Annotated in this window: 51 protein-coding genes and 1 riboswitch (1 of these 52 only partly in view); of the genes, 26 read left to right on the forward strand and 25 right to left on the reverse strand. The window is 66.3% G+C overall.

Going from position 1 to position 56,862, the window contains the following annotated elements:
* Positions 1-581 precede the first annotated feature (581 nt).
* Positions 582-1,112 carry an REP-associated tyrosine transposase gene (locus tag ACQR03_RS15120; protein ID WP_316186720.1) on the reverse strand — a complete coding sequence of 177 codons (531 nt, stop codon included), beginning with the start codon at positions 1,110-1,112 and terminating at the stop codon, positions 582-584.
* A gap of 231 nt (positions 1,113-1,343) precedes the next feature.
* Between ACQR03_RS15120 and ACQR03_RS15125 the strand changes: the two genes are divergently transcribed.
* From ACQR03_RS15125 to ACQR03_RS15145, 5 genes are all read left to right on the forward strand, one after another.
* Positions 1,344-2,576, forward strand: a complete 1,233-nt coding sequence (locus tag ACQR03_RS15125; RefSeq protein WP_316166503.1) for a benzoate/H(+) symporter BenE family transporter — start codon at positions 1,344-1,346, stop codon at positions 2,574-2,576.
* Positions 2,577-2,700: 124 nt separating this feature from the next.
* Positions 2,701-4,020 carry an ABC transporter substrate-binding protein gene (locus tag ACQR03_RS15130; protein ID WP_315752716.1) on the forward strand — a complete coding sequence of 440 codons (1,320 nt, stop codon included), beginning with the start codon at positions 2,701-2,703 and terminating at the stop codon, positions 4,018-4,020.
* A complete protein-coding gene (locus tag ACQR03_RS15135; protein ID WP_315714070.1) occupies positions 4,017-4,952 on the forward strand; it encodes a carbohydrate ABC transporter permease in 936 nt (311 codons plus the stop codon). Before ACQR03_RS15130 ends, ACQR03_RS15135 begins: the two co-directional genes overlap by 4 nt.
* Positions 4,949-5,773: a carbohydrate ABC transporter permease gene (locus ACQR03_RS15140; protein WP_315714069.1), complete on the forward strand. Its 825-nt coding sequence runs from the start codon at positions 4,949-4,951 to the stop codon at positions 5,771-5,773. Before ACQR03_RS15135 ends, ACQR03_RS15140 begins: the two co-directional genes overlap by 4 nt.
* A gap of 274 nt (positions 5,774-6,047) precedes the next feature.
* Positions 6,048-7,142 carry an HWE histidine kinase domain-containing protein gene (locus ACQR03_RS15145; RefSeq protein WP_316201336.1) on the forward strand — a complete coding sequence of 365 codons (1,095 nt, stop codon included), beginning with the start codon at positions 6,048-6,050 and terminating at the stop codon, positions 7,140-7,142.
* A 6-nt stretch (positions 7,143-7,148) separates the two neighbouring features.
* Here ACQR03_RS15145 and ACQR03_RS15150 read toward each other — a convergent pair whose 3' ends face one another.
* The 8 genes from ACQR03_RS15150 to ACQR03_RS15185 form a co-directional block, all read right to left on the reverse strand.
* The gene (locus tag ACQR03_RS15150; protein ID WP_316169345.1) at positions 7,149-7,964 is read right to left on the reverse strand and encodes an XdhC family protein; all 816 of its coding nucleotides are present in this window, start codon (positions 7,962-7,964) and stop codon (positions 7,149-7,151) included.
* A 214-nt stretch (positions 7,965-8,178) separates the two neighbouring features.
* Positions 8,179-9,384: a vWA domain-containing protein gene (locus ACQR03_RS15155; protein WP_315752712.1), complete on the reverse strand. Its 1,206-nt coding sequence runs from the start codon at positions 9,382-9,384 to the stop codon at positions 8,179-8,181.
* Entirely contained in the window at positions 9,381-10,250 is an 870-nt protein-coding gene (locus tag ACQR03_RS15160; RefSeq protein WP_315752711.1) for an AAA family ATPase, read from the reverse strand. Before ACQR03_RS15160 ends, ACQR03_RS15155 begins: the two co-directional genes overlap by 4 nt.
* A gap of 172 nt (positions 10,251-10,422) precedes the next feature.
* A complete protein-coding gene (locus tag ACQR03_RS15165; protein WP_315752710.1) occupies positions 10,423-12,843 on the reverse strand; it encodes an aerobic carbon-monoxide dehydrogenase large subunit in 2,421 nt (806 codons plus the stop codon).
* Entirely contained in the window at positions 12,840-13,340 is a 501-nt protein-coding gene (locus ACQR03_RS15170) for a (2Fe-2S)-binding protein (RefSeq protein WP_315752709.1), read from the reverse strand. The genes ACQR03_RS15165 and ACQR03_RS15170 overlap by 4 nt, the downstream gene beginning before the upstream one ends.
* 227 nt (positions 13,341-13,567) lie before the next feature.
* Positions 13,568-14,431 carry an FAD binding domain-containing protein gene (locus ACQR03_RS15175; RefSeq protein WP_315752708.1) on the reverse strand — a complete coding sequence of 288 codons (864 nt, stop codon included), beginning with the start codon at positions 14,429-14,431 and terminating at the stop codon, positions 13,568-13,570.
* Between the two features lie 328 nt (positions 14,432-14,759).
* The gene (locus ACQR03_RS15180) at positions 14,760-15,968 is read right to left on the reverse strand and encodes an MHYT domain-containing protein (RefSeq protein WP_315714061.1); all 1,209 of its coding nucleotides are present in this window, start codon (positions 15,966-15,968) and stop codon (positions 14,760-14,762) included.
* Positions 15,969-16,267: 299 nt separating this feature from the next.
* Complete coding sequence (locus ACQR03_RS15185; RefSeq protein ID WP_315752707.1) at positions 16,268-16,873, reverse strand: 6,7-dimethyl-8-ribityllumazine synthase; 606 nt, start codon at positions 16,871-16,873, stop codon at positions 16,268-16,270.
* A 77-nt stretch (positions 16,874-16,950) separates the two neighbouring features.
* Positions 16,951-17,144, reverse strand: a riboswitch (FMN riboswitch).
* A gap of 394 nt (positions 17,145-17,538) precedes the next feature.
* On the opposite strand from ACQR03_RS15185, the gene ACQR03_RS15190 reads away from it, so the two are divergent.
* Together ACQR03_RS15190 and proC are read left to right on the forward strand one after the other, a co-directional pair.
* Positions 17,539-18,039, forward strand: coding sequence for a YbjN domain-containing protein (locus ACQR03_RS15190; protein WP_315714059.1), 501 nt, complete (start codon positions 17,539-17,541; stop codon positions 18,037-18,039).
* 163 nt (positions 18,040-18,202) lie between these two features.
* Positions 18,203-19,030 carry a pyrroline-5-carboxylate reductase gene (proC, locus tag ACQR03_RS15195; RefSeq protein ID WP_315826166.1) on the forward strand — a complete coding sequence of 276 codons (828 nt, stop codon included), beginning with the start codon at positions 18,203-18,205 and terminating at the stop codon, positions 19,028-19,030.
* 19 nt (positions 19,031-19,049) lie between these two features.
* On the opposite strand, the gene ACQR03_RS15200 is transcribed toward proC, so the two are convergent.
* Entirely contained in the window at positions 19,050-20,366 is a 1,317-nt protein-coding gene (locus tag ACQR03_RS15200; protein ID WP_315752705.1) for a TAXI family TRAP transporter solute-binding subunit, read from the reverse strand.
* A gap of 310 nt (positions 20,367-20,676) precedes the next feature.
* Complete coding sequence (locus ACQR03_RS15205) at positions 20,677-21,915, reverse strand: MFS transporter (RefSeq protein WP_316169349.1); 1,239 nt, start codon at positions 21,913-21,915, stop codon at positions 20,677-20,679.
* 170 nt (positions 21,916-22,085) lie between these two features.
* Here ACQR03_RS15205 and ACQR03_RS15210 point away from each other — a divergent pair, with 170 nt between their 5' ends.
* The 9 genes from ACQR03_RS15210 to ACQR03_RS15250 all read left to right on the forward strand — a co-directional run bounded on the left by ACQR03_RS15210 (position 22,086) and on the right by ACQR03_RS15250 (position 31,159).
* Positions 22,086-22,553, forward strand: a complete 468-nt coding sequence (locus tag ACQR03_RS15210) for a hypothetical protein (protein ID WP_316193558.1) — start codon at positions 22,086-22,088, stop codon at positions 22,551-22,553.
* A 69-nt stretch (positions 22,554-22,622) separates the two neighbouring features.
* Complete coding sequence (locus ACQR03_RS15215) at positions 22,623-22,913, forward strand: hypothetical protein (protein ID WP_316193557.1); 291 nt, start codon at positions 22,623-22,625, stop codon at positions 22,911-22,913.
* Positions 22,914-22,923: 10 nt separating this feature from the next.
* Entirely contained in the window at positions 22,924-24,336 is a 1,413-nt protein-coding gene (locus ACQR03_RS15220) for a TolC family protein (protein WP_315752702.1), read from the forward strand.
* Positions 24,337-24,349: 13 nt separating this feature from the next.
* Complete coding sequence (locus tag ACQR03_RS15225) at positions 24,350-25,684, forward strand: multicopper oxidase family protein (protein WP_316169350.1); 1,335 nt, start codon at positions 24,350-24,352, stop codon at positions 25,682-25,684.
* 47 nt (positions 25,685-25,731) lie between these two features.
* Positions 25,732-26,190, forward strand: coding sequence for a cupredoxin domain-containing protein (locus ACQR03_RS15230; RefSeq protein WP_315752700.1), 459 nt, complete (start codon positions 25,732-25,734; stop codon positions 26,188-26,190).
* Positions 26,191-26,285: 95 nt separating this feature from the next.
* Positions 26,286-26,582, forward strand: a complete 297-nt coding sequence (locus ACQR03_RS15235) for a copper-binding protein (RefSeq protein ID WP_315752699.1) — start codon at positions 26,286-26,288, stop codon at positions 26,580-26,582.
* A 182-nt stretch (positions 26,583-26,764) separates the two neighbouring features.
* Entirely contained in the window at positions 26,765-27,058 is a 294-nt protein-coding gene (locus tag ACQR03_RS15240; RefSeq protein ID WP_315752698.1) for a DUF1330 domain-containing protein, read from the forward strand.
* A 353-nt stretch (positions 27,059-27,411) separates the two neighbouring features.
* Positions 27,412-29,643 carry a tetratricopeptide repeat protein gene (locus ACQR03_RS15245; protein WP_315752697.1) on the forward strand — a complete coding sequence of 744 codons (2,232 nt, stop codon included), beginning with the start codon at positions 27,412-27,414 and terminating at the stop codon, positions 29,641-29,643.
* 346 nt (positions 29,644-29,989) lie between these two features.
* Entirely contained in the window at positions 29,990-31,159 is a 1,170-nt protein-coding gene (locus tag ACQR03_RS15250; RefSeq protein WP_315752696.1) for a TAXI family TRAP transporter solute-binding subunit, read from the forward strand.
* 21 nt (positions 31,160-31,180) lie between these two features.
* Here ACQR03_RS15250 and maiA read toward each other — a convergent pair whose 3' ends face one another.
* Together maiA and ACQR03_RS15260 are read right to left on the reverse strand one after the other, a co-directional pair.
* Positions 31,181-31,852, reverse strand: a complete 672-nt coding sequence (gene maiA, locus ACQR03_RS15255) for a maleylacetoacetate isomerase (protein ID WP_316191578.1) — start codon at positions 31,850-31,852, stop codon at positions 31,181-31,183.
* 81 nt (positions 31,853-31,933) lie between these two features.
* Positions 31,934-32,281 (reverse strand): MerR family transcriptional regulator, encoded by a 348-nt coding sequence (locus ACQR03_RS15260; protein WP_315714045.1) that lies wholly within the window; start codon positions 32,279-32,281, stop codon positions 31,934-31,936.
* An 82-nt stretch (positions 32,282-32,363) separates the two neighbouring features.
* Between ACQR03_RS15260 and ACQR03_RS15265 the strand changes: the two genes are divergently transcribed.
* A complete protein-coding gene (locus ACQR03_RS15265; protein WP_434842318.1) occupies positions 32,364-33,374 on the forward strand; it encodes a zinc-dependent alcohol dehydrogenase family protein in 1,011 nt (336 codons plus the stop codon).
* Positions 33,375-33,596: 222 nt separating this feature from the next.
* Here ACQR03_RS15265 and ACQR03_RS15270 read toward each other — a convergent pair whose 3' ends face one another.
* Together ACQR03_RS15270 and ACQR03_RS15275 are read right to left on the reverse strand one after the other, a co-directional pair.
* Entirely contained in the window at positions 33,597-34,112 is a 516-nt protein-coding gene (locus ACQR03_RS15270; protein WP_315752692.1) for a cytochrome family protein, read from the reverse strand.
* Positions 34,113-34,145: 33 nt separating this feature from the next.
* Positions 34,146-34,358, reverse strand: coding sequence for a hypothetical protein (locus ACQR03_RS15275; RefSeq protein ID WP_434842319.1), 213 nt, complete (start codon positions 34,356-34,358; stop codon positions 34,146-34,148).
* 729 nt (positions 34,359-35,087) lie between these two features.
* Here ACQR03_RS15275 and flhA point away from each other — a divergent pair.
* Positions 35,088-37,214, forward strand: a complete 2,127-nt coding sequence (gene flhA / locus ACQR03_RS15280) for a flagellar biosynthesis protein FlhA (protein ID WP_315714040.1) — start codon at positions 35,088-35,090, stop codon at positions 37,212-37,214.
* Between the two features lie 372 nt (positions 37,215-37,586).
* Positions 37,587-37,787: a hypothetical protein gene (locus ACQR03_RS15285; protein ID WP_315714039.1), complete on the forward strand. Its 201-nt coding sequence runs from the start codon at positions 37,587-37,589 to the stop codon at positions 37,785-37,787.
* 131 nt (positions 37,788-37,918) lie between these two features.
* On the opposite strand, the gene ACQR03_RS15290 is transcribed toward ACQR03_RS15285, so the two are convergent.
* The 4 genes from ACQR03_RS15290 to fliI form a co-directional block, all read right to left on the reverse strand.
* Entirely contained in the window at positions 37,919-38,911 is a 993-nt protein-coding gene (locus ACQR03_RS15290; protein ID WP_434842320.1) for an anti-sigma factor, read from the reverse strand.
* 51 nt (positions 38,912-38,962) lie between these two features.
* On the reverse strand, positions 38,963-39,511 hold the full coding sequence (locus ACQR03_RS15295) for a sigma-70 family RNA polymerase sigma factor (protein WP_315714037.1): 549 nt from the start codon (positions 39,509-39,511) through the stop codon (positions 38,963-38,965).
* A gap of 153 nt (positions 39,512-39,664) precedes the next feature.
* Complete coding sequence (gene fliJ / locus ACQR03_RS15300) at positions 39,665-40,084, reverse strand: flagellar export protein FliJ (protein ID WP_315714036.1); 420 nt, start codon at positions 40,082-40,084, stop codon at positions 39,665-39,667.
* Between the two features lie 109 nt (positions 40,085-40,193).
* Positions 40,194-41,516, reverse strand: a complete 1,323-nt coding sequence (fliI, locus tag ACQR03_RS15305; protein ID WP_315714035.1) for a flagellar protein export ATPase FliI — start codon at positions 41,514-41,516, stop codon at positions 40,194-40,196.
* Between the two features lie 423 nt (positions 41,517-41,939).
* Between fliI and ctrA the strand changes: the two genes are divergently transcribed.
* From ctrA to ACQR03_RS15330, 5 genes are all read left to right on the forward strand, one after another.
* Complete coding sequence (gene ctrA / locus ACQR03_RS15310) at positions 41,940-42,641, forward strand: response regulator transcription factor CtrA (RefSeq protein ID WP_012046382.1); 702 nt, start codon at positions 41,940-41,942, stop codon at positions 42,639-42,641.
* A 953-nt stretch (positions 42,642-43,594) separates the two neighbouring features.
* Positions 43,595-43,948, forward strand: a complete 354-nt coding sequence (locus ACQR03_RS15315) for a hypothetical protein (RefSeq protein ID WP_315767794.1) — start codon at positions 43,595-43,597, stop codon at positions 43,946-43,948.
* A 50-nt stretch (positions 43,949-43,998) separates the two neighbouring features.
* On the forward strand, positions 43,999-44,403 hold the full coding sequence (locus tag ACQR03_RS15320; protein ID WP_315714033.1) for a hypothetical protein: 405 nt from the start codon (positions 43,999-44,001) through the stop codon (positions 44,401-44,403).
* A 697-nt stretch (positions 44,404-45,100) separates the two neighbouring features.
* Positions 45,101-46,792, forward strand: a complete 1,692-nt coding sequence (locus ACQR03_RS15325) for an alginate export family protein (RefSeq protein WP_315752690.1) — start codon at positions 45,101-45,103, stop codon at positions 46,790-46,792.
* Between the two features lie 12 nt (positions 46,793-46,804).
* Entirely contained in the window at positions 46,805-47,806 is a 1,002-nt protein-coding gene (locus ACQR03_RS15330; protein ID WP_315752689.1) for an SDR family NAD(P)-dependent oxidoreductase, read from the forward strand.
* 199 nt (positions 47,807-48,005) lie between these two features.
* Here ACQR03_RS15330 and ACQR03_RS15335 read toward each other — a convergent pair whose 3' ends face one another.
* The 6 genes from ACQR03_RS15335 to ACQR03_RS15360 all read right to left on the reverse strand — a co-directional run bounded on the left by ACQR03_RS15335 (position 48,006) and on the right by ACQR03_RS15360 (position 55,704).
* A complete protein-coding gene (locus ACQR03_RS15335; RefSeq protein ID WP_316201358.1) occupies positions 48,006-50,153 on the reverse strand; it encodes a phospholipase D-like domain-containing protein in 2,148 nt (715 codons plus the stop codon).
* Between the two features lie 563 nt (positions 50,154-50,716).
* Positions 50,717-52,195 carry a dihydropyrimidinase gene (gene hydA / locus ACQR03_RS15340; RefSeq protein ID WP_434842321.1) on the reverse strand — a complete coding sequence of 493 codons (1,479 nt, stop codon included), beginning with the start codon at positions 52,193-52,195 and terminating at the stop codon, positions 50,717-50,719.
* Positions 52,146-52,874, reverse strand: a complete 729-nt coding sequence (locus ACQR03_RS15345) for a maleate cis-trans isomerase family protein (protein ID WP_316193550.1) — start codon at positions 52,872-52,874, stop codon at positions 52,146-52,148. Before ACQR03_RS15345 ends, hydA begins: the two co-directional genes overlap by 50 nt.
* A 238-nt stretch (positions 52,875-53,112) precedes the next feature.
* Positions 53,113-53,889, reverse strand: coding sequence for an ABC transporter ATP-binding protein (locus tag ACQR03_RS15350; RefSeq protein WP_434842322.1), 777 nt, complete (start codon positions 53,887-53,889; stop codon positions 53,113-53,115).
* A 2-nt stretch (positions 53,890-53,891) separates the two neighbouring features.
* Positions 53,892-54,701, reverse strand: a complete 810-nt coding sequence (locus ACQR03_RS15355; RefSeq protein ID WP_316166476.1) for an ABC transporter permease — start codon at positions 54,699-54,701, stop codon at positions 53,892-53,894.
* 1 nt (position 54,702) lies between these two features.
* Positions 54,703-55,704, reverse strand: coding sequence for an ABC transporter substrate-binding protein (locus ACQR03_RS15360; protein WP_316169628.1), 1,002 nt, complete (start codon positions 55,702-55,704; stop codon positions 54,703-54,705).
* 204 nt (positions 55,705-55,908) lie between these two features.
* On the opposite strand from ACQR03_RS15360, the gene ACQR03_RS15365 reads away from it, so the two are divergent.
* Both ACQR03_RS15365 and ACQR03_RS15370 read left to right on the forward strand, forming a co-directional pair.
* Positions 55,909-56,664: a GntR family transcriptional regulator gene (locus ACQR03_RS15365; RefSeq protein WP_434842323.1), complete on the forward strand. Its 756-nt coding sequence runs from the start codon at positions 55,909-55,911 to the stop codon at positions 56,662-56,664.
* 69 nt (positions 56,665-56,733) lie between these two features.
* On the forward strand, positions 56,734-56,862 hold the beginning of the coding sequence (locus ACQR03_RS15370) for a DUF350 domain-containing protein (RefSeq protein WP_315714024.1). It continues 276 nt past the right edge of the window; only the first 129 of its 405 coding nucleotides appear in the window; the start codon lies at positions 56,734-56,736; the stop codon falls past the right edge of the window.

Below are 56,862 nucleotides of genomic sequence, written 5' to 3' on the forward strand. Positions count from 1 at the left end.
AACTCCAGCAGAAGCGCTTGACGAGCTGCTGTCACGAATGAAAACACTTGGTGTTGCGACCACCGCTTGAGCCCGCCACCCGGCCCTCCCTGCGCGATGGTTTTGACGGCTGCTTCGCGTTCTCCCCGGTGCGCCGGCTTGTTGGCCACCGTGCGCGCAACGCGCTTGCGCGCGTTACGCGGGACACCAGCTTCGGGGTGCCAGGACCGCGCGACTTGACCGTGCGGGCCGCATCGTTCGTCGACGCGAACTGAATCACGCTGCGACCCGACCCGCCCATCGCATTCCGCTGCCGACGTCCATGACGACCGCGATACGTCCCCTCCGACGCAACGGAACGAGCGGGACCATAATGCTGATTTTACGAAATCGTCAAGCGATTTATTTTTATCCGAAGGGGTGGACAGGATTTGCAGCAATGAGGTGATTTGGTCGACGGGCAGAAGATTGCCCCTTTAGCGCGGATACATACGGCGGATTACGGCTGCGCCTAATCCGCCCTACGGGTCGAGCGTAGGGCGGATTAGCGAAGCGTAATCCGCCACCACACAGCACGGGATTTCGAGACAAACTTGACTCCGTCAACGCTCTCCGAACGTTCCGCTGACCTCGACATCACCCGCCCAGTCCGCAGGAAACATTCCTGCGCGCACATCGCTATGAAACGAAGAATGCGGCCAGTCCGCGACGCGGCTGACGAAGCTGTGCTTCACCGGATTGATGTAACAATACTCCACGTGACGGGCATAATCTTCTTCGTCGCGGATAAGATGCTCCCAGAATCGGCGCTGCCAGATGCCGCGCTCCTGCCGCACCACACGAGTGGGGCTGAGATTTTCTGTCCTTGGAAGCGCCCGCGCGAAGCGGTTCTTGATCAGCCGCCAGCGCATCGAGAAGTCGGCGTCATCGGGCGGCAAGGTCCAGACGGCATGAAGATGATCGGGCATCACCACGAAGGCATCGATCTCGAAAGGAAAACGCCGCTTCGTGGCGGCGACCGCGGAGCGCAGGACGTCGATGTGATCGATCAGCAAGCTCTGACGCCGATCGAGCAGATTCAGCGTGAAAAACCAACAACCGCCTGGAACGAATGCGCGTCGATAGTTGGGCATGGATCGAGCTTCGAGTCGAAACCAACGTAAGCCTACTCGCAGCGGATGCATGAATTCAAGATTTGCGGCGGATTACGGCTTCGCCTAATCCGCCCTACGCTCGAACCTGTAGGGCGGATTAGCGAAGCGTAATCCGCCGATCAGCCCCGTGCCTTGCACAGGCCGTCCTGTTCGGCCAACATCCCCTGGAGATGCGAGGAAACAAGAACCCCAGCCCCGAGCCCCGCCCTCATGTTCAGCGCCATCGAACGCCCCGCGGGCCCGCCGCCCAGCGCCGCCCGGATCGCCGACGACTTCGGTCCGCTCTACGCCTCGCATGGCTTCATCGGCTGGCTGTTCGCGATCACCGGACCGGTCGCCATCATCCTGTCGGTCGGCGCCAATGGCGGGCTGTCGCAGGCGGAGATCGCGTCGTGGATCTTCGGCGTGTTCTTCATCAACGGCCTGATCACGCTTGCGCTGTCGTGGCGCTATCGCGAGCCACTGGTGCTGTTCTGGACCATTCCGGGCACCGTCCTGGTCGGCCAGTCGCTGACGCATCTCAGCTTCCCGCAGGTGGTCGGCGCGTTCTACGGCACGGCGCTGTTGATGCTGGTGCTCGGGCTCACCGGCTGGGTCAAGCGCGCGATGCAACTGGTGCCGATGCCGATCGTGATGGGCATGGTCGCCGGCGTATTCCTGCGCTTCGGCCTCGATCTCGTCCGCGCCGTGTTCGCCGACTTTGCCATCGCCGGGCCGATGGTCGTGCTCTGGCTGCTGCTGACCGCGCTCCCTGCGCTGGGCCGGCGCTGCCCGCCGATCATCGGCGCGCTCGTCATCGGCACGCTCGCGGCTCTCCTGTTCGGCAAATATGATCAGAATGCGTCGGTGCAGATCGCGCTGATCCATCCGGTGATCCCGACGCCATCCTGGTCGCTCGCGGCCATGATCGAGCTGATCGTGCCGCTCGCGGTCACCGTGCTGGTGGTGCAGAACGGCCAGGGCTTTGCGGTGCTGACCGCCGCCGGGCACAAGCCGCCGGTCAATGTGGTGACCGTCGCCTGCGGCATCGGCTCGGCGCTCGCGGCTGTCGTGGGCGGCGTGTCGACCTGCCTGACCGGACCGACCAACGCCATCGTCGTCTCCGGCGGCGAGCGCAAGCGCCACTATACCGCGGCGATGGTCGTGGGCGTGCTGGCGCTCGGCTTCGGCCTGCTGGCGCCGACCTTCACCACGCTGCTGCTGATCGCGCCGAAATCATTGATCACCGCGCTGGCGGGCCTCGCCATGCTGCGCGTGCTGCAAACGGCGTTCGTGACCGCGTTCAGAACGAACTTCTCCCTCGGCGCCCTGATCGCCTTCCTCGTCACCGTCGCCGACGTGCCCCTGCTCAACATCGGCGCCGCGTTCTGGGGGCTCGTCGCCGGCTTTGCACTGTCGTGGCTGCTGGAGCGGACGGATTTCACAGCCGCATCGGGCGCATAACGGATTGCCGCATCGCACCACGCGCTGTCGTCGCATCCCCAGTCGAACGGGCACCATGCTGTTGCAGCGCCGCTGGATCGCGCTACACTTCACGACCAAACAAGAAGTCTTCTGGGAGGATATGATGACCGCGATCACGCGCCGCAACATGCTTGCGGGTACGGCAGCAGCAGGCGCGCTTGCGCTCACCGGCCAGCCCGCCTGGTCGGAGCCGCAGTGGAAGAAATATGCCGGTACCAAGCTCGAGGTGATCCTGGCCAAGGGGCCGCGCGGCGACAATCTGCAGAAGAACATCAAGGAATTCACCGCGCTGACCGGCATCGAGGTGGAATCCGAGCAGATCCCGGAGCAGCAGCAGCGACAGAAGGTTGTGATCGAACTGTCGTCGGGCAAGCCGAGCTTCGACGTCGTCCATCTCAGCTATCACGTGCAGAAGCGGCAGTTCGAGAAGGCCGGCTGGCTCGCCGACATCACCGACTTCATGAAGGACCCGAACCTCACCGCGCCGGACCTCGTGCAGAGCGATTTCTCCGCCGCTGGCCTCAGTTACGCCAGCAACGACAAGGGCCGGATGTTCTCGCTGCCATGGTCGGTGGACTACTTCATCCTCTACTATAACAAGGAGCTGTTCGCGAAGAAGGGCGTCGAAGTGCCGAAGACGCTCGACGAGATGGTCACGGCGGCGCAGAAGCTGACCGATGCCAAGGACGGCACGTTCGGCTTCGTTGGCCGCGGCCTGCGCAACGCCAACATGACGCTGTGGACGAACTTCTTCCTCAACTATGGCGGCGAGTTCCTGGACGCCAAGGGCAACATCCTGACCGACGGCCCGGAGGCCGTCGAGGCGACCAAGCTGTATCAGAAGCTGCTGACGACCTGCGCGCCTCCGGGCGTGGCCGGCTTCAACTGGATGGAGTCGATGGCCTCGTTCACGCAAGGCCGCTCGGCGATGTGGATCGACGGCGTCGGCTGGGCGCCGCCGCTGGAGGATCCCAACGCCTCGCGCGTGGTCGGCAAGGTCGGCTACACCGTGGTGCCCGCGGGACCGAAGGGGCAGTACTCGGCGACCTATGGCGACGGCATCGGCATTGCGGCCGCGAGCAAGAACAAGGAAGCGGCCTGGCTGCTGTGCCAGTGGCTGGTGTCGAAGCCGCAGGGCGCCCGCCTGGTGCAGGCCGGCGGCGGTGTACCGTTCCGCAACTCGGTGCTCAACGACCCCGGGGTCCAGGGCGGCGTGAAGATGCCGAAGGAGTGGCTGCAGTCGGCGATCGACTCCGGCAAGATCTCCAAGCTCGGCCTGCCCGTGATCATCCCGGTCGCCGAATTCCGCGATCTCGTCGGTGCGGCGCTGACCGCGACGCTGTCGGGCGCCGATCCCGCCACCGAGCTGAAGAAGGCGCACGAGCAGTTCCGCCCGATCCTGGAGCGCAGCGAGAAAGCGTGAGCACGATCGTCGAACAGGCCGGCGCGGCGGCGGAGGCGGCTGCGCCGGAACGTGCGTTGCGGCCGCCGTCGTACTGGCCGTTCGTGATCCCGGCGCTGGTCACCGTGCTGGCGGTGATCATCTTCCCCTGGCTGTTCACGATCTGGATGAGCTTCCAGGAGTGGAAGGTCGGTTCACCCACGACATTCGTCGGGCTGTCGAACTATCTCAGGCTGCCGGCCGATCCGCGCTTCGTCGAGTCGGTCGGGCACACGCTGTCCTATACGGCTCTATCGGTGCTGCTGCCGCTGGTGCTCGGCACCTTCGCGGCGGTGATCTTCCATGCCCGCTTCCCCGGCCGGGGACTGCTGCGGGCGCTGTTCATCATGCCGATGATGGCGACGCCGGTGGCGATCGCCCTGGTGTGGACGATGATGTTCCATCCGCAGCTCGGCATCCTCAACTACCTGCTGTCGCTGGTCGGCCTGCCGCCGCAGCTCTGGGTCTTCCATCCGGGCACGGTGATCCCCTCGCTGGTGCTGGTCGAGACGTGGCAGTGGACGCCGCTGGTGATGCTGATCGTGCTCGGCGGCATCGCCTCGCTACCGACGGAGCCGTATGAGAGCGCACAGATCGACGGCGCCAGCACCTGGCAGATGTTCCGCTACATCACCCTGCCCTTGATCATGCCGTTCCTGTTCATCGCCGCGATGATCCGAGCCATCGACGCGATCAAGAGCTTCGACATCATCTTCGCGATCACCCAGGGCGGCCCGGGCTCGGCGTCGGAGACCATCAACCTCTATCTCTACAGCGTCGCCTTCGTCTATTACGACCTCGGCTATGCGTCGGCGATCGCGGTGGTGTTCTTCGCGCTGATCATCGCGCTGACTGCGCTCTTGCTGGTGTTGCGCCGCCGCGCGCAGTGGAATGCGCTGGGGAGCGACACATGAGCGCGCAGACCATCCTCGGCCGACTCGGGCTCGCGCTCGGCGTCTTCCTCATCGTCTCGCCGGCGATCCTGTTCTTCCTCTGGATGATCTCGCTGTCGGTGAAGTACGAGGTCGACAACGCCGCCTATCCGCCGGTGTTCTGGCCGGAGCATTTCGCCTGGAAGAACTATGCCGACGTGCTGTCGTCCAACCGCTTCTTCACCTATTTCAAGAACAGCCTGGTGGTGACCGGCGGCGCGACGGCGCTCGCGATGCTGGTCGGCGTGCCCGCCGGCTACGGCATCGCGCGCATGGCCGCGCACAAGTCCGCGATCGTGATCCTGATCGCGCGCATCACGCCGGGCCTGTCCTATCTGATCCCGCTGTTCCTCTTGTTTCAGTGGCTCGGCCTGCTCGGCACGCTGTGGCCGCAGATCATCATCCATCTCGTCGTCACCGTGCCGATCGTGATCTGGATCATGATCGGCTATTTCGAGACCACGCCGATCGAGCTCGAAGAAGCCGCGCGTATCGATGGCGCGACGCGCTGGCAGGTTTTCCGTCACGTGGCATTACCGGTGGCGAAGCCCGGCCTCGCAGTCGCCTTCATCCTCGCGGTGATCTTCTCCTGGAATAATTTCGTGTTCGGCATCGTGCTGGCCGGACGCGAGACCCGCACCTTGCCGGTCGCGGTCTACAACATGATCTCGTTCGATCAGCTCTCGTGGGGGCCGCTCGCGGCGGCCGCGCTGATCGTGACCCTGCCGGTGCTGCTGCTGACCGTGTTCGCGCAGCGGCAGATCGTGGCCGGCCTGACGGCGGGTGCGGTCAAGGGGGGCTGACGGGTATAATGCATACCAAAGAGAACCTGCGGCGGAATGCCAAACTTGCCTTGGTCAGGCCATAGTCTGCCACTTGGTTACCTGCGTGGAACCGGGATTCGCCCCGCCCCTGAGGCGCGGCGATGGCCGCGTTGATGGCTTCATCTCGTCTCTGCGCCGGCTTCGTTCCAGCCGAATACCACTGCGCCGCACGATCGACCGGCTCCGGATTTGCGCTCCGTCCGGTCCGTCTTGCAACCTGTCACTGGCTGAACGCCCGACCGACGAAAGCTGCATGACGTCCGATCGCGACGCCTCCGCGCCAGACCGATTGACTGCCCTGTTGCAGACCGAGCTGCTCGACTCGCCGCCGGAGCCGGGCTTCGATCGCGTCACCCGCTTGACCTCGCGGCTGCTGCAGGCTCCGGCGGCGATCATCGCGCTGGTCGATCGCGACCGGCAGTTCTTCAAGAGCTCGGTCGGCCTGTGCGAGCCGTGGGCGTCGCTGCGCGAGACGCCGCTCAGCCACTCCTTCTGCCAGCACGTCGTGACCTCGGCGCAGCCGCTGGTGATCAGCGACGCCAACGAGCATCCGCTGGTGAAGGACAATCTCGCGGTGCCGGTTTTCGGCGTGATCGCCTATCTCGGCGTCCCCCTGCGGCTGCCGAGCGGCGAGGTGATCGGCGCGCTCTGCGCCATCGATCACGAGCCGCGGCCGTGGAGCGACGACGACATCGCCCAGCTCACCGAGCTCAGCGAGATCGTGATGGACGAGATCGCGCTGCGCACCGAGAATGCACGGCGGCGCACGATCGAGCAGCACCATCGCGTGCTCGTCCATGAGCTCAATCACCGTGTCAAGAACACGCTGGCGCTGGTCGACAGCGTGATCGCGCTCAGCATCCGCGCCGATTCGGCGCTGGCCGCGTTCGGCGAGGTGCTGCGCGGCCGCATTGCCGCGCTGACCCGCAGCCACGCGCTGGCGCTGGACCGCGGCCGCGAGGCGATCGCGCTCGATGAACTCGTCTGCGCCGAACTGGCGCCGCTGCAAGGCGACCGTGTCACGGTCGACGGTCCTGCCGTGCCGCTTCCGCCGGGCGTCGCGCTGTATCTGTCGATGGGGCTGCACGAGCTCGTCACCAACGCGGTGAAATACGGCGCGCTGTCGAACGATGCAGGACGGGTGACGCTGAGCTGGACCCATGCCGACGGACGGCTCAAGCTGTCCTGGGAGGAGAACGGCGGCCCGCAGGTCTCCCCACCTGCGAGCAACGGCTTCGGCTCGCTGCTGTTCGAGCGCATTCTCGGCGCGGCGCTGAAGGGCGAGGTCACGCGCGACTTCGCGCCGGATGGGCTCAGGGTTTCGTTCGACCTGCCGCTCGCGCCATGACGGAATTCAGCCGCGCTGGCCGCGCCGGCGCGTCAGCGTGATCTCGGCCAGAATCGACATCGCGATCTCCTCCGGCGTGATGGCGCCGAGATCGAGGCCGGCCGGTGCCTTGACCTTGTCGAGCAGCGCGGCGTCGATGCCGGCCCTGATCAGCTTGTCGCGCAGGCTGTCCATCTTGCGGCGACTGCCGACGAAGGCATGGTAGGCCGCATCGCAGGCGAGCGCGGCGCGCAAGGCCGCCTCGTCGCCCTTGCCTTGCGTCGACACCACGACGAAGCGGCTGCTCCCGGCCGGTTGATCCAGCGCGAAGCCATCGATCAGCACATCGGCCTCCGGTGTCGTGACGAGATCGGACGCCGGCGCCGCCAGCGTCACGTGATAGCCGAGCGGCCGCGCCTGCGCCGCGAGCGCGATCGCGACCGGGCTCGCGCCGAGGATGACCAGCGCGGGATGCGGCAGCACCGGCTCGACGAAGATGTCCATGGTGCCCTTGCTCGGGCACATGTTGGCGGCGAAGCGCACGCCCTCCCTGGTTTCGCCCGGCTTGACGCCGAGCTCGGCGAGCAGGTTCTCAGGCTGCACCGAGACCATGCGCGGGATGCCGTCGGCGAGCGCCTCGCGCGCCGCCTTCAGCACCGCGCCGCGGGCGCAGCCGCCGCCGATCCAGCCCGCGACGATGCTGCCGTCGGGGCGGATGATCGCCTTGGCGCCGGCCTTCGCGGCGGTCACCGACACCGTACGGACGACGGTGGCGAGCACGAAGCTCTCGTCGTTGGCTTTCAGTTGCGCGGCGAGATCGAGCAGTTCGGGAGCAGCGGTCATGACTGCCTCCTCTGCGGACTGTCGGAAGCACACTGCTTCGACAGAGAAGGTATGTTCCCTCCCCCCTTGTGGGGGAGGGCTAGGGAGGGGGGCGTCTTGCACCGATGTCGGGGTACCCCCCTCCCCAGCCCTCCCCCACAAGGGGGGAGGGAGCGCACCACCGATGCTGCGACAGCGCGCCTTGAGCTCACAACGATGCCGCGCATCCGCATCCTCACAACCTCGCCAAATAAGGCTCCAGCGCCGCGAGCGAGCTCAACGTATGCGCGGGCGCGTAGAGATCGACGAAGGGCAGCGCGGCCTTGATGCCGCGCGCTTCCGGCGCATAGCCGTCCCAGCCGAGCATCGGATTGAGCCAGACGATGCGGCGGCAGCGGCGCGACAGTTGCGCCATCTCGCGGCCGAGCAAGGCTGGGTCACCGGTGTCGTAGCCGTCGGAGACGATCATCACGCAGGTCCGCGAATGAATGACGCGGGGCGCGTGCCAGCGATTGAAGGTCTGCAGGCTCTCGCCGATCCGCGTCCCGCCGCCGGCGCCCTGCGCCATCATCGAGAGACGGTCGAGCGCCCGCGCGGCATCCTTCTCCCTCATCGCATCCGAGACATAGGCAAGCCGGGTGTGAAACAGGAACGCTTCGGCCTCGTGGAAGGCGTCGAGCACACCGTGGATGAAGCGCAGGAACACCGCGGTGTAGGGGCTCATCGAGCCGGAGGCGTCGAGCAGCACCACCAGCCGCAGCGGCTTGTGCTTGCGTCGCCGGTGCACCAGCGCAATCGGCACGCCGCCATGGCTGATGTTGCGGTGGATGGTGCGGCGCAGGTCGAGCCGCTCGCCCTTGCGCCGCAACTGATCGCGGCGCGTCAGCCGTGTCCGCATCGCCCGGGCGAGCCGCGCCGCGGCCTCGTGCGCCAGCGCGACCTGGTCAGGATCTGCGAGCTTGCGGAAGTCGGTATCGCTGATGGACTCCACGCGCGATGCTCCTTCGCGCAGGCCCTCGCCGCCCGCGTCGCGTGGGGTTTCGTCAGAGGGAATCTGATCGGTCGCGCCGTGAGGCTCCGGCTGACCGGCATTCGCATCCTGCAGACTCTTCAGGGACGGGCTGTTCGCTCTCGCCGTCGCGCCGGAGACCAGCGAGCGCGAGCGCACGCGCTTGCCGAGCCAGAACGCGTCGAACAGGCCGTCGAAGCGATCCCACTCGCTCTTGCGCGCCGAAAACAGGTGCTTGAAGGCGGAGCGCAACAGGCCGGGCTTATCGGCATAGCCCGCACTCATCACGGCCGCCGCATCCTGCCCCTCCGACAGGCCGACCGCAAAGCCGTTATCGCGCAACGTCTTGAGAAATGCACCGAGGCGTCCCGCGACCAGCCGCGCGACCGCGTTCATGTCCTCGTGGTCGGGTGTGGTGCCACAGCAGCTCATGCGACCTTCCCCAGCAGCCGCGCCGTGACCTCGCGCGTGATCCGCGCGCGGTCCTCATGGGTCTTGAGCAGGCACATCAAGGTGTCATGCACCATCTCCGGCTGGTCCTTGAGATCGCGCACGTCGAGCCCGACCAGTGCCGCCGCCCAGTCCAGCGTCTCGGCGACGCCGGGCACCTTGCGCAGTTCCTCCTTGCGCAAGGAGTCGACAAGGCGCGCGATCTGCAGAGCCAGTTGCGCCGAGGCGCCGTCGATCCGCGCCAGGATGATGCGCGCCTCGCGATCGACGTCGGGATAGTCGACGTAGTGATAGAGGCAGCGCCGGCGCAGCGCGTCGGACAATTCGCGGGTGCCGTTGGAGGTCAGCACCACGTGCGGGATGCTGATTGCTTTGATGGTGCCGAGCTCCGGAATCGAGACTTGGAAGTCCGACAGGAGCTCCAGCAGGAACGCCTCGAATTCGTCGTCGGCGCGGTCGATCTCATCGATCAGCAGCACCGGCGGCGTGGCGCGGCGGATCGCCGCAAGCAGCGGCCGCTCCAGCAGATATTTCTCGGAGAAGATCTGGTCCTCGATGGTGTCCGGCTGGCCGCGATGCGCCTCGATCGCGAGCAGCTGGCGCTGGTAGTTCCACTCGTAGAGCGCGGAGCTCTGATCGAGGCCTTCATAGCATTGCAGACGGATCAGCTCGGTGCCGTGGACGCAGGCGAGCGCCTTGGCGACCTCGGTCTTGCCGACCCCGGCCTCGCCTTCCAGCAGCAGCGGCCGCCTGAGGAGCTGCATCAAGGTGATGGCAGTCGCGAGCTCGCCGTCGGCGATATAACCGCAGGCGGAGAGCGATTGTGCGATGTCGTCGCGGGCTTTCATGTCAAGTTCGACTGCAGCGTCATCGGAGGTGAACTCCCCTCCCCCTTGTGGGGAGGGGTTGGGGGTGGGGGTCTCCACGGCACACTGCCCGTGGGGTACCCCCCTCCCTAGCCCTCCCCCACAAGGGGGGAGGGAACGCACCGCTCGCGCGGTAAACGCCAGCGCCTTCAGTCTACGCCACCACACCCAAATTCTTCGCCGCCTGCCAGTTGCGCCAGAAGTCGTGGGGCATCTGGATGTGCGTCGCGCCCAGGAACGAGAACGCGTCATTGACCGCATTGGAGAACGCCGGCACGCCGCCGACATTGGGGCTTTCGCCGACGCCCTTGGCGCCGATCGGATGGTGCGGCGAAGGCGTCACCGTGAAGTCGGTCTCCCAATGCGGCGTCTCCACCGCGGTCGGCATGAAGAAGTCCATGAACGAGCCGGTGACGACATTGCCCTCGGCGTCGTAGCGGATCTCCTGGCCCATCGCGATGGCGAAGGCTTCGGTGAGGCCGCCATGGATCTGGCCCTCGATGATCATCGGGTTGATGCGGGTGCCGCAATCATCCAGCGCATAGAAGCGTCGGACCTTGTACACGCCCGTATCCACATCGATGTCCATCACGCAGAGATAGGCGCCGAATGGATAGGTCATGTTGGGCGGATCGTAATAGCTCACCGCCTCCAGCCCCGGCTCCATGCCGGGCGGCACCGAGTTGTAGGCCGCCCAGCAGATATCCTTCATCGACATCACCTTCTCGGGCAGGCCCTTGACCCGGAAGCCGTCGATGTCCCATTCGAGATCGTCTTCATGGACCTCGAGCTTGTAGGCCGCGATCATCTGCGCCTTGGCCTTGATCTTGCGCGCGGCCATCGCGATGGCCGCGCCGGCCACCGGCGTCGAGCGCGAGCCGTAGGTGCCCAAGCCATAAGGCGCGGTGTCGGTGTTGCCCTCCTCGACCATGATGTTGTCGGCGGGAATGCCGATCTCGCTGGCGATGATCTGCGCCCAGGTGGTCTCGTGCCCCTGGCCCTGGCTCTTGGTGCCCATCCGCGCGATGCCGGCGCCGGTCGGGTGCAGCCGGATCTCGCAGGAATCGAACATCGCGATGCCCAGGATGTCGCAGTTCTTCGACGGACCGGCGCCGACGATCTCGGTGAAGAAGGAGACGCCGATGCCCATGATCTCGCGGGTCTCGCCGCGCTTGAACGCCGCGCGCTTCTCGGCCTGCTCCTTGCGCAGGCCTGCGTAGTCCACCGCTTCCATCATCTTGCGCATGGCGGTGTGGTAGTCGCCGGAATCGTACTCCCAGCCGAGCGCCGAGTGATAGGGAAACTGCTCCGGCTTGACGAAATTCTTCAGGCGCAGCTCCGCCGGGTCCATGCCGAGCTTCTGCGCGAGAATGTCCATGCCGCGCTCGATGCAATAGGCCGCCTCGGTGACGCGGAACGAGCAGCGATACGCGACGCCGCCCGGCGCCTTGTTGGTGTAGACGCCGTCGACGGAGAGATGCGCGACCGGGAAGTCATAGGAGCCGGTGACGATGTTGAAGAAGCCGGCCGGCCATTTCGACGGGTCGGCGCAGGCGTCGAAGCCGCCATGATCGGCGAGCACGTGGACGCGCAGGCCGGTGACCTTGCCGTCCTTGGTCGCCGCGATCTCGGTGGTCATGTGATAGTCGCGCGCGAACGCCGTCGCGGTCAGGTTCTCGATGCGGTCCTCGACCCATTTCACCGGCTTGCCGGTGACGATCGAGGCCACCGCGGCGCAGATATAGCCGGGATAGGCGCCGACCTTGTTGCCGAAGCCGCCGCCGATGTCCGGCGCGATGACGTGGATCTTCTGCTCGGGGATCTTGGCGATCAGCGACACCACGGTGCGGATCACATGCGGCGCCTGGAAGGTGCCCCAGATCGTCAGCTCGCCCTTGATCTTGTCGAACGCGCAGACGCACTGGCAGGTCTCGAGCGGCGACGGATGGGTGCGGTGATACGAGATCATCTCCTTGATGGTGACGTCGGCCTTCTTGAACGCGGCGTCGGTGAGTTCCTTGTCACCGACACTCCATTCGAAGATGTGGTTGTGATGCTTGCGCGGGCCGTGTGCGCCTGTGGTCTTGCCGGCGAGATCCTCGCGCAGAACGGGGGCGTCCGGGTCCATCGCCTTGAACGGATCGACCAGCACCGGCAGCGGCTCGTATTCGACCACCACCTTGGAGACGCCGTCATCGGCGGCATAGCGGTCGGTCGCGACGACGAAGGCAACCTCCTGGTTCTGGAACAGCACCTTGCCGTCGGCGAGCACCATCTGCACGTCGCCGGCCAAGGTCGGCATCCAGGCGAGGTTGACGGTCTTCAGCGTCTCGGCGGTGATGACCGCGAGCACGCCGGGCACTTTCAGCGCCTCCTCGGTGTGGATCGCCTTCACCCGCGCATGCGCATGCGGCGAGCGCACGAAGTCGCCGTGCAGCATGCCCGGCAGCTTGACGTCGTCGACGTAGTTGCCCTTGCCCTGGGTAAAGCGAATGTCCTCGACGCGCTTGCGCCGGCAGCCCATGCCTTCGAGCGCGGCTTCGCGTTGTTCCCGCGTGGGAGTCAGGTCGTTCATTCCGCGGCCTCCTGGAATTCCACGCCGTTGATCTTGGCGGCGGCGTATTGGATCGCCTTGACGATGTTCTGGTAGCCGGTGCAGCGGCAGATGTTGCCGGAGATGCCGGCGCGGATTTCCGCCTCCGTCGGCGACGGATTCTCCTGCAGCAGCCGATGCGCGCGGATGATCATGCCGGGCGTGCAGAAGCCGCATTGCAGGCCGTGCATCATGCGGAAGCCTTCCTGCAGCGGCGACAGCGTGCCGTCGGCGTTGGCCATGCCCTCGATCGTGGTGATCTCGCAGCCGTTGGCCTGCACGGCGAGCATGGTGCAGCTCTTCACGCTCATGCCGTCGATGTCGATGGTGCAGGCCCCGCAATGGCTGGTCTCGCAGCCGATATGGGTGCCGGTGAGCTGCGCCTGCTCGCGCAGGAAATGAACCAGCAAGGTGCGCGGCTCGGCGAGGCCTTCGACCTCGCTGCCGTTCACCTTCATCATGATGTGGGTTTTGGGCATTTGGTTGCTCCCTTGAAATTTGTTTGAGCTTTGGCCCGGCTATCAGCCTCCCGGGCGGTGAGCTCCCCTCCCCCTTGCGGGGAGGGGTCGGGGGTGGGGGTCCACGGCGGCAGTCTCGCTTGGGGCTACCCCCCTCCCCGCCCCTCCCCCACAAAGGGGGGGAGATGAGAGGACGTGCCGGGGGCGAGAAGGCACCGCATGCGGGCCCGCGGTGTCAGCACACCCTGCTACTTCGCCCTCGCCGCCGCGCGCTGCAGGGCGCGCATCACCATGATGCCGCCGACATGGATGCGGTACTCGGCCGGGCCGCGCGCATCGGACGCCGGCTGCATGATCGCGCGCGCCGCCGTCGCGGCGGCCTTCAGCGTGGCATCGTCGAGCGCCGTGCCGATCACGGCGTTGGCCGCGTCGGTCGCGAGCAGCGGCGTCTCGTGCAGATTGGTGAGCGCGATCACACAGCTCGCCACCTTGCCGCCGGCCATGGTCAGCACGACGGCCGCCGCGGCGGTCGCGTAGTCGCCGACCTTGCGCTTCAGCTTCTCATAGGCGTAGCCGTGTCCCGCAGGCGGAACGGGAATGCTCATCCCGGTGAGGATCTCGCCCGGCTCCAGCGCGGTGAAATAGGCGCCCTGGTAGAACTCCCGCGCCGCGACCTCACGGGCGCCGTTCGGCCCCTCCAGACGGTAGCTTGCATCGAGCGCCAGCATCAGCGCCGGCATGTCGTTGCCGGGATCGCCATTGGCGACGTTGCCGCCGAGCGTGCCGCGGTAGCGCACCTGCGGATCGGCGATCAAAAGCGCCGTTTCGTGCAGGATCGGCAGGCTGGCTCCGATCTCGGTCGAGGCCAGCAGCTCGGCCTGCGTGGTCATCGCGCCGATGACGATGCGGTCGCCATCGCGGCGGATGCCCTTGAGCCCGGCGATGCCGTGCAGATCGATCAGATGCGCCGGGGTCGCCAGTCGCAGCTTCATCATCGGCAGCAGGCTGTGGCCGCCGGCGAGCGGTCGCGCGTCATCGCCGAGGTCGGCGAGCAGCTTGATCGCATCGCTGACGCTCGCCGGCCGGTGATAGTCGAACGGGCCAGGAATCATGACATTTCCTCTCCTGTGCTGGCCTGCCTTATCGGCAAGGCCGTCGCGTTGTTGCGGCGGGCGTTCGTGCTGCGAGAGCGAAGTGCGAACGCGGACGCATCGCGGATTGGCGCGGAGCGTCGATCGGGATCGATGGCCGCGCAACGAAGCCGGCACGGAGAGCGGCGAAATCGCACGAATTGCGGCTGATCGCGCACGAATTGCGTCAGCGAGGGCGACCCAATCGCGCGAGTGACGGCGTGAGCGGCCGCGCAAGACGCGCGCGCGGTGTTGCATGCGTTGGGGAGAATGGCGGCGCTCTGTTGCAGCAGCGAAACGAGCGCTGAACTCAGGCCGGCCGCCGCAGCCCGAGCCGCGCCTTGACCTCGGCGACCTTGGCGCGGCTCACCGGCACGCGCGGCTTCGAGGGGCCATCGAGCTCGATGATCGCGCCCTCGCCTTCCCGACCGACGTAGATCACGTGCTCGATCGCGACGATGTGGCTGCGGTGCACGCGGATGAAGCGGCCGGGATCGAGCTGCGCCTCAGCCTCGGAGATCGACCATGGGCACATCCGCTCGCGGGTGCCGTCGTGGATCCGCGTGTAGTGCGCATCGGCGCGCACGCTGCGCACGTCCCCGGCATCGATGAAATGGGTGCCGTTGGCGCCCTCCAGCGGCAATCGCGCCGCGGTCGCGCGCGGCGGCTGGCCGATGCCCCCCAGCGGCGCCGCCGTCGCCCGGCTCATGGCGGCGACCTCGACCACCGGCTCGGCCGCCGTCGCGGCCGGCTCCGGCGCCAATTGCGGCGCAGCCTCGGCAACGGCCGGCATCGGCTGCGATTGACGGCGCGGGTCCGGCACCAGCGACAGCAAAAATCCGGCGGCGATGACGAAGCACAGCACGGCGACGACGATCGCGAGCGCTTGCGGCGACGCAGCAAGTCCCGGTGCGGCGTGGTGGTGTCCCTCGCCCATCGGCACGACATGCATTCCCAGCATCGCCGTGTAATGCATGCCGGACACGGCGATGCCGAACGCAACCGCGCTGATGGCGAGCCGTAGCCCGTCCTGCCGCGCCAGGAAGATGCGCAGGCCGCCATAGGCGGCGCCGATCGCAATCGCCACCGACAGCGCCACCAGCGCCGGATCATGCGTCAGCCCGAATGAGCCGGACAGGCCGTGCATGCCGACATAATGCATGCTGGCGATGCCGGCGCCGAGCAGCAGCGCGGAAGGGACGACGCGCCGGGGGGAGGGATCGCCGATGCTGACGAAGAACAGCGAGATGCCGATCACGAGCGCGCAGATCAGGAACGAGATGATGGTCGGCAGCACCAGATAGACGGCATCAGGCGGCAGTGGCGCCGCCATCATGCCCACGAAATGCATGGTCCATATGCCCACGGCCAGAATGCCGGCGGCGCCGGACAGCAGCACGCGCGCATTCTCTCCCGGCCCGCTGCGGATGCGCGCGGTGAGACTGAAACCGGTATAGCCACCCAGGCTCGCGATCACGACCGAGAGCGCGACGAGATAAGGATCGTATCCTTCGATCATCCTTGTCGGCCGCCCGTCGCCACGGGCCAGCCTCCTCCCAGGGGAGATTTTACAGGGGTGGCGAGGAAATTGACAACACAAGGCGGGGAGCGTGAGGGGGCGTGTTGTCGCTGGGGGACAAGCGAGGGCGGCAAGCTTGATTGGCGTGGCGCCAGACGTTGGATTCGATCTGGAGCGGCGAACGCGGTGAGTTCCCCTCCCCCTTGCGGGGAGGGGAGCAGGCCGCCGTCGCGGTGAGACCTCGGCTCCCGACACTGAAGCATGTGTGGCCGGCCGTGACCGGCCACACACCGTCCGCCTCAGATAATCCCCGCCGCGACCTGGCTGCGCAGCCGCTCCAGGCTCAGCAGCGTCTCGGCGCAGGCGGTCGCCACCTCGATGCCCTTGGTCGCAAAATGCTTGCGGAAGAACTCGAAATGCGCCTGCGTCTCGTGGAATTGCTGCGGCGTCAGCACCGCGGAGAACACCGGCACCTCGGTGCGCAATTGCACGTCCATCAGCGCCTTGATGACGGTGTCGGCGACGAATTCGTGGCGGTAGATGCCGCCGTCGACGACGAGCCCGGCCGCGACGATGGCGGTATAGCGCCGCGTCTTGGCCAGGAGCTGCGCATGCAGCGGGATCTCGAACGAGCCCGGCACCTCGAAGATGTCGACACGATCGCGCGGGATGTGGCGCGCCTCGATCTCGTCGAGGAAGGCCAGACGGCATTCGGCGACGACATCGCGATGCCAGGCCGATTGCACGAAGGCGACGCGCTGCGGCTTGCTGAAGCGCGGATGCGACGGCGCCGGTGGCGACTCGTCGGGCGGTGACGCGACCGACGTATCCGCCGGCGGCGACGTTCCTGCGGTGATGGTGTCGGTGGGCGTATCAGTAGGCGCGTCTTGCAACATCTGATTCATGGTTGTCCTCGTCAGAGACCAGAATCAGGGCACACGGAACGACGACGCCCCCACGCTGGATTGCGCGGGGTGCCGGGACCCGTTCTCTTTCATCCGGACTGTGACCGTCGGCTTCGGAATCGCACCGAATCTGCTGACCCTTCTCTGCGCGACGCGTTCCGGAGAACAGAATTCTCCAGACCGTGCCTTGCCGAGAAAGCGCTCGCGGGCTCGCGCTCGACCGAGAACGCTTACCGCCGGTGGGGAATTTCGCCCCGCCCTGAGAACATCGGCCGCCCGGATGGACGGCCTGAATGAACTATGCAGGCGGTCGGCGGCTGCGGCAAGGCCTCACGCCCGCGGTCCGCGACGGGCGGCCATGCAGCCGCTCACGGCCGTTCCCGCGGCCAAATCACCTCAGACCGAGCGGCTGCGGCGTGTCCGATTCCGTTTTGTTCTCGTTCGCCGATGATTCCACAGGCCGGACAGGAGTTGTGGACGAAGCGGTGTTTGGCTGTGGACGGACTCGCCCCCCCGTTGCGCAGATTCCGCAAATCACATCAGTTTGTCCTCGCACGCCTCGGGGTACCTCCGGGACTGCAAGCCGGGTCGCGAAGCGCCGAGAGGGCGTGGGCCGGGTCGCCGCGTATGTACCAACGAGATCAAGAAGACGAGGTCGAGACGGCATGTCCCTGCTCGAAAGCACTATCGATTCCGCAGATCATCCGCTGAGCGTGGTCGAGACCATTGCGGCCGACAATAATTGGATGTTCGAGCGCTCCGGCGAGGACGAGATCACGATCGCCTCCAAGGGCCAGTGGACCGACTATCAGCTTTCCTTCACCTGGATGGCGGAGATCGAGGCGCTGCATCTGGCCTGTGCCTTCGACATGAAGATTCCCGAGGCGCGCCGCGCCGAGGTGCAGCGGCTGATCGCCGCGATCAACGAGCAGCTCTGGCTCGGCCATTTCGACATCTGGACCCACACCGGCATGGTGATGCACCGCCAGGCCCTGGTGCTGCCCGGCGGGATCACCGCGTCGGGACTGCAATGCGAGAGCATGCTGGCGGGCGCCATCCACGCCTGCGAGCGCTATTTCCCGGCCTTCCAGTTCGTGGTCTGGGCCGGCAAGTCGACCCAGGAGGCCATGGCGGCGGCGCTGTTCGATACAGAGGGCGAGGCGTAAGCCGCCGCCGCTCCATCACACGCGGTGTCGTCCCTGCGCACGCAGGGACCCATACCGCGTGATGTCCGTGTGGCGCGCGACGCTTGTCGCTCTGCCCCTGCTCCACTAGAACCGCCGGTGGTTATGGGTCCCTGCTTTCGCAGGGACGACAGCGGAGTGCGTCGTGACATCAGCGGACAACAACCTGCTTCATCAGCTCACCGGCACCATCGTGCTGGCCGGCGCCGGCAAGATGGGCGGGGCGATGCTGACCGGGTGGCTGGCCGGCGGCCTTGATCCCGCGCGCGTGGTCGTGATCGAGCCGATGCCGTCGGCCGAGATCACGGCGCTAAAGGCCCGAGGCGTCCGCCTCAATCCGACGGCAACTGCGCCGGCCGAGGTCGTCATCGTTGCCGTCAAGCCGCAGATGTTCCCCGACGCCGGCCCCGCCTTGAAGCCGTGGGTCGGCGACGCGACGCTGGTGCTGTCGATCATGGCGGGGACGACGATCGCCGGCCTGCAGCAAACGATCGGCGGCGCGGTCGTGCGCGCGATGCCGAATACGCCCGCCGCGATCGGCCGCGGCATCACCGTGGCCGTGCCGGCCGGCAACGTCAGCGCCGCGCAGCGGGGGCTGACGGACGCGCTGCTGCGTGCCACCGGCGCAGTGGAATGGGTCGACGAGGAGGCGCTGATGGACGCGGTGACTGCCGTGTCCGGCTCGGGGCCCGCCTATGTGTTCCTGCTCGCCGAGGAACTCGCCCGCGCCGGCGTCGCCGCCGGCCTGCCCGAGTCCCTGGCGACGAAGCTCGCGCGCCACACCGTGTCGGGCGCCGGCGAGCTGCTGCGCCAATCGGACCTGCCGTCCGCCACCCTGCGCCAGAACGTCACGTCGCCGGGCGGCACCACAGCGGCGGCGCTGTCGGTGCTGATGGGAGCCGACGGCTTCCAGCCGCTGCTGACCAAGGCGGTCGCCGCGGCCACGGCGCGTTCGAAAGAGCTCGCGAAGTAGACAACCGCGAGCTGACAGCTCAGCGCGACGGCGTCGGCGGCCCGCCATGCTGCTGGCGCCATTGCAGGAACTGGCGGAACAGAGCGCTGCGCTCAGCCGGATCGTTCGACAGCTGTCCCCCGCTCTGGCGCACGAAGCTCTCGAACTGGGTCTGGCGCACGTCGGCGACCTGCGGTCGCGGCACCATGTTGTGCGCCAGCAGCCACTCGTCCGCGGCCTTGAACCGCTTCCAGTTCGGGATCGCGGCGACGATGCTCGACTCCCGCCATTTCGGATGCCGCGGCGGCTTCATGAACTCGTCGTAGTTGGCGAAGAACGCCTCGACGAAGCGCGCCACCTTTCGGTAGCGCTCGGTATTCTCCGGCCAATTGTAGCTGACGAGCAGCATGCCGATCGCCACCGTCTCGATCGTCTCGCCGGGGTTGAGCAGGTTCGGATATTCCTCGGAGGACAATGTCGTCGGCAGATAGAGGTCCTGCAGCCGGCGGTCGTAGGGGATCGTCACCAGATGCAGGGCGCGGTTGTCGTTCCTGATGTTGCGGGCGAGCTGGAACACCTTGCCGGTGGAGACGATGTAGGCGTCGGCGTCGCCATCGATCAGCTTCTGGATCGATTTGGCGTCATCGGTCGCGTAGTCGAATGACGCTGTCAGGCCCAGCCGGTTGAAGATCACGCGCGCGGAATAGAAGCCGACATCGGTCGGCGCGATGACGCGCTTGCCGTTGAGATCGAAGATCGAGCGGATCGAGGAGCGCGCGATGACATGGATCTCGTTGTGATAGAGCCGCGCGATGTAGCGGAGTTGCGAGGTGATGTCGGGAATGCCGTATTGCAGGCGGTAGAATTCGGGCACGTCGGCGGCGACCGCGCCCATGTCGATGCTCTTCAGGAACAGAATATCCGAGACGTTGCGCACCGGTCCCTTGCCGAGCACCGGCAGCACGCGGACGTTGGTCTGATCATCGAGCACGCGCGCCATGTCCGAGCCGAACACGGAGGTGGCGCCCCCGGCCGGCGCGGTGATGATGGTGACGGTGCCGTCGTTGACGTCGGTCGGGTTGGGCAGCCGCCACACGTCCGGCCCGCTGCCGGGCGCGGGCGACAGCGACGCCGGCAGGCCGGCGGGACGTGGCGGCGCGGGGATCACGGGCGCGCCGTTCGGCCGGGCGGCCGGGGCGACGGGCACGATGATGGAGCGGGTCGCTGCCGGGCGCGGCGGCTGCGGCGGTTGTTGTTGCAGCTGCGGCCAGGCCTGCGCCGATGCCTGGCTCAGCATAAGTCCGGCTGCGAGCGCGGCGAGCGCGACTTGCGAAGCTGCCTTCGTGACGATGGACATAGCGCAACGGCCTCCTGCACCATCGCGATGCCGCCGCAGCGTTCTCGACCCGTCCGGAGCATTCACCTCGAGGCCTGCCTGCGTCAGGCATGCGACGGGCGACCGCGGCCTCGGCTGAGACCTCGCGACAACCAACCTCGCGATGCGGAGCGCGCCCGAGGCCAAATGGCCGCGATCGGCTCCGATCGAGTTCCATAGTTGCGTGACGTGATTCGATCGATTTGCGGCGGCCGCCGGGATTTTGTATGACGACGTGCATATAAGCCGGATATTGGGCTCCGGCTGTGGCTCTCGTGCAACGCCTCTTGTTTCAGGCTGCCAGCCGGTGTTGCCGTCGTGCCAGGATGAGCAGCGTCACGACGATGGCCAGGTTCAGACCATTCCACGCGACGCCGTTGGCGAAGGCCGCCGAATAGGACCCGGTGGCGTCGAAGATGACGCCCGAGACCCAGCCGCCGAACGACATGCCGAACACCGAGGCGAAGATGATGATGCCGACCCGGGTGGCGGCCTCGCGCGCCGGCATCGCCTCACGCACGATGATCGCATAGCTCGGTACGATACCGCCCTGGAACAGGCCGAACATGCCCGAGATCAGATAGAGCGACGTCAGGCCGTCGAAGAACAGATAGAACAGCAGCGCAAAACCCTGCGCCAGCGAGCCGATCAGCAAGGTCCTGACGCCGCCGATGCGATCGGCGAGAAAGCCGGAGCCGATCCGGCTGACGATGCCGAGCGCCATCATCAAGGACAGCATCTGCGCGCCGATGGCGACGCCGTAGCCGAGGTCGCCGCAATAGGCGACGATGTGCACCTGCGGCATCGCCATCGCCACGCAGCAGGCGATCGCGGCGACGCTGAGCAGCACCGTCAGCGCATTGGTGGAGATCGGCAACTCCAGTTGCGGCGGCGCCGCGCTGGCATGATTCTGCGCGCCGGCACCATCCATGCGGGCGCGCAACACCAGGAGCAGCGCGCTCATCGTCACCGCGCAGAACACACCGAGCGCGACATGGCTGGCGCGCCAGCCGATCTGCTGCACGCCCCAATTCACCAGCGGCGGCCATACCGTGCCGGCGACGTAGTTGCCGGAGGCGACGATGGTGACGGCGAGGCCGCGATAGCGCACGAACCAGTGCGACGCCTCCGCCATCAGCGGCGCGAAGGTGACGGACGAGCCGAGCCCGACCAGGAAATACACCGCCTGAAACTGCCACAGCGTCACCGAGGCGCCGGCGAGCAGATAGGCCGCGGCCGTCGTCGCGATGCTGAGCGCCATTGCGGTGACGATGCCGAAGCGGTCGGTGATCCGGCCGACGATGACGCCGCCGAGGCCGAAGCCGAACATCGTCAGCGTGTAGGCCAGCGAGACCGCGCCGCGGCTGGCGGCGAACTCGGCCTGCACGACCGGCAGGACGACGACGACGGTCCACATCCCCGCGCCGCCGATGGAACCGATGACGAGCGCAAGCGCCAGCCGCGCCCAGGCCTGGCGCGAGTCCGGAATGAAATGAGGCGCTTCCTCGAATCTTGTATTGGGTCCGTGCACGATTTCAGCAACTTCGTTGCCGCACCGCATCAGGTCAAGCCACATTGCTGCGGCAATGGGCATGCAGAAGCAGCGCAACAGGAGGGATCTGCACGATCACGGTTCGGCCCTCTTGGCGGCGCAACGCTTTATCATTAGGTTGCGCGCCGGGTTGGAGTGATTGGCCGCGCATGTCGTTTGGACTGACACGGAAGATGCTGATGGTGGCGGGACGGCTGCTCGTCCTTGCTTACCTCGTCTGCGTGGTCAGCCCCGGCGTGGCGCTCGCGCTCGGCGCGGGGGCGGCGCCCTGTCTCGACGAGACCGTCGTTGGCGCCGTGGTCTCGCCTCATGATACGGCTCGCCACGAGATGGTCATGACGGCGATGCCACAGACAATTGCGGCGCACGTCCATCATCATGATCACCCTGTCGCAGACGCCGGGATGCACGCTCCAGCTCCCGCACCGTCGCACCACGATCATGGCAAGATGCCAGGCCCGTGCTGCGCCATGATGTGCGCCGTGGGCCTGGCCGCCACGCTGCCGGCAGTCGCCCTCCCCGCCCGCCTCGCTGCCATCGGCGTCGTTGCGCGCGACGAAGGCCTGCCCAGCCGCACGCCGCCGCGCCTGTACCGTCCCCCCATCGTCCTGGCCTGAGCGAACGACCCCGGCTTCGCGCGCAAATGACGCGCGGCCGCTCGCGTTTCATCAGACCAAGGATACCTCATGTTGTCGCAATCCAGGGCGACGCCCGCTGCCGCATGTCCGGCGCGGCGCAGCCTGCCATTCTCCGTCGTCGCCGGCGCATTGACGCTGCTTGCCGCGACGAGCCTCGCCGCCTGCCAGCCGCGCACGGTCGCGTTAGCCGGGGCTGATCCGGCCGATCCGGCGGCGAACGCTGCGCCCGTGCGCATGTCGGGCGTCGTCAGGCCCTACACGCCGCTGCGCCCGGCCGCGCCGGCCGCATGGGGCCAGCGCACCGACCCCGGCGCACCGCGCCCTGAGCCGAGCCGCTAAGGAGCGCCACATGCAGGGGACCATCAGGCTCGCGGCGCTCGCCGCAGCACTTGCGCTCGCAGGCTGCGCCTCGTTCTCGCCGGACGGCGGCATGAGCGCCGTCGCGGACATCGCCGGCCACATCACCGGCAAGGAGGTCGCCTCGGTGAGAGGCGATGACGATGCTGAGCGCGTCCGCGCTGCGACGCGCCGGCTGCTCGCCCGGCCCTTGTCGGCCGATGCCGCCGTGCAGGTCGCGCTGTTCAACAACAAGGGCCTGCAGGCCGCCTACAACGCCCTCGCGCTCAGCGAGGCGGACATGGTGGAGGCCAGCCTGCCGCCCAACCCGACCTTCTCCCTGATGCGCATCAGCGGCGACGGCGCGCTGGAGGCCGAGCGTCAGGTCGCCGGCGACATCCTGGCGCTCGCCACCTTGCCGCTGCGCTCGGAGATCGCGCGCGAGCGGTTTCGCCAGGCACAATTGAAGGCCGCGCTGGCGACACTGCGGCTCGCCGCGGAAGTCCGCCGCGCGCATGTGCGCGCCGTCGCCGCCAACGAGCTGGTGGCCCTGCTCGTCGAGGCGCAATCGGCCGCGGAGGCGACCGCGAAGCTCGCCTCGAAGCTCGGCGAGACCGGCGCGCTCAACCGGCTCGATCAGGCGCGCGAGCAGGTGTTCTATGCCGAGACCACGGCCGAGCTCGCCACCGCCCGCCGTGCCGCAGGAAGCGCCCGCGAGCGGCTGATCCGTCTGATGGGCCTGTGGGGCGACGATCTGAATTTCCGCCTGCCCGATCGGTTGCCGGCGCTGCCGCGCCGCCCGCTGAGCCAGCCCTTCGTCGAGGCCGATGCCGTCGGCCATCGCATCGATCTGCAGGTCGCCCGCCTCGAGCTCACGGCGCTCGCCACCGCGCTGCAGCTCAGCGAGGCCACGCGCTTCGTCACCCTGCTCGATCTCGCCGGCCTCGACCGCAAGACCGTCGAGCCCGACGGCCGCATCATCCGTGAACGCGGCTACGACGTGCAGTTCCAGATCCCGATCTTCGACGGCGGCGAGGTCCGCGTGCGGCAGGCGGCCGAGACCTACAACATCGCCTTCAACCGCCTGACCGAGCGCGCCGTCACCGTCCGCTCCGAGGCGCGCGACGCCTATCGCAGCTACCGCGCGGCCTTCGACATCGCCGGCCATTACGCCCGCGAGGTGCTGCCGCTGCGCCGGATCATCAGCGAGGAGATGCAGCTGCGCTATTCCAGCATGCAGGTCGACATCTTCGCGCTGCTGCTCGAGGCGCGGCAGCGCCTGGCCTCGCGCCGCGCCGCGATCGACGCCGTCAGAGACTTCTTCCTCGCCGAGGCCGAGCTGTCGGCCGCCGTCAACGGCGGAGTCGCGAGCGGCGAAGACAGCGCACAGCAGACCGCGAGCGCGCTCGCGCCAAGCAACGACTGAGAGGAGAGCCAACATGTTGTCCCGCCGAACCCTGCTCGGCTCCGCGGCGCTGGCCGGCGCCTCCGCCGTCTCCGGCCGCGTCCAGGCTGCCTCCATTCCGGAGGCGCCGACCATGGACAAGGCCGTGATGCAGCCGCCGTTGCATCCCAGCGCCGGCCCGGACTATCAGCCCGTGGTCACGCTCAACGGCTGGTCGCTGCCGTTCCGCATGAACGGCGACTGGAAGGAATTCCATCTCGTCGCCGAGCCGGTCACACGCGAGTTCGCGCCCGGCATGACCACGCATCTGTGGGGCTACAACGGCCAATCGCCGGGCCCGACCATCGAGGCGGTCGAGGGCGACAAGCTCCGCATCTTCGTCACCAACAGATTGCCGGAATATACCACCGTACATTGGCATGGCGTGATCCTGCCCTGCGGCATGGACGGCGTCGGCGGCCTGACGCAGCCGCACATCAAGCCCGGCAAGACCTTCGTCTACGAGTTCGAGATGAAGCATGCCGGCACCTTCATGTATCACCCGCACGCCGACGAGATGGTGCAGATGGCGATGGGCATGATGGGCATGATCGTCGTGCATCCGCGCGACAACCTGCCGCCGCCGGTCGACCGCGACTTCGTGTTCGTGATGTCGACCTACCGCATCGAGCCCGGCAGCTATCTGCCGAAGGTCAACGAGATGACCGACTTCAACATGTGGACCTGGAATGCGCGGGTGTTTCCCGGCATCGATTCCTTGCCGGTGCGGCTCGGCGATCGCGTCCGCATCCGCATCGGCAATCTCACCATGACCAACCATCCGATCCACCTCCACGGCCACAAGTTCAAGGTGATCGGCACCGACGGCGGCTGGCTTCCCGAAACGGCGCAATTCCCGGAGACCACGACCGACGTGCCGGTCGGCGCGGTGCGCGTGCTCGACTTCACCGCCGACAACCCCGGCGACTGGGCGTTCCATTGCCACAAGTCGCATCACACGATGAATGCGATGGGCCACGACATGCGCAACCTGATCGGCGTGCCGCGCAAGGAGCTGGCCGCCGCCGTCGGCAAGCTCGCGCCCGACGGCATGGTGATGGGCAACACCGGCATGGCGATGGGCAACATGGAGATGCCGGCCCCCGACAACACGCTGCCGATGATGACCGGCAGCGGCCAGTTCGGGCCGATCGAGATGGGCGGCATGTTCACGACCGTGAAGGTGCGCGAGGGCCTCGCCCGCGACGACTACCGCGATCCCGGCCCGTATCAGTTCCCCAAGGGCACCGTGGCCTACGAGGTCGCAAGCGCGCCGGAGCCGGTGCGGCGAAGCGACGGCGCACCGACGCAGGTCCGCACCCAGCGCTGAATTCACCAAACACCGCATCAACCGACGACCACCATCAGGAGATATCCATGAAGACTGCATTCGCGATCAGCGCAATGGCGGCGGCCGCTCTGATCGTAGCACCGGCCCGTGGCCATGAGCAGCACGGATCGCGCGGCTATTCCGCCGGTGAGCCGGGTGATCCCAAACAGCCGTCACGCACCATCGAGGTGCTGCTGAGCGAGATGGAGTTCACGCCGGCGCGCATCGAGGTGAAGCGCGGCGAGCAGATCCGCTTCGTGCTGCGCAACACCGGCAAGGAGGATCACGAGTTCCTGCTCGCCACCAAGGCCGAGAACCTGAAGCACGCCGCGGTCATGAAGAAGCACCCGCATATGGAGCACGACGAGCCCAACGGCGCCCGGCTCGCGCCGAACAAGACCGCCGAGCTGCTGTGGCGGTTCACCAAGCCCGGCACGTTCGAATATTCCTGCCTGATCCCAGATCATCGCGAGTTCGGCATGACCGGCCACGTTGCCGTGAAGTGACGGATGAAGCCGTCTTGACAACGCGTAGGGCGGATCATCGCCGCGTCATTCGCCCTACGCCTCGCCATGAGTTCACCAGTAGAAGGAAACACATCATGAAGACGTTCTCTCAGCTCACGACCGCCGCCGCATTGGTTCTCGCTCTCGCGACCCCTGCCCTCGCCGCCGAGGCGATCAGCGGCGACGTCAAGAAGGTCGATGAGGCCAACGCCAAGATCACCCTCCACCACGGCCCGGCCAAGAGTCTTGGCATGGACGAGGCCATGACCATGGTCTACCGCGTCAAGGACGCTGCGCTGCTGAAAGGCCTCAAGGCCGGCGACAAGGTGAAGTTCGAGGCGGTCGAGGACGCCTCCGGCTACACGGTGACCAAGATCGAGAGGGGCAAGTAGGCGGCAGCGTTTCGAGCCGTCCCGTTCTTCACCGCTGTTCCGGGGCGCGCGCGGCGACGACGTCGCCGGACAGCGCGAGCCCGGAATGACGTGCGGATGGATCAGGCCACGAACCGGCGGCCGGATGGGTTTGCATTCCAAGTTCGGATCGTATGATCGCGGCTCCCTGCGCGGAGCATGCCATGAAAGCCTATCTCGTCCTCGACCTCGCCGTTCACGACTTCGCGGCGTTCAAGGTCTACATCGAACGGATCCCCGCCTTCATCGCGAGGCATGGCGGCCGCTACATCGTCCAGGGCGCAGTGCCCACGCCGGTCGAAGGCGGCTGGACGCCAGAGCGCATCGTGATCCTGGAATTCCCGTCGCGCCAGAACGCCACCGACTTCCTTGGTGATCCCGAGATCCAGGACCTGTTCGCGATCCGGCACCGGACCACGACGAGCCGGTTGGTGCTGGTCGACGGGTGCGCGGAGTGAGCGCTGCAATGTTGTGCCGGAAGGCTGTGCCGAGCCAAGGAGGCGCCCTATCGTCGGCGTGACGTCCGCAGCTGGCGGATCACGCGGCGCTGATCCGCCCGGCGCGAACTGCCCCGTCGCTCCCTGGGCATTCGCGGGCGCGACAAGTTCCCTCCGTCCTCCCGTTAACCATTTGCTAACCATGGCGCGGGCAAGCTTCGCCGCGTCGCGCTGCGCGTGGCCGGCGACCGGACGACCACAGGACATCCTGGGCTTTGCTGCCGCCGGGCATGGCGGCGGCCCGGTTGCCGGCCGCAGCGCGCCGCTGCGGCGTCCGACGCCATGCCGTCCTGTCTGTCCGGAGACCCAAGTCCTTGAGCACCGTCGGTTCGCGCGCCTTCCAGAAGGCGCGGCAGGAAAAGAAGCAGAAGAAGCTCGTCGAGACGCAGCTGACGACGGCGTACAAAGCCTTCCAGGCCGGACGCCAGGCGGAGACGCAGTCGCTGTGCGCGAAGCTGCTGCAGGAGGTCCCGGGCTGCTTCGATGCCATGCATCTGCTCGGCGTGTCGCTGGTGTCATCGGCGCGCTTCGCCGAGGCCACCGCCTTCCTGACGCAGGCCGTCGCGATGGAGCCGAATTCCGCCGACGCGCAGTCCAATCTCGGCTGGGCGCTGATCAATTGCGAGCGCTACGAGGAGGCGCGCGCCGCGCTGGAGCGATCGCTGGCGCTGCGCCCGAATGCGCCGATCACCTTGCGCAACCTCGCGATCGCGCTGCTGCGGCTCGGACAGGGCGAGGCCTCGCTCGCGGCCGCGACCCGCGCCCTCGAGCTCAAGCCGGACGACGTCGATGCCTGGTGCAATCGCAGCGTCGCCGAGCTGATGCTGCGGCGGTGGGACGCCGCTGCCGCCAGCGCCGAGCGCGCGCTGGCCTTCAACCCGAACCATTTCGAGGCCACGGTCAACAAGGGCCTCGCCCATCTCGAGCTGCACCATTTCGAGCTGGCGGAAGCGACCTTCAATGCGGCGCTGGCGGCACGCCCGGCCCACGCCGAGCTGCGGGCGCATCGCGGCCGGCTCTACATGATCTCCGGACGCACGGCGGACGCCGAAGCCGATTTCGACGCCGCCGTGACGCTCGATCCCAATCTGCAACTGGGATGGCAGGGCAAGGCGCAGATCTGCATCCTCAACGGCAACGTCGCGCAGGCGATGGCCGCCTGCAAGCGCGTGCTCGACACCAATCCGAAGGCGCAGGTCGCGCTCACTTTGCTCGGCGCCTGTCGCGGCCGGCTCGGCGACGTCGCAGGCGCCATCGCCCAGTTCGACCAGGCGCTCGCGGTGCAGCCGGACTATGACGAGGCGATCACCAAGAAGATCTTCTATCTCGACTTCCTGCCCGGCGCCGACTTCGCGGTCCAGCAGGCGGCGCGGCAATATTGGTGGATGGCGGTCGGCTCCAAATTCCCGCGCCGCAAACTTGCGCCGCGTTCGCTCGATCCCGACCGGCGCATCGTCGTCGGCTACGTCTCGGCCGACTTCCGCATGCATTCGGCGGCCTTCGCCTTCCTGCCCGTGCTGCGCGGCCACGACAAGACGCAGGTCCAGGTCAACTGCTACTCGACCTCGCCGCGGCACGATTCCTACACCGCGACGTTCCAGTCGATCGCCGACGTCTGGGTCGAGGCCTCGAGCCTGTCCGACGACGAGCTCGCCGACCGCATCCAGGCCGACGGCGTCGACATCCTGGTCGATCTCTCCGGCTACACCACGGGCACGCGCATGCCGGTGTTCGCGCGCAAGCCGGCGCCGATCCAGGTCACGGCCTGGGGCAGCGGCACCGGCACGGGCCTTGCCACCATGGACTACTTCTTCGCCGATCCGGTCACGGTGCCCGAGAGCGTCCGGCCGCTGTTCGCCGAGCACGTCCACGACCTGCCCTCGGTGATCACGATCGATCCGGTGCTCGACGTTCCGCCGTCGCCGCTGCCGATGCTGACGAACGGCCACGTCACCTTCGGCGTCTACAACCGCATCGACAAGATCTCCGACGCGGCGATCGCGCTGTGGGCGCGGCTGCTCGCCGAGATCCCCGATGCGAAGCTCGTCGTCAAGCATCTCGCGCTGAACGATCCCGCGGTGCGCGACGGGCTGCTCGCCCGCTTCGTCGCACACGGCGTGCCCGAGGCGCGCATCCTCTGCCTCGGCGCCAGCGAGCGCGTCGAGCATCTCAAGTCCTACGAGCGCATCGACATCTCGCTCGACCCGTTCCCGCAGAACGGCGGCATCTCGACGTTCGAATCGCTCTACATGGGCGTGCCGGTCGTCGCCAAGCTCGGCGCCGGCGCGGCCTCGCGCGCCGCCGGCGGCATCCTGACCGCGGCCGGCCTCGCCGACTGGGTCGCAGGCGATGATGACGGCTACATCCGGATCGCCAAGAGCTTTGCCGCGCGGCCCGAGCTGCTGGCGAAGCTGCGGCCCGAACTACCCGGCCTGGTCGCGCGCTCGGCGGCTGGCGACGTCGCCAACTACACGCGCTGCGTCGAAGCCGGCTATCGGCAGTTCTGGCGGGACTATTGCGCCAAGGGAAGCAAGGCCGGCGCCTGATCGCGCCGTGCCAAGGCCTCGATCTCGCAGCAGCCCTCGACGACCGATCGCACGAACATCCGGCTTCGACCACCCCCTGCAACCGCAAGCTGCATCGATTTCCGCTATCCCATTTTGGCCGCGTGCAATCTCGCGCGACTCTCGGACTGATACCACGGCGTTTCTCCGTCCAGACCAAGGCGCAATCAAGCCCATGGCTTTTTGGTGGCGAGGATGCGCCTCGCAGCAGCTCCGGTTGCGCCCAACCGGCGAGTAGTAGACCTCATTCCTCAACCAAGGAGATAATGCGCGAAAATCGGCCGCGCCTCACGATCGCCGTGTGGCCGGCAACGGAGGAATTTGGGGCATGCGGGTGGCGTTGTTGAGTTGCGTCGTTGCGGCGGGATTGAGTCTGGCGGCACCGTTGCTGCCGGCCATGGCACAGACGGCGCGGACCGGAAGGCCGGCGGCGGCAACGGCCGCTGCGGCCGGCGAAGGCGGCAAGCTGCAGGAGTCCAACGAATGGACGGTCGGCGTCGCCGGCGGCCTGCTCGAAGGCACCAACATCCGTTTTGCCGCCGAGATGGCCAAGGTGCTCGACGACCGCCCGAACCTGCGCGTGCTGCCGATGGTGACCTACGGCGCGCTCGGCAACATCGAGGACCTGCTGTATCTGCGCGGCGTCGACGTCACCATCACCTCGGCGGACGTGCTCGACGAGTTCGTCCGCAACGGCACGCTCGCCAACATCAAGAACCGGATCCGCTACATCTGCTCGTTCTACATCAACGAGATGCATGTCTACGTCCGCCCGGAGATCAGGACGCTGGAGGATCTCGCCGGCAAGAAGGTCTCCTTCAACACCGTGGGCAGCGCCGCCAACCTCACCGGCGGCATCGTGTTCGACCGGCTCAAGATCGGCGCGGAAAAGGTGTTCATCAACAATTCGGTGGCGCTGGAGAAGATGCGCAGTGGCGAGATCGCCGGCGTCGTCCACGTCACGGGCAAGCCGACCGACCTGTTCGCCAAGTTCAAGCCCGAGCCGGGCTTCCACTTCCTGCCGATTCCGTTTGCGCGCAGCCTGCAGGACTACTACGTGCCGACCAAGCTGACCTCGCAGGACTACCCCAATCTGCTCAAGCCCGGCGAGAGCGTCGAGACCATCGGCGTGCCGCAGGTGCTGGCGGTCTACAACTGGCCGCCGGAGACCGAGCGCTACCGCCGCGTCGCGCGCTTCGTCGACTATCTGTTCAAGCGGTTCGACCAGTTCAAGCAGCCGCCGTTCCATCCGAAATGGAACGAGATCAACCTCGCCTCCTCGCTGCCCGGCTGGACCCGCTTCCGCGCCGCGGAGGAGCTGCTGGCCAGCACGCGCCCGCCGCAGGCCGACGGCGCCGCCGTCAAGCAGCAGTTCGACGAGTGGATGAGCACGCGGGCGCCGACCGGCGGCCGGCGGATGAGCGAGGACGAGACCAGGGTCCTGTTCGAGCAGTTCCGCGACTGGATGAAGCGCGACGGCGGCCAGCCGGCGCGATAGCGCCGATGGTCGTGGCGTCGACTACGACACCGCCGGCTTGCGGCGCAGCGCCGCCGGCGAGTCGGGTTGCGCCAGCGGATGGGCGGACGCGAACGCCGGCAGCGCCATCGCGGCCTCGACGACGCGCTGCACCGTCGGCGTCGCGGCGAGGTCGAGGCCTTTATTGCGCGCGAAGACGGCGTGGCCGGCGAGGCAGATGTCGGCCATCGTCGGCGCATCGCCATGGCAGAACCGGCCGGTCGCGACATGGCCTGCAAGCTGGGCCTCGATCGCGACCAGCATCTCCGACGCCCAGTGCCTGAGCCAGGCCGCGCGCGCCGCGTCGTCCACGTGCAGCACCTCGGTGAGATAGCGCTGCACCCGCGGCGTCGTCAGCGGATGCGCATCGCAGGCGATCATTGCCGCCAGCGCCCTCACCCGCGCGCGCCCCTTGGCATCGGCAGGCAGCAGCGCCGCGCCCGGACAGGCTTCGTCGAGATATTCGAGGATCGCCAGCGACTGCGTCAGCACGGTGCCGTCGTCGAGCACCAGCGCTGGCAGCGCCATCTGCGGGTTGAGCGCGGCATAGGCCTCGTCGCGATGCTGCTGCCGGTCGACATCGACCGCGACCTGCTGATAGGCGATGCCCTTGAGGTTGAGCGCGATGCGCACGCGAAAGCTCGCCAGCGACTGCCAGAACGAATAGAGCTTCATGCGGGTCCCCCTGGGCGGGCGAGTGAATGTCGACGTCTTCGATCGATCCGTCGCCCACGGTCGACATTCGATATCCGGCGATCAGTTCACGCTCGAGATGAAGCCTGCGAGAATCGTCCGGCTCTGGCTGAGTGCCTCGATGCGTTGATCGATGAGGCCGACCTGCTGCGCCAGTATTCTTCGCAAATTGTCGCAAGGCCTGAAATCTGGACGGTTGTTGCGCACGCAGGGGAGCAACTGCTTGATCGTCTCGAGCGTCATGCCGGCTGAGCCGAGCAGTTTGATCCGGCGCACGGCTTCCTCGTCCGCCGGCCCGTAGTCGCGGTAACCGGACGAGGTTCGGTGCGGCGCAAGCAAGCCTTCGTCCTCGTAGTAACGCAGCATCCGGATGCTGACTCCCGTCCTCCGGGAAAGTTCGCCGATCTTCACTGAAAACCTCTTGACCCTGACAGCGCTGTCAGACCTTACAGATCGTGCTCATCCAAGTGGAGTCCCTTGTGAAGGAGCGACGATGAAAGCCTATCATTTGAATGGCCATGCGGGCGCGGGTCGCCTGGTGCGCACCGACGTCATCAAACCCGAACCCGCCCCTGGCGAGGTCCGCATTCAGGTCGAGGCGGCAAGTCTCAACTATCGCGACCTCCTGATCCTCGACCGAGCGGGTGAAGGCGGTTTCGACCGCCGCGTCCCGCTCTCCGACGGCGCAGGCATCGTTGATGCCGTAGGCTCCGATGTCGTTCAATGGCGCCCGGGCGACCGTGTGGCCGCATCGTTCTTTCGCGATTGGATTTCCGGGCCGTTCAAGGCGAGCTATGTTCCGTCAGCCCTCGGCGGCAGCACGATGGATGGCATGCTGGCGGAGTACGTGGTGCTGCCGGCGACGGCGCTGGTCCCCGTGCCGGCGCACCTCACGTCGATCGAAGCCGCGACCCTGCCCTGTGCCGGCGTGACGGCCTGGCACGGCCTCATCACCCGTGGCGGAATGGGCAAGGCCGACACGCTGCTGGTCCAGGGAACCGGCGGCGTCGCGCTGTTCGGCCTTCAGTTCGCGGCCGCGCTGGGCGCGCGCGCGATCGTCATCTCGTCCTCGGATGAGAAGCTCGCCCGCGCCCAGGCGCTCGGCGCCTCGATCCTGATCAACTACCGCGACACGCCCGATTGGGATGTCGCCGTGATGAAAGCGACGGATGGCGAAGGCGCCACGCATGTCCTCGAGCTCGGCGGCCCCGGCACCTACGACCGATCGCTGCGGTCGGTCGCTTCGGGTGGCAAGATCGTCCAGATCGGTGTCTTGACGGGGTTCGGCCCCAAGCCCGACCTCGCCCGCCTGCAGTGGGAGAATGCCGACATCATCGGCGTCACCGTGGGTTCGGTCGAACATTTCACGGCGATGAATCGATTCCTGTCCGAACACGCGATCCATCCGATCGTCGATCGGGTCTACGACTTTGACGACGCTCCCGAAGCGTTCGCCCGTCTCCGGTCCGGCTCGCATTTCGGCAAGATCGTTGTGAAGCTGTAGGCGAGAGGATGTGAGCACTTCGCCGATCTGCGACGCCGGAAAGCGCATCCCCCCGGAGTTGGCACCTGCCAACAAAGACCGGCCGGAAGTCTCTCCGGGTTGGAATCAACCCACGCAACAAACCGAGGGGTCGATCACGCCTCGCTGATCCGCACGCGTGGCCCCGGCCGGCAGCAGCGGCGGACGGCGCGCGACCGATCGTGCCTCACCGTCCGCCTGCTGTCACTCCGCACCGGCCGTGAAGTCCTGGTCGGCAACGCTGGCGGTCTGCGGCACCTTGATGACCACGGCGGCGCGATTGAGCGCCTGGTGGCAGGAATTGCAGGCGGCGGTGAGGTCGGCATAGGAGCGCTCGAAGCGGCCGATGTCCTTCTGCTTGATGGCCTGCGCCAGTTCGTCGAACGGCTGCTGCGTCACGGCCGTCGTCATGTCGGCAAACGAATTGCCCTCGACCAGTGGCTGCGCCCGGCTGACGCGGTTGAACGCGCCCTTGAGATTGCCGAGCTCATAGGCGCTGAACGCCCAGTTGCCGCTATGGCCGGCGATCCAGAGCCTGAGATGGCGCGGCTGGATGGTCGCGATCATCAGGTCGCTGACGGTCGGCAGGTAGGCTGGCGCCGGGGTCGGTGTCGGCGTCTCCGCCCTGGGCGCGGCGACCGCGATGAGCGATGCAAGCCCGGCCAGGCCAGCAGCCGTCGCTGTCAGCCGCAGACCATGGGGGAGCTTCTGTCGACGCATTTTCGGTTCTCCTGCATTCAATTTAGAAGCCTTCTAAAGAGCAGCATCCCTCGCCGCCAATCGCAAACGCTGATCGCAGCGATCAGAAAAACTTGATGCCGCGCGCCGCGCGACACGCACGATATCGACACATTGCTCGGCGCCACGCGCGCAGCCGGACGACGCGCAAGCGCCGAGCCCCGGGTCAGCAGAAAACCTGAATTTTGATTTGACGAAATATTCTTGTTTCATTTTTTCAGAAATCATGTATATGATCTCCCATCCTGCTTCCGCCGGAGGGGCGTGTCGCGACCGTCACGAGACGTGGGAGGTGGGATGCGATGGGCGCAGGGAATCGCAGCGTGGCTTGTGGCCGCGCGGACGAACGGTTCGTTGCGCACGGCGAAGTCGTGCGGTCCTGACACCCCGATGCTGGTGTCAAGTTGGCGGCGGTGCTCGCGCATCACGCCGAAGATGGTGGCCAACAAGCCCGGTGCACCAGGGAGACCACGTATAAGCCGTTCCAACCGTCGCGCAGGGAAGGCCGGGTGATTCGGCCAGACCTGTGGTGACTGCCGCCTGCTTTTTTTGCTGCAGGCGGGCCACGGGCGCGGCCAGCGCCCGGCCTTCCCTGCGCCCTCCATCCGATCGAGGGCGGACCTGACGCACAACTCGGGCGCGCGGCGCCGCGAGACCGTGGGCGCACGCCAACCAAGCCGATGCAGGAGACCGACCGATGCAGACCAGCGCCTGGCTCGCCAAGTGCGCCCGCTCTCCTGCCCCCGCAACCCTTTGTTAACCGCCATTAACCGAACGCTAACCAACCACCGGGCAAAAATTGCCGGGTGGAATGTGCGTGTCGTGGTTGGGTGCAGTTGACGGAGGAGACCTTCCGTGGACGCCGGCGCGGTACCTCAGTTTCGGAACGGCGGCCCTGCGGCCGTCGCGCAGTCGTTTGGGGCCGGCACACGCGGCCCGCGGGAAGGGGCGAAAGCCATGGTCGACGTCACGGCGGGTCAGGGGGTCGGATCTCCGGCCGGCGGGTTCTCATTCGCTGACCTCAAGACAGCAGTCCTGCGCGGCGACATCGCGCTGGCGCTCGGCATCCTCACCATCCTGGTGGTGCTGATCCTGCCGCTGCCCTCGCTGGTGCTCGATCTGTTCCTGGCGATCTCGATCACCCTGTCGATCCTGATCCTGATGACCGCCTTGTTCATCCAGGCGCCGCTGGAATTCTCGTCCTTTCCGACCATCCTCCTGATCTCCACGATGCTGCGGCTGTCGCTCAACCTGGCCTCGACCCGGCTGATCCTGTCGCGTGGCCACGAGGGCACCGATGCCGCCGGCCACGTCATCGAGGCGTTCGGCAACTTCGTGATGAGCGGCAATTTCGTCATCGGCATCATCGTGTTCGCGATCCTGGTGACGGTGAACTTCGTCGTCATCACCAAGGGTTCGGGCCGCATCGCCGAGGTCGCGGCGCGCTTCCATCTGGACTCCATGCCCGGCAAGCAGATGGCGATCGACGCCGACCTCTCCGCCGGCCTGATCGACGAGAAGGTCGCCAAGATCAGGCGCAAGGAGCTGGAGGACGAAAGCGGCTTCTTCGGCGCCATGGACGGTGCCTCCAAATTCGTCCGCGGCGACGCGGTCGCCGGCCTCCTCGTCGTCTTCATCAACATCATCGGCGGCATCATCATCGGCGTCGCCCAGCAGGGTCTCGGCTTTGCCGAGGCCGCCCGCACCTACACCACGCTGACCGTCGGCGACGGTCTCGTCACCCAGGTGCCGGCGCTGATCGTCTCGACCGCCGCGGGCCTCCTGGTCTCCAAGGCCGGCGTCAGCGGTGCCGCCGACAAAGCGCTGATCAAGCAGTTCTCGGGCTATCCGCAGGCGCTCGGCATGTCGGCCGCCGTGATGCTGGTGCTGGCGCTGCTGCCGGGCATCCCGACCCTTCCGTTCCTGGCGCTCGGCGGCGGCGCCGCCGCGCTCGCCCTCAAGGCGCGCAAGCAGAAGGAGGTCGCGAAGGCCGAGGAGGTCGCCGCGGCTGCAGCGCCGGCGGCGGCTGCCACCGCCGCGGCCGCCGAGGAGCCGATCTCGGCCGCGCTCAAGATCGACGACCTCAAGATCGAGCTCGGCTATGCGCTGCTGCCGCTCGTGAATGCGCCCGACGGCACCGACCGCCTGACCGACCAGATCAAGGCGTTGCGCCGGTCGCTGGCGATCGAGATGGGTTTCGTGATGCCGTCGGTGCGCATCCTCGACAACGTCCAGCTCGAGGCCAACACCTACATCATCAAGATCAAGGAGGTCGACGCCGGCTCCGGCAAGATCTGGCCGAGCCAGTTCATGGTCATGGACCCCGGCGGCAACCAGGTCGCGGTGCCCGGCATCCACACGACGGAGCCGACCTTCGGCCTGCCCGCCACCTGGGTCGACGCCGGTCTGAAGGAAGAGGCGACGCTCAAGGGCTACACGGTCGTCGACGCGGCGACCGTGCTGTCGACGCACCTGACCGAGCTGCTCAAGGCCAATATGAGCGACCTGCTGTCCTACGGCGAGGTGCAGAAGCTCCTGAAGGAGCTGCCGAAGGAGCAGAGCGAGCTGGTCAAGGACATCGTGCCGACGCAGATCACGATTTCCGGCATCCAGCGCGTGCTGCAACTGCTGTTGTCGGAGCGCATCTCGATCCGCGACCTCTCGACCATCCTCGAAGGCATCGCCGACGCGCTCGCGTTCTCGCGCAACCCGGCCACGATCGTCGAGCACGTGCGCGCCCGCCTCGCCCGCCAGATCTGCGCCCAGAACACCTCGCCGATGGGCTACCTGCCGCTGATCGCGCTGTCGGCCAGGTGGGAGCAGGCGTTTGCGGAATCGCTGATCGGCCAGGGCGAGGAGCGCAGCCTCGCGATGCAGCCGTCGAAGCTGTCGGAGTTCATGACCGCGACGCGCGATGCCTTCGAGCGCGCCGCACGCGAAGGCGAATCGCCGGTGCTGGTGACGTCGGCGGCGATCCGGCCGTTCGTCCGCTCGCTGGTCGAGCGCTTCCGGGCCCAGACCACGGTGCTGTCGCAGGCCGAGATCCATCCGCGAGCGCGGCTGAAGACGGTGGGGAGCGTGTGAGGGCTGACGTTGCGGAACCGCAGAATTCCGGGCGCGTTTGATCGGCGGGGCCGGCGCGAGGCGTCGGCTTTTGCCGTTTTTACCGGCGGACCACCCCTTGCTTTACCGCCACAGGCAAACGAATTCTTAATTTTGCGTTAGGTGGCTGAAATTTCATCCGCATACCGAACAACAAATCAAATTATTGATATAACTATAGAAATTCATATTTCATCGACTTTCGATCGCGAGACATCACGCCTTATCACACACTTGTGATGTGGCCTACGAAACAGAATTGAGGTTTCCTACGTTAGTTCACGCGAGACGATGAACCGGAAAGCCCCCGGCTCACACGAATCAGCGAAGGACGGAAGACGGCAGGAGGCTTCCATGAACCACTCGATTTACAGCGCGGATCGTACGACCCACCTCAAGATCGTGGTGGTTGCGCTCGTGGCTGGCATCGCAGTGGCCGGCCTCGGCATCTCCGCCCGACTGAATGCAGAGCCGAACTACGCGCAGACGGCAAAGGTCCTCAAGGCCGGCAAGCCGGTCGTGGTGACGAGCTCGGAGATGTCGGTAGTTCGCTGACAGGAATTCCCGGAATTCACGCGGTTCTCACAGCCCCCCAACTGGCCGCGTGGATATGTAGTAGACCCAACCCCAAGTCGACTACTGAAAACGCCCGCTCCCCACGGGCGTTTTCTCTTTTGGGCGTTGAATCACCGCGCCGACGGCACCGTCTCGATCAGCTTGCCGGTGAAAACGATCGGCCCGGTCGCCTGCCCGGTCGGCGACCCGCCCTCCGGCTCGACCGTGACGGCGTAGGTCGCGCGACTGACCGTGTCGGCGTCGTAGGACGAGAGAACGGGACGGCTGGTGAAGTCGCTGCCGCCGATCACGCCGAGCGAGCGCGGCTTCTGCAGCTTGTCGGAGACGAGCCACAACTCGAAGCTCTTGCCCGGCTCCGGCGCGGCGCCGACCCGGCGCACGGTGTAGCTCTTGCTGGCGGCATCGACGGTCAGGATGAAGGCCGGCGACGCCGCGTCCTTCTGCAGGAGGGCAACGAACTGGGCGGAGGGTTGCGCGGCCGGCACCTTGACCTCGACGGTCTGGATCCGCGGCTTCGGCTGCAATGGCCGCGGCAGGAGGTCGGGGCGGTAAACCTGGACACCGACCAGCGCGAGCAGCACGGCCGCGAGCGCGGTCATGATGTTGGCGACCGCGCGCAACTGCCGGACCTTGGACGAGAGCTGAACGACATTGGTGTCGTCGTTCGCGATCTCGCGAGCCGCGAAAGTGCTGCGTGTCGGCGTGATGACCGGCGCCGCGACCTCAGGCTCTGGTTCGCTGACGGGAGACGCATGGATCGGCGCGGCTTCCGCTTCGACGGGCGGGACCTCGGGAGGCGCGGGCTCGGGCTGAGCGGCAACGACCGGAGCCTCGACGATCGTCACCTGTCCAGCCGGCGCGCTCTCCGCGGTCGCGCGCAACCGCGCAATCTCGGCCTTGATGCGCTCCCACAGTTCGGGACGCGGCTCGACCAGCCCGACCATCTGATTGAGCGGACCGAGGCGAAATTCCCACGCCTGGACCAGCGCGACAAAATCCTTGTCGACCGCCATCATGGTCTCGACCTGCGCCCGTTCGGCGGCGTCGAGCGTCCCGAGCGCATATTCCGCCGCCAGCGCGATATGGTCTTCGCTATACGCCATCACAGGTCCAGGTCACGTCCTACAAGGTCTCTCGCCGGTCCGAACAGCACCTCATCCGAGACCGAGGCATTGGCGGATGTCCATCATGCTCCGCCTCAGCCAGGTCTTCACCGTGTTCACCGGCGCCTCGAACTTGGTCGCCAATTGCTCGCGGCTCCAGCCGTTGTAGTAGGCAAGCAGCACGAGCTTCTGGCGGTCGGGCTCGAGCTGGCCGACGCATTCCAAAAGACGCTTGAGCTCCTCCGACATCTCGCGGCGCGCCAGCGGATCCGGCGTCTCGGCCGCAACCTCCAGCGCGGAGGGCTCATCCTCCAAAGACAGCTCACCGCGCTTGCGCACCAGATCGATGGCGCGGTTGCGGGCGATGGCGGCCATCCAGGTGATCGGGGAAGAAACGGCCGGGTTGAACTGTGCGGCGTTGTTCCAGACCTTCACATAGGTCTCCTGGACGACCTCCTCGGCGAGGTCCTGTCGGTGCAAGATACGGAGCACGACGCCATAGAGTTTCGCGCGCGTCGCCGCGTAGAGGCGCTCGAAGGCAGCCTCGTCCCCTTTGGCAACAGCGGCAAGCAACCAGACCAGCTCTGCCGGCGTCAGCATTCAGCGTCCCCGAAAATCGCCCCACTCCCTCGTTCGAGCCTACGTCCTCCCGTAGCACAAGTCCTGGGCAACTCTCCACCGGGGTGGGCACGACGAAAAACCCGGACCTCGCGGCCCGGGTTTTCGAAAGCGACAGCCGTGACGGCGACAGGCTCAGGCGATGACGCCGAGCCGGGCGCGCATCAGGCCGATAGAGTCCATGTCGGCCTGCTCGCGGGCGCTCTCCTCGGCCTTCTCGCGGGCCTGGTCACGCTCGTCGAGCAGCTCGACCTTCTTCATTTCCTCGAACGCCTCGGACAACGCGGCCTTGGCGTCCTCGAGCTGGGTGCGCAGCTCGTCGGCCGAGCGCGTCAGGTTTTCCCGGCGCTGGATCGCGGCCTTGGCGTAGGTCGGATAGGCAAAATGGGTCGGGTCGTTGATGCCGGCCCGCTCCTGCTCGGTCTGGATCTCCCGCTCGAGCTCGGCCGACATGCGCTGGAAGTCAGCGATCATGCCCTCGATCTGCGTCACCCGGCGGCGTTTCTCATCCACCTGAAATTTCTTCAGACGGATCAGCGTTTCGCGCGACTTCATCGACTCATACTCCCCAGAAGTCCCGTGTACGGCGCGGGACAGGGCCGGCCGCCCTTGCTGGGCTCGCCGACTAGGCTCATTACATGGAGGGGATGATTACCCGACAAAGTTAGCTTTCCGTTTCCAAGCGCCCCAGGATCTGTTCCAGCTCCCGATACCCGTTCTGCAGCGTCGAGACCTCGTCCTTGCGCTGGCGCAGGAACGCCTCCAGCGGCTCGTGCAGCCGGATCGCCTCGTCGACCTCCGGACTGGAACCGGCGCGATAGGCACCGAGCCGGATCAGTTCCTCCATGTCGGCATAGGTCGCCATCACCTGGCGCGCGCGCATGATCGTCGGCAAGAATACGGGGTCGGCCGATTTCGGCATCGTGCGCGATACCGATTTCAGGACGTTGATCGCCGGATAGCGGCCGCGTTCGGCGATCGAACGCTGCATCACCACGTGGCCGTCGAGAATGCCGCGCACCGCATCCGCCACCGGCTCGTTGTGATCGTCGCCATCGACCAGCACCGTGAAGATCCCGGTGATGGTGCCCTCGCCGCTGCCCGGCCCCGCCCGCTCGAGCAGCTTCGGCAGCTCGGTGAACACCGTCGGCGTGTAGCCCTTCGCGGTCGGTGGTTCGCCGGCCGACAGCCCGATCTCGCGCTGCGCCATCGCAAAGCGCGTGACCGAGTCCATCAGACAAAGGACATCCTTGCCCTCGTCGCGAAAATATTCCGAGATCGCGAGCGTCAGATACGCCGCCTGTCTTCGCATCAGCGCCGGCTCGTCGGACGTCGCGACCACGACGACCGAGCGCGCGAGGCCCTCCTCGCCGAGATCGTCCTGCAGGAACTCCTGCACCTCACGGCCGCGCTCGCCGATCAGCCCGATCACCGACACCGCCGCGTCGACGTTGCGCGCCAGCATCGACAGCAGCACCGATTTGCCGACGCCGGAACCGGCGAAGATGCCGAGTCGCTGGCCGCGGCAACAGGTGAGAAAGGTGTTCAATGCGCGGACGCCGAGATCGAGCGGCGAGCCGACGCGCCGGCGCGAATGCGCTGGCGGCGGATTGTTCCGATAAGGAACCGGTGAGGCGCCCTGCGGCAGCGGCCCCTTGCCGTCGATCGGCTCGCCCATCGCATTGATGACTCGGCCGAGCCAGGCCGGCGACGGCCGCACCTGATTGGCGGCATTGGCGATCACGGCGCGGCAGCCGCGGCGCACGCCCTCCAGCCCGGCGAACGGCATCACCACGGCATTCTTGCCGGAGAAACCGATCACTTCGGCAGGGATGTAATTGTTGCCGGTCTCGATCACGATGCGCGCGCCGACCGACATCGCATGAATCGGCCCGGCGATCTCCACCATGAGTCCCTTCACGCCGACGACACGCCCATAGGTGTTCACGGCGTCGATGTCGCTGATCTGCTCGGCCAGAGCCTTCATTGCCAAAGCGCCTTCATTACGAGAGAGCTGTCATTGGGCCAGAGCCTTCATTGCGAAAACCTTAAGTAGGGGCAGATTCGCGTCGTCGGCTTAACTCTGTGTTTACTCGCATCATTAATCATTACGTCATGGTCTGGAGTGACTGACGTGCTTCGCTTTGCCGCCCTCAAAAAGCGGTGAGATCCGAGAGTCGGTTAGGTCCATCTCTTAACATGGAGCTTGAACGAGAGCGGCTAAGAAAAACTGCTTCATCGCAACACCTTACGGCGATTCGATAAAAATTGCACGGATAGAGCTTGCGGAGGGGAATCAGGATTTGTTAACCATCTCTCGTCAGGATCCGAATCAGTTGTTCAAAGGCGTTTTGAGTGCCGCAGATGGCGGCCGACCTGACGCCCGGAGCGGCGACTATGGGGAACTGGCATGCGCGTTTTGCTGATTGAGGATGACAGCGCCGTCGCGCAGTCGATCGAACTGATGTTGAAGTCCGAAAGCTTCAATGTCTACACGACTGACCTGGGCGAAGAAGGCGTCGACCTCGGCAAGTTGTACGACTACGACATCATCCTTCTCGACCTCAATCTGCCCGACATGTCCGGTTACGACGTGCTGAAGCAGCTGCGTGTCTCGAAGATCAAGACGCCGATCCTCATCCTGTCCGGCCTCGCCGGCATCGAGGACAAGGTCAAGGGTCTCGGCTTCGGCGCCGACGACTACATGACCAAGCCGTTCCACAAGGACGAGCTGATCGCCCGCATCCACGCGATCGTCCGCCGTTCCAAGGGCCACGCCCAGTCGGTCATCCAGACCGGCGACCTCGTCGTCAACCTCGACACCAAGACGGTCGAAGTCGGCGGCCAGCGCGTGCATCTGACCGGCAAGGAATACCAGATGCTGGAGCTGCTCTCGCTGCGCAAAGGCACCACCCTGACCAAGGAGATGTTCCTCAACCATCTCTACGGCGGCATGGACGAGCCCGAGCTGAAGATCATCGACGTCTTCATCTGCAAGCTGCGCAAGAAGCTCGCCAACGCCTCCGAAGGCCGCAACTTCATCGAGACCGTCTGGGGCCGCGGCTACGTGCTGCGCGAGCCGCACGACATGGACGAGCGCATCCCCGCCTGAGCTTTCACTGGGTCCACCGGCGAGCCTCACGGCTTGCTCCTCCCAGACTGGGCCCCGCCGCGAATGGCGGGGTTTTTGTTTGTGGGCTGGGTCGATCGAGGCGAAGAACGTCGCGCACAGGCTGCGGCTTCGCGAACATTGCGCTCCCTTCTCCGGCGGTTGCGGCGCATCGCCTGTCCCGGCAGGGCAAGCCTGGCAGTCGGGCGCGATCTGCTGCCCCCCATCTCCGTCATTGCGAGGAGCGAAGCGACGAAGCAATCCAGAGTCCCACCCTGGCCCCTGGATTGCTTCGCTGCGCTCGCAATGACGCCCGGGGGCGACGTTCAACCCGAGAAGCACGCACGACATCTACGGATGCACCTTATGCGACCCTGCGGACAAACCCTCGCGATCTCGCGGCGCCCAGCGCCCGAGCTATGTGCCATTCTCACCGCCCTCTCCTAACCGAGGGCGCAGGGAAGGCCGGGCGCTGGCCGCGCCCGTGGCCCGCCTGCAGAAAAGAAAGCAGGCGGCAGTCACCACAGGTCTGGCCGAAACACCCGGCCCTCCCTGCGCGATGGCTTTACGATTTATACGCGATCTCCCTGGGGACCGGCTGTCTTGCCCCCATCACCCGCAGGCAGCTCATCAGCAACGCCTACAGGCTCGACCTCAGCACCGGGAGGCCAGGACCACGCGACTTCACCGTGCGCCCGGGATCGTTCGTCGGCACGGCGAACCATGCTGCGATCCCAAGCGCCCATCGCATCCCACACCCGACGTCCGTGACGACCGCGAAGCGTCCCCTCGTTGGGGCGGGACGCGCGGAGTAAAGCACATTTTTCGTAAAAACAAAATAGAATTTCGATAAACAGAAATCATATTTCTTCCAGCCGTTCGAACGGCCACCGTCAAGGCTTGCGTTCCCGATCGAGACTCTGTCGAACGCTCCTGTTTCGGATCGACGATCTGCCATGTGCGGCTTCGCGCAAGTCACCTGCGATGCCCATGCGGCGCAGAGATCGGTCCCAATTCTGATCACCACGCTCGGCGGGGTGGTGTCGACCAGTTGCCGGAACGTGCTGAGCGGCGATCGGCTTCTGGTCGACATGACGACCGGCGTTTCGCAAGTCGAAGTCGATAGCGGTACGGTGAAGGCATCGGTCAAACCCGTCGTCAGAGGCATGTTGCGGAGCGACATCGGCTCCGCCGGGCACCGCACCAGAGCCGAAGAAATGATGCCAAAAGTTGTGCGGACCGTGACGTCGCACCCGCCTTATTACCTTGAGTTGCATCAAAGACGGTCAACAATTTCCGTGGCAGGCTAGCATTGACGGCGTATCCGTCATCAATGGTCCTTCAACGTGAGGAGTTCACTATGGCTAGAAGCATTGCTGTTGGTCTTGCTATTCTCGCCGTCTCTACATCTGCGGCCTTGGCAGGACATCGTACTCATCATGCAAAAGGTACTCATGCAAAAGCCAGTGCGGCTCAGCAGGTCGGGGCGAGCAAAAGTGATCGCGACCAATATGGAAATATGCAGGTCAATCCCGGAACTCCGGGCCTGAGCGGCAGCAACGCTGCCCTACATGCAAAAACGCATCGCGATTCCGGCTACGGGCCGAAGAGTGACTACAATGCAGACGGGACCATGCGGGTTGATAGCGGAACTCCGGGCGTAAGCGGCAGCAACGCTGCCCTACATCGTAGAACGCACCGCGATTCCGGTTACAATCCCAAGAGTGACTACAACGCGGACGGGACCCTGCGGGTGCATCAATAGTCGTTTCTTGCGACCACGTGATTGGCCCGGAGCGTTCCGCGCACCGGGCTTTCACGTCCACGAAAACTAGCGGTCCTTGCATTGACCGACAGCGATTACGGTGACGCTGCTCGACTGCACAAAACTATCATCTCGGCCGTTGTGTAACGGCGGGCCCATGAGTCTGGCCGGTCGCGCTGGCGGCACCGTACGCGCGGACGCCATGTAGGAGCTAGTCGCAAAGATACTGTTCCTGCTGTCGTCCGAGGCGTCGAACCTGACCGGCGCGTTCTACGCGACGGACGGCGGATGGACGGCCTATTGAACCCGCTTCCAGTCCGCTGAGGACTGGAACGATCGTTCACCCACGATCAGCTTCGAGCAAAGAGACGAGATCATGATGCGATCCCGCGGACCCGCATCATGATCTCAGGGTCTCGGAAGAGCCGCGGACCTAGCGGCACTCCTTGATTACGGTGACGCTGCAGAAAACTATCGGAAAACTACCGCGCGATCCTCCTCCAACGGCGAGCCTCGCCAAAAGCACGTCCATGAGTCCGTCCGGTCGCTCTCGCTGCAGCGGCGCGGACCGGATGGGTGGCCTGCGGCACATTTCGCTCTGGTTGATCAAGATCAATCGCGCTACCTTGGCCTCGCCGATCATCGGATCACGCAATGAGCTGGTGGCAGAGCCATGCCGGACGGCAGACGTCTCCCAATGCGCGGAAGCCTCGGTCCGCACCTGGCGGCGTGGCTGTTCTCGCTGCTGCTCGTTTCTGCCGCCGGCGCCCAGGCACTGGGGCCCACGTTCGAGAACCGGCCGATCGAGTCGGTGCGTCTGGTGCTGTCGGGCGTGGTGCCCAGTGGGGCGCAGCGGGTCGCGTTCGAGGATCGCATTCGGCGGGCACTCAACATCTATCCGGGGTCGCAGCTTCACGACCTGATGGTCGATTTCGGGCTCGCCAAGGTGAAGCGCATCCCCGGCGTGGCCACGGCCTCGATCAACTACGTCGACGGCAACACCGGCGGCGTTGCGGTCGAGCTCAGCGTCGTCGTCGGCGACCGGCCGCAGGCGGATCCGGGCCGCGTCGATTTCCCCTATCTTCATCAGGGCGACGACAGCCTGCTGAAGCTCAAGCTGACGGCCGCGACGCTCGGCTACGCCAATCACGATGCCTGGTATGGCCGGCCGCAGGCCTTCGTCGGCGCCAATCCACTCGCCAAGGGACCGGCCGGCGCCGGCTGGTCGTCGTTCGGCGAAGCCGCGCTGGAGGGCGGGCTGCAGGGCATCGGACCGGTCGGCAACAACATCTATGCCTATGGCAGCCTCTCCTATCTGGCCAGCGGCTCGACCGGCACGGACCTGTTCGTCACCGGCCCGCGCCGCCATGGCGCGATCGAGGACGCCTATGCGGGCCTCGTCACGGGGATCACGGGCGACGACGGCTCGCGGCTGGTGATCAACCTGTCCGGCGGACGGCAGCCGTTCCAGATTGCCGACGGCATGCTGATCAGGATCACGGCAGCCAACGGTTTTGACCGCGCCGCGCTGCAGCTCAATCCGCGCTGGGCTGCCGACAGTTTGTTCCTCGCGCAGGCTCGCTACAACACCACGAAATTCGAGGCCTTCCGTCTCGCCCCCGACGAGCTGCCGGCGATCGATACCCACACCGTCATCGCCGGCGCGAACCTCGAGACGGGCCTGGGCACGCCGCATCAGCTCGGACTGACCTATCTGACCGTGCCGCGCTCCGACTACGGCTGGTACACGGCGACGGCGCAGGGCACGCGCCAGGGGCTGCAGGTCGCCGACGTGCGCTATTACTGGACGCCGGCCATCGGCGCGTCCGGTCCCTATGCGAAGACGGAGCTGGCGTTGCAATGGAACGACCGCAACGCGTTTCCGATGCGCGCCTGGGGCGGCTATGTCGAGGCGGGCTACACCTTCAACGAGGCGCTGTGGCGCCCCACTTTGAGCTATCGGCTGTCCGGATTCAGCGGCGACAATCCGGCGACGCGGACCTATGAGCGCTGGGATCCGCTGTTGTCGGGCGGCACCGGCGAGGAATGGGTGCAGGGGCTGAACCACTACAAGCTGTTTCAGGACACCAACCTGATCGCCCATCGCCTGCAGGCGATCCTGCGGCCGGCGCCGCAATGGGAGCTCGTGCCGCAGGCCTGGCTGTTCCAGGCGCAGCAGCTCAACAATATCGGCGGCACCACCTCGACGCTGGCCGGGCATCTGCTCGGCTACGAGGTCAATTTGACGGTGAAGTATTTCATGAGCCGCAACGTGATGTTCCAGTCGGGCGTCGCGCTGACGGCGCCGCTGTCCGGCGTCAGCCAGGCCGTTGTCGGCAACACCCGCCCGTGGTTCAGCGCGATGTCGCTGGCCCGGATCAGCTTCTGAGGGGAGATGTCGATGGATCGCCGCAGCATGTTGCAGAGCCTGGGTTCGGGGGCCGTGACGATTCCGCTGGCGCAACTGCTTCCGGGAGGCGCTGAGGCGGCTGAGCCCGTCGGCCCGGCCAACCTCGCGATCAGCCCGATCGATCCGGACTACTTCATCAAGGATCGCTTCAAGTCACGGACGATCGCCATCACCGGATTTGCCCGCGGCATGGGCCGCGCCGCCGCGCTGCGGGCGGCGCGCGAGGGCGCCAACATCGTCGGGATCGACTGGCTGCCGGACACGGCGCGCGAGACGGCGGCCATGATCCAGCGCGAGGGTGGCGCGATCGAATTTCTCGTCGGCGATGTCGCGAAGGGCGACACCTGCGACATGATGGTCAGGCGGGCGGTCGAGAAATTCGGCGGACTGGATTTTGCCATCAACAATGCCGGCGTCATGGACGGCGTATTTTCCGGCGAGGCGTTCGACTACGACAAGCAGAAGGACCTGCTGTTTGCGCCGATCCACGAAGCCTCCGATGCCTATTGGGACAATGTCCTCGCCACCAACGCCACCGGCGTGTTCCGCGCCATGCGGGCCGAGCTGCGGCAGATGGTCGCGCAGAAGCGCGGCGGGGCGATCGTCAACGTCGCCTCGATCGCCGGCCTGACCGGACTGGCCGGCAATCCGGCCTATGTCGCCAGCAAGCACGCCGTCAACGGATTGACCGCCAACGCCGCGGTCGACTACGCGCCCCACGGCATTCGCATCAACTCGGTCAACATGGCGGCGACGGACACGCCGATGATCGCGCGGGCCGCGCAGGCCGTCGCGGCCAAGATGCAGCGGTCGCCGGCCGACGGCGGCATGGGACGGCTGAAGACAAACTCGATCCTCAGCTATGCCGATCCCAGGCATCGTCCGGCCACCGTGTGGGAGCAGGTCGCGGTGATGCTGTTCCTGCTGTCGCCCGAGGCGTCGAACCTGACCGGCGCGTTCTACGCGACGGATGGCGGATGGACGGCCTACTGAGCCCGCTTCAAGACGGCTAGAGCATGATCTTTTCGGAAAACCGGTTTCCATTTTTTTGGATCATGCTCTGAGGACTGGAACGCTCGTGTGCCCGCGATCCGCTTCGGGCAAGAGACGAGATCATGATGCGATCCCGCGGACTCGCATCACGATCCCATGGCCTCGTCTGCGCGGCGACGGTTCAGCGCGGGCGCAACGCTCAGCGCCCTTTCCTCTTGGCGCTCGTCTTGGCTCGCCTGGCGGTCTTGGTCGCGGTCTTCTTCGCCGGACGCTTGGCCGCCGTCTTGGTCGCCTTGGCCTTCGCCTTCTTCGCTGAGGCGGCACGCTGGCTTGCCGTTTTCGACGCCTTCTTCGCGACCTTCTTTGTCGTGCTTGTCTTGCGGCCGGCCGAGGTCTTGGCTGCAGCGGCGGTCTTCTTTTGGGCCTTCTTGGCCGGCTTGGTCGACGGCCTCGCGGGCTTCGTCGTCGCAGCCGGTGTCTTGGCCGGCTTGGTGGTGCCGGTTGGCTTGGCGGGCTTCTTCGGCGTCGGTGGCGTTTCGACCGCCCCGCCGCCACCCGCCGCCGACAGCCAGAACCGCAGCTCCGGCGACTTCTCATCCGCGCCCTTGATGTAACGGTCCTGCCAGGTGTCGTCGGATTGCAGCGGCTTGCCGAAGATCTCCGGGTGCTGCTGCAAGAGGAAGCGCCAGGCGTAGTGGTCGTAGAGGTCGAGGACGTGGCAGGCATAGGCCTCGGCGAGACCGCGGTGACCGCGGATGATCAGCATGTTCTCGTCGTTGTTGTGCGAGGCGCGGAAGCCGAGATTGTGCGAGCCGGTGACGACGACGCAGTCGTCGCTGAACGGATCGATCACCACGATCTTGCTGTGGATGATGGCGAAGCCGTATTTGCCGAGCTCCCTCTCCCACTTGCCGAACGCGTCCTGCACCGCGCCGGCCGGCACGGCGCGGAAATCGATGCTGCCCTTGGCGCCCGGCTTCTTCGGCTTGCCGGCCTCGCCGACCACCGTCACCTGGGGCGCGGTGTCGTCCGCTCCCTCCTCCGCCGGCACCTCCGAATGGCCGCCGGAATGCAGCGCGGCGGAGAAGTTCGTCGCGCGCACCGGGCTGGTCAGCGCGCCCCGCACGAACAGATCGGGCTTGTCCTTGAGCAACTGGCCGGCGACGTCGAGGATCGAGTTGTTGCCGGGATCGAAGGCCAGGAACAGCACGGCGTGCTTGGCCGATCGCATCAGCTCGAACACGCGGCCCATGTCACCGGGCGTATCGGGATTCTTGCCGAGCTTGCCCGGCGTGTTCGGCGAGAACATCGGCTCGATGGTGACGCCGTGGCCCAGGTCGACCGGCGCCTGGATCGCGTCGGCATTGTTGGCGCGGGCGAAGTCGCGCAAGGTCTTCGACTGCAGCGCCGACTTGTCGCCGGCGGCGGCGTCGACGTCGGCCTTCAGCGCGTTCCAATAGCCGAGATAGCGCTGCGCCAACACTGGGCTCTCCACCACCAGCGCGTTGTTGGTCTGGGTGCACAGGCCGGTCGAGGTCCAGTTGGTCGAGCCGGACAGCACCGCGCTCGGCTTGCCGTTCTCGGTGAGCACCATGAACTTGTTGTGCGGGATGCTGCCCTTACCGAGGATGCGGTCGATCACGGTGACGCCGGCGGACTTGAGGTCGGCGCGGTTCTCGGCGTCGGCGTCGTCGGTGTCCTTGCCCTGCTCGTTGCCGAGGATGACCGTGCGGCTCGCGGGGTTCTGGTGGAGCTGCTTCTCCAGGCCGTCGGGATCGTTGAGCTCGTAGAGGGCGGCATGGATGGCGCCGCCGCCGGCATCGGCGCGCGCCAGCAGCGAGGTCAGGCCGTCTTGAAGCTGGCCCATCAGGCGGATGCGAATGGGATCGGCAGGATCGAGGATGTGCGGGGCCAGCGCCGACACGCTCGGCTTGTCGTTCAGCGCATGGCTGAGCGCCTGGGTCGCGGTGATGCCGCGGTTGAAATAGACGTGGAACGGCGGCCGCTCCGGCGTCAGCGTGACCGGATTGCTCTCCAGCGGCGCGACGCCTTCGAGCGGCGTCAGCGCCTGGCCGGGCGTGCCGGCCATCGGCACGATGCGATATTTGTAGGTGCCGCCGCGCTTGGCGAACAGATCCTTCCACCAGAACTTCTGGATCGGCGCCTGCTCGGTGGTGAGCTTGTCCGCGGTCTGCCCGGCAAACCGTGCCAGCGCCGGCAGCACGGTGTCGGTGTGATCGGCGAGATCGATGCGATGAATGGCGAAGCCGAGACAGCCGTCGAGACGGCGATCGAAGGTCCAGGCGATGACGGCAATATCATTGTTCGAAAAGGCAAGCGCGGGCATGGCGGCACTCCTTGTCTGACAAGGATATGTCGTGCGGTTGTGACAAGGGTTCGACACATCCGGAACAAGAAGTGGCTAGTCGGAGGTCGCGAGGGAAGATGGTGCGGTGCGGGAGAGCAGTGGCTCGACCGGATCGCTGCTCACCCTCCTCCGGAGAGCCGGGGTGGGGGACAGACTACCCACACATGAGGTAAATGGGATGGATTGGCGAGGAAGCTTTCCGGATGGACGACGCGCGTAGCCTCACCCTCCCGGGCAGAGCGATCGCATATGGCCCCCTACGTATTGCTCTCGTCTGTTTCCACGTCGTCCGGCGCCCTGGGAGCAACGTGGATGCCCGGGACAAGCCCGGGCATGACGGAGTAACTAGCCGGCAGGCGTCGCTGCCGCGATTGTCGCATTCGTCATATGCGATCGCCCTGCCGTCCAGGGGAGGGTGGGCACCTGTGTCCAACTCGTCATTGCGATGAGCGCAGCGACGAAGCAATCCAGAGTCCCGTTCACGACTCTGGATTGCTTCGCTTCGCTCGCAACGACGCGTCGAGAGAGCGCGCTCAGGCCGCTCAGGCCAGGCCGCCCGGCTTGCCGCGGGTGACGTAGCGGCCACTGCCCTTGGCGCCGATCAACTCGCCGTCGCGCACGACGAATTTTCCGCGCAGCATGGTCGCCACCGGCCAGCCGGTGATCTCGATGCCTTCATAGGGCGTGTAGTCGGAGCCGTGGTGCAGGCCGGACTGGCTGATCTTCGCGGTCTTCGCCGGGTCCCACAGCGCGATGTCGGCGTCGTAGCCGATCGCGATGGAGCCCTTGCCCTTCAGGCCGTAGGTCTTGGCATGGTTGGTGGCGGTGAAGGCGACGAACTGGTTCAGGGTGATGCGGCCCTTGCTGACGCCTTCGGAGAACAGGATCGGCAGCCGGGTCTCCACGCCGGGGATGCCGTTCGGCACCCAGCGAAAGCTGGTGCGGCCCTTCGGCGTCAGCTTGCCGGCCTCGTCGTCGTAGCGGAACGGGCAGTGGTCCGACGAGAACAGCGAGAACACGCCCTGCTGCAATCCCTCCCAGCAGGCCTCCTGGCTGGCTTTGTCGCGCGGCGGCGGCGAGCAGACATATTTGGCGCCTTCCATGTTGAGGCCCTGCATGTCCTCCTCCGTCAGCACCAGATATTGCGGGCAGGTCTCGCCATGGATCTTCAGGCCCCGAGCCTGCGCGCGGCGGATCTCCTCCATCGCCTCGCGGTTGGAGACGTGGACGATCACGATCGGCACGTCGATCAGCTCGGCCAGCGAGATCGCGCGATGGGTGGCCTCGCGCTCGACCGGAATCGGGCGCGACTTTCCGTGATAGTACGGCGCGATGTGGCCGGCGCGCTCGAGGCGGTCGGTGAGGAAGCGGATGGCGTCGTAGTTCTCGGCATGGATCTGCACCAGCGCGCCTTGCTCGCGCGCGACCTGCAGCACGCCGAGGATCTCGTAGTCGTTCAGCGCGAGCCCCTCATAGGTCATGAAGATCTTCAGCGACGAATAGCCGTCGGCGACCAGCGCCGGCAGCTCCTGGCCGAGCACGGCGTCGGTGGGATCGGCGATGATGAGATGGAAGGAGTGATCGACGTAGCAGGCGTTGTCGGCGAGCGCGTGATAGTCCTTCAGCGCTGATCGCAAGGGCTGGCCCTTCTCCTGCAGGCAGTAGGGCATGACGAACGTGTTGCCGCCGAAGGCGGCGGCGCGCGTCGCGCTCTCGAAATCGTCGGCCATGACGATGCCGGGGCCGGAGGGCTGGCTGATATGGACATGGCTGTCGATGCCGCCCGGCAGCACCAGCAGGCCCGTGGCATCGACGATCTCGTCGGCATCGGTGATGGCCTCGCCGATCGCGACGATGCGGCCGCTCTTGATGGCGACATCGGCCTTGAACGTATCGCTCGCGGTGGCGACGGTGCCGTTGCGGATGACGGTGTCGAAGGCAGCCATGTGACACGCTCTCCCTAGTCCAGATTCAAGCGAATTTCTGAAACAGCGATCCCCACCCGCTGACGCCGCTGACATCGACCCCTGCCAGTTTCAGCGATTTCCATACCACGGTGGCGATGGTGTCGAGAATGGGAATGCCGGTCTCCAGCTCGAGCCGCGCGACCAGCGGCGCGGCGCGCATGTTGGTGCAGACCACCGCGATCGCATCCGGCTTCTCGCGCGCGACCTCGCGGATCATGGTCTCGATCTCGGACGGCGTCACTTCCGCGAAGGAGAAATTGTCCTGCAGGTTGAGGTGCCGGTCGCCGCGGCAGGCGATGCCGAGCTTGTCGTAGTTGGCGATGATGCGCGCCTGGACGTCGTCGCGGTAGGGCGTGACGAGGCCGAGCGAGGTGGCCTTCGCCGCCGCCAGGATCTCGTTCAGCGCCAGCATCGAGGTGGTCGCAGGGATGCCGGTGGCTGCGGTGATATGCTCGCACAGTTTCACGTCGGCCTCGAAGCCGAGCCAGCCCGACGAGGTGCCGTTCCAGCCGATGACGTCGACCTTGGCATGCGCCAGCAGCTCGGCGGCGCGCAGGATGTTGGAAATGTCGAACTGCGCGAGCGCGTCGGACGAGAGCGCGATCTCGGTGACCTTGAAGCGCGAGAAATGCGCGGAGACGTTGGGCAGGCTCGCGACCATCGCCGAGGTGATCGGCTCCAGCGCGGTGTTGGACGACGGCGTGAGCATGCCGAGCAGCGTGCGTTTGGTCATGGGTGAACGACCTCGTTCGATCGCGGATGGCGAGCGGGAGAGCCTTCCCCGTTTGCGGGGGAGGCCGGATCGCATCGCAGATGCGATCCGGATGGGGGAACTCTATCCGCTCGGGCAGCGCGCCGTGCGGCGCCCCCACCCCAGCCCTCCCCCGCAGGCGGGAGAGGGAGCGCACTGCGCGCGTCGAGATGGCGCACGTCCAGCATACAGCGTTCGAGTGAGTGCGATCTTGGCAGCATCACACCCGTTCTCCCTGCTCCGCCCGCTCCCCGCGCAACAGCGCCAGGATGTGGCGCTTCAGCGCGTTGAACTGCGGGCTGGTGATATCACGCGGCCGCGGCAGATCGATCGGGATGATCTCGACGATGCGCCCCGGCCGTGCGCTCATCACCGCAACATGCGTGCCCAAGGTCAGCGCCTCGTCGATGCCATGGGTGACGAACACGATCGTGCCCTGGTGCTGCTGCCAGATGCGCACCAGCTCGGTCTGCATGTCCATGCGGGTCTGCTCGTCGAGCGCGCCGAACGGCTCGTCCATCAGGATCACTTGCGGATTCATCAGCAGCGCCCGGGCGATGCCGACGCGCTGGTTCATGCCGCCCGACAGCTCCGACGGATAGTGGTTCTCGAAGCCGGTCAGGCCGACCATGTCGATATAGACCTGCGCCCGCGCCCGGCGCTCGGCCTTCTGGCCGCCGCCGAGCAAGAGATGAAAGGCGACGTTCTCCCACACCGGCAGCCACGGCATCAGATTGGCATGCTGGAACACGACGCCGCGATCGGCGCCGGGCGCGATCACCGGCCGGCCGTCGACGGTGACATTGCCGGCGCTCGGCGTCTCGAAGCCGGCAATCATGTTGAGCAATGTCGACTTGCCGCAGCCGGAGGGACCGAGCAGGCAGACGAGCTCGTTGCGGGCAATGGACAGATTGATGTCGGCGAGCGCGGTGACGTCGGCGTTGCGCTTCTTGTCGGTGAAGATCTTGGAGACGCCGGAGATCTCGATCGTGGCCATCGTCATTCTCCGCCACGAAGCGTGGTGTTGCGCTGCCAGTGCAGCACGCGCGCCATCACGAAGCGGATGGCGAGATCGCTGCAGAAGCCGAGCAGGCCGATACTCGCCATCGCCGCCAGCACCAGATCGTAGCGCAGGAAGTAGTAGGAATCCCACAGCACGTAGCCGAGCCCGCTCTTCACCGCGACCATTTCGGCCGTCACCGTCAGCATCCACGCCGAGCCGATGCCGATGCGAAGCCCTGCAAAGATGCTCGGCATCGCCGCGGGCACGACGATGTAGCGCAGCAGCTTGCGCTCGCTGCCGCCGACCATGGCGCCGGCGCGGATCAGATTGCGGTCGCAGGTCTTCACGCCGTGGATGGTGTTGAGCAGGATCGGAAAGAACGCGCCGAGGAACACCAGGAAGATCGCCGGCTTGTTGGCGATGCCGAACCAGATGATGGCGAGCGGGATCCACGACACCGGCGGGATCGGCCGCAGCATCTGAAGCGTCGGCTCGATCACGATCTCTATCTTGCGCGACCACCCGATGGCGACCCCGAGCGAGACGCCGAGCACGGTGGCAATCGCAAAGCCTGCGGCAACGCGCGACAGGCTCGCCAGCATGTCGGCGAGCCAATGGCCGCTGTAGGTCTGGGTGTTGCCGTCGGTGCCGACCAGCCAGTCCGCCCACGCCCACACGACCGTCGACGGCGCCGGCAGCAGCGCTGCCGGCAGCGCGCCGGAGCGCGAGAACGCCTCCCAGCCGGCGAGCACGAGCACCGGCACGATATAGCGGTCGAGCTTCCTGAGCTGGGCGAGCGCCGTCATCTCAGTAGCCGAGCTCGGTCTTCGGCTTGCCCGTGGCCGCTTCCAGGAAGCGGTAGTCGAGGTTCTTCTCGACGGCGGCCGTGACGTCCGAGTTGATGTATTTCAGGTCGCGCATCATCGCGGCGATGGCGAGCGCCGAGGCGCGGTACATCTTCGGGTCGGGATCGAGATTCTCGACCGCGCCGGTCGCGATCGCCTTGTCGAGGCCGGTGATCTTGGAGATGACCTCGATCAGCGCCGGCTTGTCGGCGGCGATGTGCGCATCCACCTTGACGACCGCGCGCACCACGCCCTCCAGCGCCTTCGGGTTCGACGCGATGACGTCGGAGCGGGTCAGGATCAGGTTGGTCAGCTTGCCGGCGGCCTGGTCGTAAGGGAAACCGAAGAACTTCGCCGCCTTGGCCTGCATGATCTGGGTCGCGAACGGCTCGACGGTGCAGATCAGCTCGACCTCGCCGCGGCGCAGCGCCTGCAGATGGTCGGACGGATTGGGGATGTTGACGAACTGCACGTCCTTGTTGATGTCGATGCCCTGCTTGGCGAAGGCGCCGCGCATGTGGATGTCCTGCGCATTGCCGCGCGAGGCGGCGACGCGGAACGGCTTGCCGTCGGCCTTGTATTTGGCGATGAGCGCCTTCAGCGCGCTCCAATCGCCCGGCGCGACCTCGAGATCATTGCCGAGCAGGATCGCCGAGCCGCCATTGACCTGGCCGGAGATCGCGACCACGTCGAAGCCTTTGTCGAGCGCGATGGCGTAATGCAGATAGGTCACCTGCGCGACGTCGATGTTCTTCGAGACCAGCGCGGTCAGCGCGTCCGTGCCGGTGTTGAAGCTGACGGCATCGATCGCGACGCCTTCCGCGAATTGCGGCGTCAGCGACATCGGCGTGCAATGCGCGCATTTGGCGTAGCCGAGTTTGATCTTGGCGGCGTCGTCGGCGAAGCTGAGCGAGGGCAGCGCGAGCAGGGCGAGAATGAGCAGCACGAAACGTTTCACATCCATCTCCAGGGCAGGTCGATCCACGGGCTTGTCTCTCATGGCTTGTGCTCTCATCAGCAAGCGACATGCCAACTGGATGCGATATGCAATGTTGATTTTATACAATAAAATCAGTATTTAACAGCCATCCAATCTTGAAGGATCTGCCTGATCCGCGGGCGCATCGCCCGAATTTCAGGCATCTCGCAGCGGAGCAGCCGCGCCCACATGACCCCACCAGCACCCCGGCCCAGACTGAAGACGCGCTTCAAGCCGGCGCGGCTGAAGCTGTCGTCCGACCACTCCAAGCGGCCGCTCGAGCGGCTGTCGCTGCACGATCAGGTCGTCGCCAGGGTGCGCGAGATGATCGTGGACGGCGAGCTCGCCGCCGGCGCTGCCTTGCCCGAGCGCATGCTATGCGAGACTTTCGGCGTGTCGCGCACGCCGCTGCGCGAGGCCTTCAAGATCCTCGCCGCCGAGGGCCTCATCGAGCTGCGGCCGCATCGCACGCCCGTGGTGACGCCGATCGACGCCCGCGAGATCGCCGAGATCTTCGACGTGATGGTGTCGCTCGATGCCGCCGCGGGCCGCGCCGCGGCCGCGCGTGCGACGGCGGACGACCTTGCCAGGCTCGACGCCATGCATGCCGAGCTGGTGGCGCTGCATCATGCCGCCGAGCGCGCCGCCTATTTCCGGCTCAACCAGCAGATCCATGCCGAGATCACCAAGCTCGCCGGCAACGCCGTGCTGCTCAACATGTGGGGCACGCTGCACGCGAGCGTCTTCCGCGCCCGCGCCGTGGCCAATTACGATGCGCGGCGCTGGGACGAGTCGATCCGGGAGCACGAGGCCTTCATGGCGTTGCTGCGGGCCCGAGACGGCGACGGCTTCGCGCAGGCGCTCTCCGAGCACACCCGCAAGACCGGGGATTCGGTGCTGCAGATGCTGGACCAGGCCAGGCGGGATCTGGCGAAGGGCGGATAGACTTTGTTCACGTCGAACCGGGCATGCTGGCATCGCGACAGATGAGAGCTCCACACGCTTGGCCTGATCATGATCCTGCAATCGCTCGCCGGCCTGCCGGCCTTTCTGGTGTACTTCTGTACCGCGCTGGCCGCGGTGACGGCTTACCTGTTCGTCTACACCCGCGTCACGCCCTACAATGAATTCCAGCTGATCCGG

Origin of the sequence: Bradyrhizobium sp. HKCCYLS3070 (assembly GCF_051167575.1) — a bacterium.
In the GTDB taxonomy this organism is placed as follows: domain Bacteria; phylum Pseudomonadota; class Alphaproteobacteria; order Rhizobiales; family Xanthobacteraceae; genus Bradyrhizobium.

Bases quoted from the DNA above. Each gene is read 5' to 3' on its own strand.
- ACQR03_RS15165 (WP_315752710.1), bottom strand. From the start codon at position 12,843: ATGAACGACCTGACTCCCACGCGGGAACAACGCGAAGCCGCGCTCGAA.
- ACQR03_RS15355 (WP_316166476.1), bottom strand. From the start codon at position 54,701: ATGACGGCGCTCGCCCAGCTCAGGAAGCTCGACCGCTATATCGTGCCG.
- ctrA (WP_012046382.1), top strand. From the start codon at position 41,940: ATGCGCGTTTTGCTGATTGAGGATGACAGCGCCGTCGCGCAGTCGATC.
- ACQR03_RS15140 (WP_315714069.1), top strand. From the start codon at position 4,949: ATGAGCGCGCAGACCATCCTCGGCCGACTCGGGCTCGCGCTCGGCGTC.
- ACQR03_RS15235 (WP_315752699.1), top strand. From the start codon at position 26,286: ATGAAGACGTTCTCTCAGCTCACGACCGCCGCCGCATTGGTTCTCGCT.
- ACQR03_RS15225 (WP_316169350.1), top strand. From the start codon at position 24,350: ATGTTGTCCCGCCGAACCCTGCTCGGCTCCGCGGCGCTGGCCGGCGCC.
- ACQR03_RS15345 (WP_316193550.1), bottom strand. From the start codon at position 52,874: ATGACCAAACGCACGCTGCTCGGCATGCTCACGCCGTCGTCCAACACC.
- fliJ (WP_315714036.1), bottom strand. From the start codon at position 40,084: ATGAAGTCGCGCGAAACGCTGATCCGTCTGAAGAAATTTCAGGTGGAT.
- ACQR03_RS15335 (WP_316201358.1), bottom strand. From the start codon at position 50,153: ATGCCCGCGCTTGCCTTTTCGAACAATGATATTGCCGTCATCGCCTGG.
- ACQR03_RS15350 (WP_434842322.1), bottom strand. From the start codon at position 53,889: ATGGCCACGATCGAGATCTCCGGCGTCTCCAAGATCTTCACCGACAAG.
- ACQR03_RS15265 (WP_434842318.1), top strand. From the start codon at position 32,364: ATGAAAGCCTATCATTTGAATGGCCATGCGGGCGCGGGTCGCCTGGTG.
- ACQR03_RS15190 (WP_315714059.1), top strand. From the start codon at position 17,539: ATGTCCCTGCTCGAAAGCACTATCGATTCCGCAGATCATCCGCTGAGC.
- ACQR03_RS15160 (WP_315752711.1), bottom strand. From the start codon at position 10,250: ATGAAAGCCCGCGACGACATCGCACAATCGCTCTCCGCCTGCGGTTAT.
- ACQR03_RS15360 (WP_316169628.1), bottom strand. From the start codon at position 55,704: ATGGATGTGAAACGTTTCGTGCTGCTCATTCTCGCCCTGCTCGCGCTG.
- ACQR03_RS15200 (WP_315752705.1), bottom strand. From the start codon at position 20,366: ATGTCCATCGTCACGAAGGCAGCTTCGCAAGTCGCGCTCGCCGCGCTC.
- ACQR03_RS15365 (WP_434842323.1), top strand. From the start codon at position 55,909: ATGACCCCACCAGCACCCCGGCCCAGACTGAAGACGCGCTTCAAGCCG.
- ACQR03_RS15170 (WP_315752709.1), bottom strand. From the start codon at position 13,340: ATGCCCAAAACCCACATCATGATGAAGGTGAACGGCAGCGAGGTCGAA.
- fliI (WP_315714035.1), bottom strand. From the start codon at position 41,516: ATGAAGGCTCTGGCCGAGCAGATCAGCGACATCGACGCCGTGAACACC.
- ACQR03_RS15320 (WP_315714033.1), top strand. From the start codon at position 43,999: ATGGCTAGAAGCATTGCTGTTGGTCTTGCTATTCTCGCCGTCTCTACA.
- ACQR03_RS15215 (WP_316193557.1), top strand. From the start codon at position 22,623: ATGTTGTCGCAATCCAGGGCGACGCCCGCTGCCGCATGTCCGGCGCGG.
- ACQR03_RS15155 (WP_315752712.1), bottom strand. From the start codon at position 9,384: ATGAGCTGCTGTGGCACCACACCCGACCACGAGGACATGAACGCGGTC.
- hydA (WP_434842321.1), bottom strand. From the start codon at position 52,195: ATGTCAGCGGCGTCAGCGGGTGGGGATCGCTGTTTCAGAAATTCGCTT.
- ACQR03_RS15130 (WP_315752716.1), top strand. From the start codon at position 2,701: ATGACCGCGATCACGCGCCGCAACATGCTTGCGGGTACGGCAGCAGCA.
- ACQR03_RS15125 (WP_316166503.1), top strand. From the start codon at position 1,344: ATGTTCAGCGCCATCGAACGCCCCGCGGGCCCGCCGCCCAGCGCCGCC.
- ACQR03_RS15250 (WP_315752696.1), top strand. From the start codon at position 29,990: ATGCGGGTGGCGTTGTTGAGTTGCGTCGTTGCGGCGGGATTGAGTCTG.
- ACQR03_RS15175 (WP_315752708.1), bottom strand. From the start codon at position 14,431: ATGATTCCTGGCCCGTTCGACTATCACCGGCCGGCGAGCGTCAGCGAT.
- ACQR03_RS15330 (WP_315752689.1), top strand. From the start codon at position 46,805: ATGGATCGCCGCAGCATGTTGCAGAGCCTGGGTTCGGGGGCCGTGACG.
- ACQR03_RS15325 (WP_315752690.1), top strand. From the start codon at position 45,101: ATGCGCGGAAGCCTCGGTCCGCACCTGGCGGCGTGGCTGTTCTCGCTG.
- ACQR03_RS15275 (WP_434842319.1), bottom strand. From the start codon at position 34,358: ATGATTTCTGAAAAAATGAAACAAGAATATTTCGTCAAATCAAAATTC.
- ACQR03_RS15220 (WP_315752702.1), top strand. From the start codon at position 22,924: ATGCAGGGGACCATCAGGCTCGCGGCGCTCGCCGCAGCACTTGCGCTC.
- ACQR03_RS15230 (WP_315752700.1), top strand. From the start codon at position 25,732: ATGAAGACTGCATTCGCGATCAGCGCAATGGCGGCGGCCGCTCTGATC.
- ACQR03_RS15315 (WP_315767794.1), top strand. From the start codon at position 43,595: ATGTGCGGCTTCGCGCAAGTCACCTGCGATGCCCATGCGGCGCAGAGA.
- ACQR03_RS15145 (WP_316201336.1), top strand. From the start codon at position 6,048: ATGACGTCCGATCGCGACGCCTCCGCGCCAGACCGATTGACTGCCCTG.
- ACQR03_RS15150 (WP_316169345.1), bottom strand. From the start codon at position 7,964: ATGACCGCTGCTCCCGAACTGCTCGATCTCGCCGCGCAACTGAAAGCC.
- maiA (WP_316191578.1), bottom strand. From the start codon at position 31,852: ATGAAGCTCTATTCGTTCTGGCAGTCGCTGGCGAGCTTTCGCGTGCGC.
- flhA (WP_315714040.1), top strand. From the start codon at position 35,088: ATGGTCGACGTCACGGCGGGTCAGGGGGTCGGATCTCCGGCCGGCGGG.
- ACQR03_RS15120 (WP_316186720.1), bottom strand. From the start codon at position 1,112: ATGCCCAACTATCGACGCGCATTCGTTCCAGGCGGTTGTTGGTTTTTC.
- ACQR03_RS15270 (WP_315752692.1), bottom strand. From the start codon at position 34,112: ATGCGTCGACAGAAGCTCCCCCATGGTCTGCGGCTGACAGCGACGGCT.
- ACQR03_RS15180 (WP_315714061.1), bottom strand. From the start codon at position 15,968: ATGATCGAAGGATACGATCCTTATCTCGTCGCGCTCTCGGTCGTGATC.
- ACQR03_RS15295 (WP_315714037.1), bottom strand. From the start codon at position 39,511: ATGCTGACGCCGGCAGAGCTGGTCTGGTTGCTTGCCGCTGTTGCCAAA.
- ACQR03_RS15240 (WP_315752698.1), top strand. From the start codon at position 26,765: ATGAAAGCCTATCTCGTCCTCGACCTCGCCGTTCACGACTTCGCGGCG.
- ACQR03_RS15290 (WP_434842320.1), bottom strand. From the start codon at position 38,911: ATGGCGTATAGCGAAGACCATATCGCGCTGGCGGCGGAATATGCGCTC.
- ACQR03_RS15210 (WP_316193558.1), top strand. From the start codon at position 22,086: ATGTCGTTTGGACTGACACGGAAGATGCTGATGGTGGCGGGACGGCTG.
- ACQR03_RS15185 (WP_315752707.1), bottom strand. From the start codon at position 16,873: ATGAATCAGATGTTGCAAGACGCGCCTACTGATACGCCCACCGACACC.
- ACQR03_RS15285 (WP_315714039.1), top strand. From the start codon at position 37,587: ATGAACCACTCGATTTACAGCGCGGATCGTACGACCCACCTCAAGATC.